Consider the following 55,715-nt stretch of genomic DNA (forward strand, 5'->3'; position numbering starts at 1 on the left):
CGTCGCCGGTAACGCCCATCTACCCTGGCGGCCACCCAAACCTCGCACCTACCCGCTAGCTGTAAAAGCCCTCGTCGACGGCTGTTTTTTTTACTGCGCCGACGCGCCGAGACGACCTTCGTCAACAGGTGCCAAGTTCGGCGGCTCGGCATGCTCGGCAGTTCTGGATCAAAGCCTGTGAGCGATCGCACTGGCATTTGGTGGTTGGATCTTGAGCGATCCATCCACTCTGGAATAGACGCGGGCGAAGTCCTTCGCAACCACTCAGGTCGTATTGCGATTTCGACGTACGCCCGCGCCGCCGCCTGGATGTCACGCACCGTGCCCGGCGACCGACGGCGGCCAGCCTGGTCCGAAATTCGTTTCGTGACGCGCAGTGAGTTCTGCGCAACACATAAACTGTGCCTATGCCACTGCCCCCGCGTGTCAGTGATCTGACCAGCTTCGATCTGCTGTTGAGCGTGGCCGAGCTGGGCAGTATCGGGCGCGCGGCAGCGGCGCACCGGATGTCGCAGCCCGCGGCGAGCGCGCGGTTGCGGCACCTGGAGCACGAACTCGGCGTTCACCTGCTGAAGCGGGAGGCACGTGGTGCGCGGCTGACGACCGCGGGTGAGCTGGTGGCGGGTTGGGTTCAGCCGGTGCTGGACCGGGCCGCCGATCTCGAAGCCGGGATAGCGGCTTTGCGGGTGGACCGGCACACGCATCTGCGCATCGCGGCCAGTCTCACCGTCGCCGAATACCTGTTGCCCCGCTGGCTGATCGCGCTAAGGGCGGCCGACCCCGACACGGTGACCGCGCTCAGTTGCGGGAACTCCACCGAGGTCGCCGCGCAGGTGCTCGCCGGGGAAGCCGAGATAGGGTTCATCGAAGGGCCCCAGGTGCCCGCGGGCGTGCAGTCCCGTGAAGTCTCGCGCGACGAGCTGGTGGTGGTGGCCGCGCCATCCCACGAGTGGGCAAGGCGGCGCCGTGTGCGTCCCACGGAGCTGGCCACAACGCCGCTGGTCAGTCGGGAACCGGGCTCCGGCACGCGGCAGGCATGGGAACAGGCGGTGCGCGAACAACTCGACACCGACCTGGCCGCTCCGGTCCTCGAGGTGTCGTCGACCACGGCGATCAAGGCGGCCGCGATGGGCGGAATCGGGCCCGCGGTGCTCAGCGTGCGCGCGGTCGCGGCGGAGCTGGCCGCGGGAACGCTGGTGCGACTGGCGGTGCCCGGCCTCGATCTCACCCGGCGACTCCGCGCGATCTGGCCAGCCGGGCACGATGTGCGAGGCCCGGCGCGTGACTTGCTGGCCATCGCACTGCGGAACCCTGGCTGACGGCCGCCGCCCGGGTGCCGGAGCCACCCGCGACGCGGGCGGTGACCGCGCGCCAAAGCAGGTCCGAGTCATAAGCCCAAGTTCTGCATCCATCGGGGATCGGCGTCTACTGGATATGTGTGGCCACGCGCAGAGTGGCCTCATGACAGGATCGATGAGCGCGCCGACCACGACAGCACCTACTTTCGAGACAGACCGCAAGGTCGTCAAACCCACCCCCGCCGAGCTCATGGAGGACACCGGTACGGGCCTGGACTACGGGACCCGACCGGACCGCATGCCCGGCCATCTCACCCCGAACGATCGGTTCTTCATCCGCAGCCACGCGCCCACTCCGCGCTTGGACGCGGCGACGTGGACGCTCCACGTCGAGGGCAACGGGGTACGCGAACCGATTGCCTACACCTACGACGATCTGTGGAGCCGATTCCCGCTGGCTTCCGTGGTGCGCACGATCGAGTGCGCGGGCAACCGCCGTGTGCTGTTCGGGGAGGAAATCGGGCGGCGGTTCACCGGCACCCAATGGGGGCGCGGTGCGATCAGCACCGCCGAATGGACCGGGGTCCGGCTACGCGACCTACTCGAACCCGCCGGAATCACACCCGGCGCACGCGAGGTCATGCCGGAAGGGCTCGATGAGATCCGGGCCCGCCGGCCGATGCCGCTGGCGAAGGCGTGGGCCGACGACACCGTGGTCGCGCTGGCCATGAACGGGGAGGTGCTCCCTGCCGATCACGGATTCCCGGCCCGCCTCGTGGTGTCCGGGTGGCTGGGTGCGGCCAGCATCAAGTGGCTGGGCCGGATCGAAGTCTCGGAAGACGCCCTGTACGTGCCCTGGAACACCGAGGACTACGTGCTGATCGGCCCGGACTTCCCCGCGGACGAGCCCGCACTGGGCCCGGCGATTAATGCGCTCACCGTGACGAGCCTGGTGGAGCTGCCCTGGCCGGCGCGGCTACGGCCGGAACCGCAGACGGTCCGCGGACGAGCGTTCGCGGGAGAGAACCGGGTCGCGAGGGTCGAGTACCGAATCGACGACGGTCGCTGGCAAGACGCACTGATCACTTCACCAGCGACGCCGGGCGTGTGGGTGCGCTGGCAGTTCTGCTGGAATCCGGAGCCCGGCGAACACACCCTCCGGGTGCGCGCCACCGATGACCAGGGCAACACGCAGCCGGAGTCCAGTTCGTGGAACGAACTGGGCTATCTCCACCATTCGGTGTTGACGCACCCGGTGCGTGTCGAACAAGCGGCGCCTCGTGGGGGCCGGGAAGGCAACGCCTGCGGTCGAATCCGGCGCGGTCGCGGCATGTGAGCTCGTACACCCGCCGGCCGGTAACGAGCAGGAGCCGGACTACCGGTTCACGCCGACCAACGAGCGGACCTGCCTCCCGTGAATCCGCATCGGCGGGCCGCCTTTCGCATGATGCAACCGGCCCACCGGTCAGGTCTCGTGCCGAACGATGAGGGGGCTTCGGGTCGGTCAGGAACGCGGGTGGCAACCCTTGCCCAGGCACCGCTACCGGTTTTTCCCTTCTACCGCGCCGCAACCGCCAGGCCCAGTTCGTGGGCGATGCGCGTGCCGAGGTCGGGGTCGACCTTGCTCCAGTAATCCTTGACCGCGCGCTCCTGGATGGAGCGCTCCACCCCCTGGCTCAGGTGCCAGACGATGTTGCCGACCAGGTGGTCCCGATCGGTTGGCGACATCACCTCGCGGTAGAGAGCGCCGGGCTGGATGAAGTCGTCATCGTCCCGGTGCGCCACGTAGGCCGTGCGCATGATCTCGGAGGCTTCGACGAACCAGCTCGGATCACTGTAGCGGTGCGGGTCGGCGTGCGGACCGCCGTAGCTGTTCGGTGCGTATACCGGTTGGTTCCTGTTGTGCCGGTAGCACATCGGGGCGTCCTTGTTGTAGCTGTGCACCTCGTTGATCGGCCGGTTGACCGGCAGCTGGGCGTAGTTCGGGCCGGTGCGATAGCGGCTCGAGTCGCCGTAGGCGAACATCCTTCCCAGCACCATCCGGTCCGGACTGGGCCCGATACCCGGGACCATGTTCGACACCTCGAACCCTGCCTGCACGACCTGGGCGAAGAAGTTCTCCGGGTTGCGGTCGAGCACCATGCGGCCGATGGGGATCGTCGGGTAATCCGCGTGCGGCCAGACTTTGGTGATGTCGAACGGGTTGAAGCGGTAGTCCGCCGCGTCTTGGTACGGCATGATCTGCATCTCAAGACGCCATGACGGGTAGTCCGCGCGGGCGATCGCGTCCCACAGGTCACGCCGGTGGCAGTCGAGGTCCTCGGCGCGCATGGCCCGGGCCTCGTCGTCGGTCATGTTCTCGACGCCCTGCTCTGTCTTGAAGTGGTACTTGACCCAGAACTTCTCGCCCCCGGCGTTCTCCCACAGGTACGTGCTGCTGCTGAAACCGTGCATGTGCCGCCAGGTGCGCGGCACGCCCCGGTCGCTCATCAGGATCGCCACCTGGTGGGCTGACTCGGGCGAAAGCGTCCAGAAGTCCCACTGCATGTTGTTGCTGCGCAGACCGGTATCGGGCATGCGCTCCTGCGAGTGAATGAAGTCGGGGAACTTCATGGGGTCGCGCACGAAAAAGACCGGCGTGTTGTTACCGACGAGGTCGTAGTTGCCCTCCTCGGTGTAGAACTTGAGAGCGAAGCCGCGCACGTCACGGTCCGAGTCCGGATAGCCCTCCTCACCGGCCACCGACGAGAAGCGCACGAACATCGGCGTGCGCTTGCCCACCTGGTTGAGGAAGGCGGCCTTGGTCCACTGGGTAACGTCGTCGGTCACCTCGAAGTACCCGAAGGCGCCACCGCCCTTGACGTGGTACACGCGATCCGGGACGCGCTCGCGGACGAAGTGGGCCAGCTTCTCGTTCAGGTAAGCATCCTGCAGCAGCACAGGACCTTCCGGACCGGCCGTGAGTGCATGCTCATCACTGCTTGTGGGAATTCCGGCGTCCGTGGTCGTGTTTGGTCGTTGGTCATTCATTAACCAGCACCCCCGATTCCGCTTCCAAGGACAAGAGACGGTGCCCCAGCGGCTACCCACGTGTGACCCGCATCAACCAGGACGTTCCGCGCCGCGTCCCTGCCCCGGCAACTCCGTGGGAATTGAGGATCTATACCTGGCGCCAGGACGGTTTCGTCGGGTCGACCAGCTGCATGTCAACGGGTCCGATACCGAAGATGGCGATGACGGCAGGGTCGAGGTGGCCCGCCGGGACACCGTCGTAATGGGGAGTACGGGCGACACGCCTGACGTATCCGCCGGGGCCGACGGGAGTCGAGTCGCTTGGCGCGAAATCGTTACCGCTGTTCACCCACCACGTTCCGAACACCACGACGGACAGGCGATCGGTTGCGTAGGTGTGGGGTGCGCTGAACCAACCTGGGTTCCACCTCATCATCACCAGATACGGTCCGGGCTTGTCGAGATCGCCGTACAGCATGGCAATCTCACCACTGCTGGGAGGCAGGTTCCCCCACGCCTGAAACATCATCCTGTCGTAGGGCAACGCGAAGGTCTCGTTCGGATCGGGACCACGGCGGGGGAAGGTCAGGTCGCTGACAGCGGAGAGATCGGCACGTTCGCCGCAACTTGCGATGGCCGCCATCAGAGGTGCCAGCAGCACGGATCGCCGACCCCAATCGACATGTTCCATGAGAACTCCTCCCAGAGTCCTTACCCGATGGCAGACGGGCTGGGAAAACAGGACTGAGACGACGTTCGTAGCCGATTGCCCCTCCACTCGCAAAGCGAGGACGCGCATGTTCTCATTGCCGGTGCGCGCCGCTGGGCGGTGTCGACGGCGCGCATGGCGTGCTCGTGCACATTCAGTCCAAAAAGGACTAGCGATGCTCAAGGCCTGTCGCGGGGTGGATCGCCGTTCAGGGGTGCCATCTCGGCGACATTGGCGACCAGGCGACCGGATCGGGTCGGTGGTCAGGAGCGGGTGCCGGTTCCCGACAGGCGCGGCAGATCGGATGTCTCGATGATCTCCGCCTTGGTGCGGCAGGACTTTGGTCACCAGCACGCGGTGCACCTCGGGGTGGGTAAGAGCCTGCCTTTGAAGCGCCTGTGGCGCCTTCCCGTTCAGGTGTGAGTTCGCAATTTCTCGCGAAATTGCTAACCCTCTGCGAGCTGGCACATTCGTGGTGTTGGGGGTCGGGGGGCCAAGGGCCGTTTGAGGTTCCGCTACCCGTGGCGGTGTCGGTTGTGGGAGGGGGCTAAGCGGTTGGCGCCGCTTCAAAGACAAGATCAAAGACGGGCGCTAAGAGCGGCCGAAACACCGTGCCTGCGCTCACATCCAGGACCCACCAACATCAATCTGTGCGCCCTCTTTCGCTGCGAATGAGTACTTCGTGCTGAGATAGACGATTAGTCAACTATTGAAACACGGACGAGATATTACGAAACACGTTGGAAACATCTCATACATAGCGTCCCGCTCTGGCTCGCTCGGCCCGACGGGAGTTTGACGGTTGTCGATGGCAAAAGGCGCCGGTGATGCCGTGCCAGTGACCCCTCTCCTGCGATGGGTTCGTCACATGGGTGAGCAGTCAAACGCAAGGCGTGATCGGCACTGGATGCCGCCGCGACGCTGAATCCACCAGACAGAGAGCTTCATGGATCTCCACAAAACCGCACTCGTCCTTATCGACATGCAGAAGGAGAGCAAGTACGGCATCGAGAACGTGGACCGGGCGGTCGCCTCCACGGTCGCGCTCATCGACACGTGCCGGCAGCTCGGCATCCCGATCGTCTACACCCGGCACGTGAGCCGGGTGGACGCGATCGGACTGCCCAACAACGAGGTGCTGGACGATGATGGCAAACCCGTCTACTACCGGTCGGACTCCGACGCGGCGGACGTGATCGACGAACTGGCTCCCCGCGCCGAGGACATCGTCGTCGACAAGCACCGGTGGAGCGGATTTCACGAAACGCCGCTGGATCTGCTGCTGCGAGACCTCGGGGTGAAACACCTGGTCATTGGCGGTTTCGTCACCGATGGCTGCCTGATGACCACGGTATTCGACGCCTACGCGCGTGACTACCAGGTCAACCTCGTCAAGGACATCTGCGCGGCGACCAACAGCGGCTCACACCAGGCCGCGATTCTGATGATGGCCAACTGGGTCTACGACATCGAGATCCTGGACGCAGCACAGGCGATCAGGAAACTTCGCGGGCAACCGCACCGCGGGTGGCGATCGAGCGCTCCTGACCAGCTCCAGTTCACCGCGAACACCCTCGACGAGGTCTTCGCCAAGCTCGATTCGAGCGGAGGGATCTCCGCATGACCACACCTGCCGATTCCGAGTTCAGCGAGCAGCCGGTAGTGGCCGAGGACTCACCCAGTGTCACCGCGAAGGACCAGCTCTGGCTGCTGTTCATCGCGATCGTGCCCTTGGTGCTCGCCACCATCTGGTACGTAGAGCGATAGGAGTTCAGGCGGCGATACGCATGGCAAAAGAGACCATCCTCCCGCTCGCTCGCCGAGACAGGCACGCGGGCTTCCTGTCCATCTTCTGGCTCTGGGCCGGCGGCAACGTGCTGCTGACCAACTTCATCTCCGGCAGCTCGTACGCGCTCGGGCTCGGGTTCTGGCCCATGCTGATGATCAGCGTCACCGGCTACCTGCTCGCGCTCGCGTTCTGTGCATGGGATTCCCAGCGGAGCGCACGGTACGGCATCGACGAGATGGTGTCCCTCCGTCCCACCTTCGGCTACCGCGGCTCGATCTACGGTGTCATCGTCCTCGTCGGCGTTAACTTCGGCTGGGTGGGAATCCTCGCCTCAATGGCCGGATCGGCGATGAAGCTCGTCGTCGAAAACGTCGGAGGCGGGCTGACCTTCGCTGGCGACTACACCCTCTACTCCGTGGGCATCGGTATCGTGCTGCCGCTGATCATCGTCATGTTCAGCCAGAAGGCGGCGTTTCAGCTGTCGAAGATCACGGTGCCGATCCTGCTGGCGTTCATCGTCTACATCCTCGTCCGCCTGTTCACCGGCGGGTACTTGCACGGGATGGCGACGAAGCCTGGTGACGGTTCCGAGTCCTGGATGGGTGCCTTCGAGATCATCTTCGCCTTCTCCATCTCCTGGTTCCCCTACCTCGGCTCCTGGAACCGGTTCGCCAGAAGTGAACGAATCGGCTTGTGGGGCACGTATCTCGGGCTTGGGGTCACTGGAATCCTGTTCGCCGTGATCGGCGGGATGGCCACGCTGGCCACCGGGGAGGTCGACCCGGCGCAGTGGTCGAACAAACTTGATCTCGGTCTGGTCGCGCTGGGGATCATCGTGCTGGGAACGGTCACTTCGGTCACCCACCTGCTCGGCTCGGGTTCGATGGGAATTCTCAGCATCGGTCCGAAGTGGAACTATCGCTGGGTATGCGTGATCGTGACCGTACCGTCGATCCTTTTCGTCTACGCGACCTCGCTGCAGGCGATGTTCAACCTGTTGCTCGTCTTCGTCGGGCTACTTGCCGGTCCTTACTGGGCGATCGCCCTCGCGGACTACTTCTTCCTGCGCAAGCAGAACATCGACGCCGCCGCCTGCTACGACCCGAGGGGCAAATACCGGTTTGTGGGGGGCGTCAACCTCCTTGCTGTGGGCTGCATGGTCGTGGGCATGGTGGTCTGGATTTTCCTCGGTGGATGGCTCAGCGGGATCCCCGCGCTGACCTTCCCCGCCGGTATGGCGCTGTTCGAATACATCTCCGCCACACTGCCCTGCATGATCGTCTCGGGTGCGCTCTACTACGTGGCTGCGAAGATCTTCTTCGCCCGCCGCACCGCAGGCGGCTACCAGCCAGCACCCGCGAAAGCCCAGGGGGAGCCAGCCGAATCGGCTCCCACGAGCTCAGGGTCACGGCTGCCGTCCGCCGGTGAGGTGAGCTGAGCAAGGGTTGGCCGCGCTTTCGCACGTGATCCGCACGGCGGGCTTCCCCCACGGAAGCTCGTTCAGCCGAGGGTCAACAAGAGCAGGCTGGTCAGACCGGCGAGGCCGCAGTAGACGGCGAACGGGGTCAGCGTGCGGGTGTGGAAGTACCGGGTCAGGAAGCGTACGGCCAGGTAGGCGCTGGCGAATGAGGCGACGCTGCCGGCCAGCACCGGTCCGTGGATACCGGCACCCAGCGGGCCGAGCAGGTCGGGGATCTTGAGCACACCCGCGGCGAGGATCACCGGGGTGGCCAGCAGGAAGGAGAACCGCGCGGCTTCCTCATGGGACAGTCCGGCCAGCAGGCCGGCGACCATGGTGGCACCGGAGCGGCTGATGCCCGGCAACAGCGCGAGGATTTGTGCCGCACCGATGAGGGTGCCTCGCGCGAAGGATAGGCGGGTCAGGCGGTCATCCGGCGACACCGCGACCACCGGCAGGACTTCGGTGGCCGCGTCTACGGCGGGCAACACGTCGGTCTGCTGGTCCATGACCGACCGACTGGCACGACTGGTCGTGGTGGCGGGTTCCCGGACGGCGCGCCTTCGGAGTCGCTCGCCGAGGTAGAGCACGAACCCGTTGGCGATCAGGAAGCTCGCCGCCGGGATCGGATTGCCGAGCGTGGTGCGGAAGAGGTGCTCCAGCAGGAGTCCTGACAGGCCCACGGGGATGCTCGCCAGGATGATCAACCAGGACAGGCGCTCGGCCTGCGTCCGCACCCGTCGGTACCGGATCGAGGTCCAGAGCCCGCCGATGATCCGCATCCAGTCGCGCCAGAAGAACAGCAGCAGGGCCGCGGCGGTGGCGACGTGCAGACCGACGATGAACGCGAGGTAGGGCGAATCGAGGGCGGATACGTCGAGGTCGCGGGCCCACTGGCCGCCTACGAGCGCGGGGATGAGCACGCTGTGCCCGAGGCTGGAGACCGGAAACAGTTCAGTGACGCCCTGGAAGGCGCCCACGACGATGGCTTCGAGGTAGGTCAGGCTCACGGAACGGGATCCTTGGAGTCTCGGCGCGCGCGGAGCAGTTCACGGGCCACGGGGATGAGGGAGAGCACGACGATGATTGCGATGATCGGCAGCAGGTAGGTGTCGATGTTCGGGATCTGACTGCCCAGCAGATACCCGGCGATCGGCACCCCGAGCGCCCACAGCAAGCCGCCGCCGACCTGCCAGACGGCGAAGGTGCGAGCCGGTACCCCGACCGCACCGGCCAGCGGATTGAGCACGGTCCGCACCAGCGGGATGAACCGGGCCAGCAGGACCGCTTTACCAACGCCGTAGCGTTCTAGTGCCTCCCGGGCTCGGGCGGTCGCCGCGTGCAGGCGCGGGCGGTCCGGTCGATCCAGCAGTGTCGGGCCCACGCGGCGGCCGATCAGATAACCGGTCTGCGCGCCGAGTACTGCACCCGCGGCCGCCGCTAGCAGGACCCACGGCAGCGACAGGTGCAGCGCGGCACCGGACGTTGTCGCGCACAGCAGGCCCGCGGTGAACAGCAGGGAGTCACCGGGCAGGAAGAAGCCGATCAGGAGCCCCGTTTCGGCGAACAGAACGACAGCGACGCCCAGCGGGCCGAAGGCCGCTAGGAGGCTGTGCGGGTCGAGTGGATTCACGCATCGCAGTCTCGGGGTCGACGGGTTAACGGATTGCTAATCGATCGGCAGCAGCAGGGTGAAGGTGGGCGGTGCGGGTTTGCTCAACCACAGCCGCCCGCCTTCGGCTTCGGCCAGGCTGCGGGCCAGCGCCAGCCCAATGCCGTGTCCGGAGTCGGTGTCGTGCCGTCGGGCGAACAGGTCACGCTCCGCTCCGATGCCAGGGCCCTCGTCGGAAACGTCCACAGCCAGTGCGTCGCCCGCGTCACGTGCCGTGACGGTAACGGTTCCGCGGCCGTGGACGACCGCGTTGTCCGCCAGCACGGTGAGGATCTGGCGGATCGCGGCCGCGGCCGCGCGGGGTGCCGGGGCGTCTTCGACTGCGACGCGCAATTCCCGTCCGTGCGCAGCGAGCAGGCCGCGCCAGCTCTCTTCGATCTCCGTGAACAGCTCGTCCAGATCGGCCGTTTCGGGGCCGGAACCGGTGTCGCGGGCCAGGACCAGCAGATCGTTGATGGTGCGTTCCAGCCGATCAGCCGTGGCGATCCCGTCGCGGATCGCCACGCGGGCCTCGATGTCCGGGGAGTCCAGGGCCGCCTCCAGCTGGAGCCGCAGTCCGGTCAGCGGCGTGCGCAGCTGGTGGGAAGCGTTGGCGGAGAAGGCGCGTTCCCGGTCGAGCATCTCGCCGATGCGCTGCGCGGTGGTGTCCAGCGCGGCGCCGACCGAGTCGATCTCGACGATCCCGGCGTTGCGGGCCCGCACCGTGAAGTCGCCCTCTCCCAGCCGCCGCGCCGCGATCGAAAGCTCCTCAAGCGGATGGGCGAGACGGGCGGCCATCCGGCGCGCGACCAGCCAGGTCAGGGCGACGGCCGCCACGGCCAGTCCCAGCATCGCCAGCCAGGTCACGCCGGTGCGCAGGTAGAACTCGGTGAGCGGGGCCGCCGCCCGGACCACGCCGACTTGGGCGCCGTTGTCGGTGACTGAGGTGGCGAACACCACGTCCCCGTCCGAGTTTCCCCGCGTCGGGTCGCCGCGGTAGGCCTCGGTCACGATCGCGTCGGCGGTCGCCGGACCGGAACCCGCCAGCAGCGCGCCGTCCCGCGAGTACACGCCGAGCTCGGTATCCGTGTCGGTCGCGGGTAGCTGGCGCACCTGCTGGTCGTGCGCGAGCGCGTCGGCGACCAACAGGGCCGCGGAGTCGGCAGCCCGCTCCAGCTCGGCCCGCTCGTCGTCCAGGTAGTACTTGGCGACACCGACCGCGAGCGGCAGCCCGAAGAGGCTGATCGCGAGCACCGCGGCTGCGACCGTCAGCGCGACGATCCGCTTGCGCACGACCCCTCCTCCGGATGTTCCAGCCGGTAGCCGTGACCGCGCAGCGTCGAGATCCGCGGGGCCTGATCGGCAGAGTCGGCGGCCTCGGCCAACTTGCGGCGCAGCGCCGCGATATGCACGTCGAGGGTCTTCGTCGAGCCATACCAGTGCGCGTCCCACACGTCGGTCATCAGCACGTCGCGGCTGACCGCGGCCCCCGGGGTCTCGGCGAGCCGCGCGAGGAGATCGAACTCCTTGGCACGCAACGGGATCTCGTGTCCGGCGAGGCTCGCCCGTCGCGCGGCGGTGTCCACCTGCAACGCGCCGACCGCGATCTGCGGGGCCCCGGCGCTGACCGGCCCGCGACGCAGGTGCGCGCGGACGCGGGCCAACAGCTCGGCGAGCCGAACGGGTTTGGTGAGGTAGTCGTCGGCTCCGGCTTCCAGCCCGACGACCACGTCCATCTCGTCCTGGCGGGCGGTGAGGATCACCAGCACCGTCCGGGGCTGGCTGGCCCGCAGCCGACGGCAGACCTCGACCCCGTCGAGATCCGGCAGCCCGAGGTCGAGCAGCACGAGGTCGAAGTCATCGACGCCCGCGGCAGAGAGCCCGCCCGTACCGGTGGGCTCCCACCGCACGGTGAAGCCGTGCCGGCGCAGGCTCGACGCGAGAACCTGGCCGATCGTCTCGTCGTCCTCGACCACAAGTAACCGCGACATGAGCGCAGGGTAGACCGAGCGCGGATAGGAGCGTCGGTGCCGCGTTGCCCCGACGACAAGTCACCGTGGCTTGCTCGCTCATGTCGTTTTCATCACGCCGGGCTATGCGGGAGGCGGCGGTGCAACGCTGCGCTCGCTGCTTCCGCGGTGAATTTGCCACTGGCTAATCTTGCCCTTTCCCGTTGCATACCCAGGCGTTTCTACCGTCAGGGCATGAAGATGCGCGGACGGACCTTAGCCCTGGCGATGGCCGCACTGCTGATCTATCCCGGGGTGACCTACGCCCGGGCGCTGACGTATCCGGGAAATGCGTCCTTCAGCGTGCGCACGGTCGACTGGGTGCGCTCCATCGGTCTCGGCGGTGTCGTGAACTCGATCGAGAACTGGTGGTACACGCGACATCCGCCGTCGGCGGCCCCGCCGTCGGCTGGGGCCCTGCCGCAGGCGGATCCGTTGGGCCAGGGTCCGGTGTCGGGTCTGCGGCCCGCGGACCTGCCGGTGTCGGCCTCCTCGCTGCCGGGCGAGGGGAAGTGGATACCGGGTGCACGCGTGCCCAGCGGCGCGACCGCCGACTACACCACGTTCATCCGGCCTGATCCCGCGCATGCCAGTGTGGTGGCCGGGGTAGCTTGGCTGAACCAGCGTCTGGTGCGGACGAAGCTGATCACCGGGACGAAGGAACCGCGTGGGGCGGCCGGGCCGGACGGGGGAACGGTGCCGAACGCATGGCGGTCAAGCCTGCTGGCGACGTTCAACTCCGGTTTCAAGATGAAGGACTGCACCTGCGGCGTCTACGCCGACGGTGTGCAGAGCCCGCCGCTGCAAGACGGCGCCGCTTCGGTGATCGTGCACACCGACGGCACGGTGTCGGTCGCGCAGTGGGGTCGTGATGCGGTCCTGGGGCCGGATGTCCAGGCCGTGCGGCAGAACCTGGATCTGGTGGTGGACAACGGTGCACCGGTACCGGGGCTGCAGGAGAACCCGGCCGGGCATTGGGGTAGCGCGAGCAACCAGTTCCAGTTCACCTGGCGTTCCGGCATCGGGACTGATCGGTCCGGCAATTTGATCTACGTGGCGGGCGACAAGCTCACGCTCACGACACTGGCCGCCGCAATGGTACAGGCCGGGATCGTGCGCGGGATGGAGCTCGACATCCACTCGCAGATGGTCACGTTCGCCACCTATCGGCCGGACCTCCCGGGCACCGCATCGACGAAACTACTGCCCACCATGAGCGGGGCCGCCGACCGCTATCTGAAACCGGACCAACGTGACTTCTTCGCGGTCGCCCTGAAAACCGCGAATGAGACGCGCAGTACCCGTAATTCGCCCAACCGCCGGAGTTCGACCGCGTCGCGGTGGGACGCGACCGGCCGCACTGCACCGCTCGGACTCAGCCCCGCACCCGGCCATCCCCTGATGCATTGAGCGGCACGCGCGGAACTTGTGGTGCTGGCCGCGTACTGCGAGACGTGGGCGCGGTTCGTCGAGGCGACCCGGGACGTACAGGCCAACGGGCTGACGATCGTGAACCGGTCGACCCGCAAGGACGGCACCGAATCCGAGTGGACCACCACGAATCCGGCGGTCGGGATCGCGAAAGCGGCCGGGACGGAACTGCGTGGGTTTGCGGCGCACTTCGGGCTGACACCGTCGACTGAGGTCGCCCCACCCGTCGCGCGCTGGTGTGGCTGTTCCCCGACGACGTTGACACCGGCCGACCGGCGTGGTTGTCGAAGCTGCCTGGTGACAACCATCGTTTATGGCCCGCTGCAGGGTGCGGTGAACCACGGTGAGCCACACGGCGAGATGCGTATCACCGCAGCTCAGCGCGATCAGCTACGCTCCAGCACGGCTAGATCCGGAAACGTCCAAGTGTCGGTTCGAACCCGACCGGGGGCACACATCCTCGCAGGTGGGCCTTCTCGTGGTGTTCGGGGCCATGGCGTTGCACCAGGGCGAGACCGGACGATCGGATCTTCGTGCATCCGCATGAGCGGACAGCGTCGGAAGAGTGCGGAACGGGCCATTGGCCAGCTTCACTTGGATTCGATCCTGCCCATCGGGGCGGTGCTCTCCGACAAGGCCTGCTGGGCTGCCGTCCAGCTTGAATCCTCGATACCGAGTGCACGGCGGAGGTAGGCCCAGGTGACGCGCTGGATCAGGGCGACACGTTCAGGGTTTTCGTCCGTTGTTTCCTTGACCTCGTAACCGGTGATCCCGCCGAGCGAGTGTTCGGCTCCGAACAGAATGAGCAGGCTCTTGTCACCCGGGCTCAGGAAGTACGGGTCGGCGAGCCACTCCGGTCCCCTGACGGACAGCGGGGAGTCGTCCTTGTCCCCGGCGACTACTAGGGCCGGTGTGGTCATGTTCGCGAAGTTCGGGTTCATGAACGGGAAGTTCTCGACTGCGAATGGCGTCAGGTCGGCTCCGCCCTTTCCTGCCGTGGCGAGCAGCACGCCCGCTTTGATCCGCGAGTCGGACAGGTCCTCTTCCTTCTTGCTCACCGGATCGAGGACGCGCAGGCCCAGCAGATTGCCCGCTGTCTGGCCGCCGAAGGAGTGTCCGGCCGCGGCGATGCGGCTTCGGTCGAGGCGACCGCTGAGACCGGGAACGGCAGCTTCCAGCAGATCGAGCTGGTCGAGGATGCGTTTCATGTCCTCGACGCGCAACCGCCAGAGCCGTGGTGTGCGTGGATCTTCCTGGGGAAGGGCCACACCCCTGGAGTCGAGATGGGTGGGCTGAATCACCACGAAGCCGTGAGCAGCCCAGAAGTCGACCAAGGGGCCGTAGCCGTCCAGTGACGAGCCGAATCCGTGGGAGAAGAGGATGATCGGCAGTCCGCTCCCGGCCGTCGGCGCCGAGATCTTCACCCGCAAGTCCGCACCACGGCCCGGTGCTTCCAGCACTACGGGCTTCACCGAGACGATTGGAGTGGGTGCGCTGACGGCCGTCGCCGTGTCAGATTCGGTCATGGGAAGACTTCCTTCTAGCTGGTTCGCGGTTGAGGTGGCAGGAGTATCGGGGGTCGCAAGTGGTCTCGGTGCCGTTGTGGTTCTCTTCGGTAACTACGGTTGATCCTGTCCCGCCCGCGTACCAGCTACAAGAAGGAAGTTCGATGTCACCCACGCACACCGAGGTAACCGCCGCACCCGCCGACCGCGATCCCGGCGGGCACGAAGATCGCCCGGACTGCGGGATGCGCGATGTGCTGGACCGCATCGGGGACAAGTGGTCGGTACTCGTGATCGTTGAGCTCGCCGGTGGGCCGCGCCGATTCCGTGAACTGCAACGCGCGATCGACGGCATCTCCCAGCGCATGCTCACCCTCACAGTGCGCAGGCTGGAACGCGACGGACTCGTCCTCCGCACCGCGTACCCGACCGTCCCAGCTCAGGTTGACTACCGCCTGACCGAGACCGGGACCAGCCTGACCCAGCTGGTCAAAGCGCTCGCCGACTGGTCTCTCGCCCATCGCGCCGTCATTGCCGAGGCCCGGCACCAGTACGACCAGACCCACCCCGACCACGACATTCGCTAGCGCGTACCGATCACTACCGATTGTCCACCGCGGGCACTCAGGTATTGATAGTCCGCACTGTTGGTCGGCAGCTGATCGAGATGCTCCGATTTTCGTTCGAATGTAGGGTATTTGACGGTCTGTCCGGCGATTCGGCGGAGGCGAATCGATCACTTCACAGGCGTTGGGGGAAATCGTGGACGATGGTATTCGGGAACTGTTCAGAGTTCGCGACGAGGCCGTGCGCAAGCGGGATCCGGAGCAGTTTCTTTCAACTCAACTGGTTGATGTGCCGTTTGCGGCCAGTGAAAGTTATCTGTCGATCGACGATATGACGACCGAGGTGCTCCATGCGCAAGAGGAGTCGGATGGTGCCACCGCGGTCTTTGTCAGGGAGACTTACGTGAGCAGCAAGAAGGAGCAGAAGTCGCCCCGATCCGCCTTCTTGATCTACTTCCTCGTCAATACCGGTGGCAAGTGGAAGGTCTACCGGGTTCGATAACTGCTCGTCCACGCCTGGTGGGACGGGTCGTGCCTGTCGATGATCGCGCACGTCGACGGCGTGTTGTGAAGATTTCAGGGGGCGCAATGAATCTTGGCGATCGCATCGCGAAAAATGCGGATGACGTCGATCGAGAAGGTCGTGGTCTTGATTTTCTGTGGGTGGAGCTCACCAACCGGTGCAATCTGAGATGTGTTCACTGCTACACCGAGTCCCATCCGGCCAGCGGACACCGCGACGTGCTGACCGCAGTGGATTATGAGTCCCTCATGGTGGATGCGTACCGCATCGGCTGTCGCAGGATCCAGTTCATCGGAGGAGAACCGCAGCTCAGTCGCGACTTCATGAGGCTGCTCTCGCGTGCCAACGAGATCGGATTCGAATTCATCGAGGTGTTCACGAATCTGACCAGACTGACCGAGGACGTGCTCCGCTTCGCGGAGCTCAACGGGATATGCTTCGCGACTTCGGTCTACTCGTACGATCCGGCTGCGCATGATGCGATCACCACGGTGAGAACCAGTCATGCGCGTACCATCGCGAATCTCAAACGGTTGATCAACAGTGGTGTGACCACCCGAGCTGCGATGATCAATATTCGACAGGACGAGTCGGAGATCGGGCGAACCAGGCAGTTCCTGGAAGATCTTGGCGTCGGGAGCGTGCGCGGGTCCCATGTTCGGGAGTTCGGACGCGGCGAAGCGGTCACAGGCGGACGAGCTCGCATGTCCGCGCTCTGCGGTCATTGTTGGGATGGCAAGCTCTGCGTGGCACCCGACGGAGTTGTCTACCCGTGCGTCATGGCTCGGCAATGGCCGGTTGGCAACATTCTCGACGAGTCGCTCGCCGAAATTGTCGATGGAATGCGTCTCAAGGATACGCGCAAAGATATCTTCGAAACCGCCTGGCTTCCGAAGATCGATGATTGCGCCCCTTGCGAGCAGAGCTGCGATCCGGATTCCTCGTCTTGCTCCCCGCATTACTGCAACCCGACGCAATGCCCGCAGTCCTGCACTCCGCAGTGGGACTGCATGCCGGATGTGCCGCGGTGACGCCGGGTTGCGCGAAGGACATCCGACATCCGCGGCAGTCGTCGAGTCGCGCGTCATGGAGCGTGCGCACGACCGCGAAAGTGCCGATGCGGCATATTCCAATTCGTCCCGCAAGGACCAAAGTCTCTATTATGAATGGTCTGGCTCTGCCAGCCTTGGGGCGCTTGCTTCTGAAGACCTGGGGATATGGCTTCGGCACGGGGGAGTTCGCGATGAACGAGTCACCAGCCACCAAAACTTCAACAATGGCGCCGGAACCGCTTGCTCGACTGGAAAAGGAAATTTCCGAACACGTCGAGGCGATCCATGCGGCCAGCCTCGCCTACCTGGAACGCCTGGCTGAATACGGGGAGAACAAGCCACAAGGTGTGGAGATTACGATCGGCGCCGGGCCTGAGGGCGTGAGTCATGATCATCACACGCGGATGTACTGCTGGGATGCCAGATATATCTGCGGCCACGGCTCCAACGGCTACATCTATTGCACTCGCCGGGTGTGCCAACTGGAGGAATGAGCCAGGCCGACCAGTGGTAGGGAAATGCGCTGGGTTCACGTTCGGCCGTAGAGGGGTTCTCGTTTCGCCGGTGCAGCTTGGGTTGTGGGTTGGGGGCTTGGTACTGCTTCCATGACTTCTCGGCCTCGGGCGTCTACTACCTTTGTGAACAGGTGTTGTGCTGCTCCGAAGATGACCGCCCAGCCGATGATCTGGGCCGACGAATCGAGGGACGTCAAGCCGGGTACGAACTCTCCGCGCATTAGCAGGAGACCGAGGATCGCCGTCAGCGCTCCGGCGGGCAGCTTGAGGGAGGCGAGCGCGAGCGGCACGTTGGATGCCGTTGGGCTGCCCCTCAGCTGGTGCAGTGCAGCCGCCGCGGTCACCGCCGCCGCGAGGAATCCGATTGCTTCGACGACCACGTAGTCACCCCTCGACGCGGCGAGCTCGAAGCTTTCGTCCAAGTTCCCTTCGAACCGGTGCTGGCCGAGGGGACACACGACTATCAGTTCTCGGGGTGGTTCGACCGGCAGTTGGGTTGCTGGCACGTTGAGGGTGGGACCGAAGCAGATCGGCAGCAGTTTCTGATTGATGGCAGCGACGATCGCGATCGTGATCGCCAGGCATAGCAGCCCGAAGGTCCACCACCACACGAGTTGCGCGAAGCTGCGCTCCCGGACGACCTCGCGCTGCTGAACCCGGTACGCCTCGCGCACCGCATCGATCACGGTCTGTCGCTGCGAGTGGGTGAGCCTTCCGCCCTCCGAACTCTTGAAGATCCTCTCGACGGACAACCGGCGCCGGTCCCCGCTCGGCAGGTTCTCCTCGATCAGCATGAGGAGGTCGGGCAGCATGCCGTGGAGGTCTTCGAGCGAGACCATCCGCAGTACGAGGAGGTGGGCATCGTGGATGTGGGCGAGCCCGCTGTCCACCCCGTGCGCCCGCCGCGGCCACCGCGTGCGCCCGACGTCGTTCTGCGCGCACTTGAGGTGATTCCGGGCGCTTGCCGCCAACTTCTCGGTGCACAGCTCGCTCGGCGCGGAGCAGTTCTCCGCCCAGTCCACGAACGCCCGCAGCTCGTCGATGCGGGCGAACGCTCTGAACCCCCAAGGCCATCGCCAACCGGGGCGTCGTGAAACGGCGTCCTGGCTGGTGCTTCGCGCGGTGTTCACGGCTCGCCCGTCGAACGAGCGGCCGAGACCGCGGCCCACGCCACCTCCGGGTGTCGGATGTCGCTGTGGGCCTGGGCGAACCAGGACAGGTTCCGCTTGATGACGTCGTTGGCGTCAAGGCGGTAGAACGCACCCGGCTGGAACCCGTAGTCCGTGCCCTGCCCGGCCATCGTGACGGTCTTGGCGTCGCGCTGCTGGTAGCCGTCGTGGCCCATCGCTCCCCAGCGGTAGTTGATCCGGTCCATCAGCTCGGCGTCCTGCCAGGCCAGCCTGCTGGCGTTGGGATACCACCAGCCGACCGCCCGGTCGGCCTCGCTGAACGTGCACAGGAGCGGACCGTCGACCCGGTCGGCGCAATCGGCCAGCACACCGGCGCCGTCCCGCACTGGTGCTCGCGATGCGAACGCGAAGTGGCTGAACGCGCCCTGGATCAGGTACAGGGATTTCACCGGGCGCCGCTCAGCTGGGAGGCCCTGGAGGGCGAACGAGACGAGCCGGGCGCCGAAGCTGTGGCCGAGGAGATGCACGCGCGCACCGGGGATGGCGTGCGCCACCTGTCCGAGCAGGGGGCCGAGGCCGTCGCGGCCGACCACCCCGGCGCGTTCCTTCATCTCGTAATAGCTGAGGACCCGCAACGCCTCTCGCGCTCCCTGCCACATCCGGCCGAACGGATTCGGCTGCTGCGCAATACCACCGTCGACGGGTGCGAGTGCGGCCATCGCGTCGAACACCCGGCCCGGTGGCGCGTTCAGCACAGCTGCTTCCCCGTCGTCTTCCGGGGCGTTGTCGGAGGTGGTCACGAGTCCTCTCGCCAGGCGCAGGAACTCCAACAGCCGGTCCCGGTCCTGCGGCTGCTGGTCGAGCAGTTGGCCGATCTGCTCCACCCGCTCCTCCTGGTTCGGAAAGGCGGGGGCGAGCGCTTTCGCGAGGTCGGCACCCGAGGACATCTTTTCGGCGGGGTGTGGGGAAGCCAGCGCGCCCAGGACCTGGGGCGCCGATGACCGCGGGACCGGAGGACCGGTCTCGGCGGGGGCGTCTTCCGGGAACAGCAACGCTGGCCACAGCACGCCGACGAACCCCGTATTCGCCCGTTGCGCCGTCGAGAGCATCCCTGCGATGAGCCCGAACATCGCCGAGTACAGCTCACGTGCTCCGTCGAAGGAGCTGTTCCAGCCGTGGCTGAAGACGAAAAGCTCGCGCAGCCCCGTCGTCGCGATGGTCTCGGGCAGATTTCCGCCTTGGCGGAGCGCGCCCTTCGCGTCGAACTCGACCTCCCAGTACGGCACACCGCCGATCTGTGACTCCATCTCTCCTCCCCCGAATCGCAGGGGTGTCGCACCGGCAGCGCTCCCCGAGGTCGACCAGAAATCGCGGATGAGCAACCGTGCGCAGCAAGCTCGCGCCGGACGCTAGCGGTCCGTTGGTACGGCGATTTCGCCGTCCTCGCGCATCAATCGGTCCAGGACCTCGTCCGGCAGCCACACCCGGTGCGGGTAGCCGGTGCCCCACGAGTTCAGGATCGGTACGGCCCCGAGTTCGTCCGCGCGGGTGTTGCCGAGCACGGCATGCACGTCATCAACCGACTGCGCCCAGCGGAACACCTTGATGCCGTCGTCCGCGTCGGCGACGTAGTCGGATCGCTCGATGTGGTCGTCGTCGGCGTTGGAGTCCGCCCAGTCGACGTGCCCTGCCGAGGCCAGCACCTCGGCCGCCGCGCGGCAGGACGTTCCGTTGGAATCCCCCGGTTCGGTCTCCGGCCACTGATCGTGCTGCTTGGCCCGATCCCACAACCACCGGGCCGAGTACAACTCCTCGTTGAGGATCGTCATGCACCGGGACCAGGCGAAGCCGACGCAGGCCCCCTCGCTGCCCTGGTCGTAGAACTTCCACCACTGCTCGCGGTCCGGTTCTCCGCCAGGTTCCAGGCACACGGCATGCCCGCCGCGAACCCTGGTGAGCGATTTCGCCCCCGCGCGGGCCACGAACTGAACACCGTCCCGGTCAGCTCGGGGACGGTCGAATTCGGCGTACCAGTTGACGCCGATCACCACCGGTACGCGCGCGGGTCGACTCGTAGCGGTCAACGGGTACTTCTCGACGTGGCGCCAGTCGTCGGGGAGAAAACGCCCCAGGCGCTCGTCATCTGGATCTCGATCGATCGGACGGTACCGCATGGTTTCCTCCACTCGCGCTGCTTGGCACCGGCGCCTTCGCCGAGGTGCGGGCCGCTACGACCAGTAAGCCAATGCCGCGCATGCACGAGCAATGAGCACATCGATCCAAACAGGATCCAAGCGTGTTCACGCCCGCCGGTCGCGAGCAGGACTCACTGCGCCACGAGTGGCTGCGGCTCTGAACCTTCTTTGGTACCGCCGGGATCATTCTGCTGTCCGGGCCGCGAGGTGATGATGTGCGGGAGGCGAGGAGTTCTCATCATGAACACCAGGATCTTCCTCATCGACATGCCGCGCATGATGCGTGAGATCATTCGAGCCGCGCTGACGCAGCGGCCTGGCGGCGACATCGTTGGCACCGCCCAGAACTCGGACCGCGCTCGGCAGGTCGCGCTGGCGATCAACAGCACAGGAGCGGAAGTGGTGGTGCTGACCACTGGTTACCACGAGCTCGCTGACCTGCTCCTGCGGCTGCTCGTACCGGGATCGCCAGTCCACCTCCTGATCATGACAGCCGACGGCCGCGAGGCGTTCCACTGCCAGCCCCTCGGGGAGACATCTCCGGAAGCACTGCGCAACATCATGGACCGGATCGAGCGGTGAACCGTTCGAATCCAAGCTAGAGCACCAGGTTTGAGTAGTCGTCGTGCAAGCGCACCCGGTCCGCTCGTGCTTCGAGCCCGTCCGACGTCAAGGGGGTTTCGTGCGGTTCGAGGTACTGGAAGTCAAGACCGGTGCGTTCTCGCAGTTGCGCCAGCGAGATGCGGTACGTTCCGGCGTCGAAGACCGCTTCGAAGGTGAGCATGTCTTCGATCAATTGCGTCTGCTCAAGCATGTAACCCGAAATGGCAAGCGCACCACCGGGTTTGCAGTAGGCGATGACCTTCCAGAACGCCAGTGGAAGCCGGGCGCCCTTGTACAGCGGGTCATCGTCGGACATGACCGGGCCGGTGAACACGGTTATCTTCTTGTCCGTGAGGTCCGCGTTCTCCAGGACGAAGTTCTCCAGGCCCTGCCAGAGTTCTTTCCCCTGGTTGAACTTCTCGTGCTGCGGCGCGCAGTTCGTGAAGTGGAACGTGTCGTCGTTCGCCCGTGCCAGGTCATCGCCCCAGACCGGATCGAGCCGCCGAACCAGATGTCCCCGGTCCAGCGCGTTGCGCCGGTAGAGCGACTCGCCGATCTGCTCCGATTCCGCGATGCGGGGGTCGAAGTACCACTTGTCGGCCCGCCGCTCGAAATCGGCGCTCTTGTTGCCGTCGATGTTCACGACCGTGTAGTAGGCGAGTTGGCGGCGTCGATTGACGACGATGCTGAAGTGCGTGTAGGGGAGGACGGCGGGATCTTCGCCGGGCGGCGCGTCATCGATCTTCGCCGCGTTGCGGCGTTGTTCGTTGGAGAGTTCCGGTAGCGGCAGCTCGGGTCCGAGGAATCCTGGGTCGTAGCCGGTGTAGCCCTCGTAATAGGAGTGCGGGCGAGCGATTTCCAGCGCCGAACCTTCGAGGACCTCGACCTGAGCGGCTTCGGCGGTGGCCGATTCTCCGATTTCTATCGTGATGTTGAGCGGAACCGACAACTTGGGTCGCGTGAGTTGCATGATCGGGCCTTTCGTGGCGTAGCCGATGCTTCGGACGCTGCTTCAGGAAAATTCCACCCCGGCCCGCTGGAGGAGCGGGTCGTCCGCGAGTCGCCACAGCGGCACAGCCTGGTTGCCCTGGAGGTAGCGACCTCCGAAGTGCAGGCCGATGACCATCGACGTCTCCAGGTCGAGCAGGCACGATCCCGAGTTGCCGCCGAGCGTCGAGCAGTCGTGGACGACGGTCTCCGAAGCGGACTGAACCGCGCCTGGCTGCAGGCGCTTGACGTTGTAGATACCCGCGAAGATCCGCTGCATCTCCTCCGGATCGTTGCGCCTGGAATCAGCCGCCGGGTAACCGACGACGTACACCTTGGTCCCGCCGCGAACAGCGGGATCGCGGGCGATGCGCAGGGGATCCAGCTGCGGCACTCCTGCCGAGCCGTCCGACGCGCACCGCAGCAAGGCCAAGTCAACCGTGTCGTGCACGCCGATGACCTCGGTCAACCGCAGCTCTCGGGGCTGCGAGGCGGACAGCTCCTCGTTGTAATCCACCCGTCCCGTCACGCCAGGTGCGAAGGCCCACGCACGTCCATCGTTGCGGGCGAACTCGGCTGCGACGTGCCGGTTCGTCATCACGACGTCCGCGGCCGCCAGCCAACCCGTGCCCACCCAATCGATCGCCGGATGCCCCTCGACTTCGATCCGCCCGACGCGGGGCAGGACGTCCTCGATGGCGGACCGGTGTTGTTCGAGTTCTTCGGTCCAGGGCTGTGGCGCCGGGAAGAACCGACCGTCCTGCACCAGGATCGCGGGCCTGGCCATGAGCAGCACGATCGCTTCGAGAGCCGCGCGCTCGTCCGCGTCGACGTCGGCGTCGGCACCATCGCGCCGCAGCTTCTGCACGGCGGCGCGTCCGGCCGGGACCAACCCCTCCAGATGACTGCGCGATTCCTCCTCAAGCGGTGGCAGCTCGCCCGGCTCGGCGCCGACGACTGGCTTGGTCATGTACCGCGATCGTCCGGGCGCGACCTTGCGGACGACAACCGCGTCGTCGTCGTTCAGCTCTTCCTCGATTCGCGACAGATCGCGTTCGTGGCGCAGTGCTTCGGCGATGACATCGTGACCGGACATCGTTCCCCCTGGTACCAGCCACCATTCGTGGCCCTGGGCATGGCACGGCTCCATCGTCCGGCTGCTGCGATGACGTCGGAATGGATCCGACGGTTCAAAGGAGGACCAACCTGCGCACGCCCTGGATTCACGTGCCGCTCGGCGGCGGTCAGTGGCGTGATGCGTTGTTCGGCGGCAGCGTGGCGCGAACAAGGACGGAGTGGTCGAGGCGTTGCTGTCGGGCCCATGCGGCGGCTGCGGCCCGGCCCTGCAAACCCAGTTTGTCCAAGATGTTGTGCACGTGGTTCTTCACCGTCGCCAAGGCGATGCACAACTGCCGGGAGATCTCCTGGTTGGACAAGCCCTGTTCCAGCAGCACTGCGACCTCCGCCTCCCGACGGCTCAGGACCCCGGCGTTCGGACCGGGCTGCAACTCCGCCGACAACTCGGCCACCCTGCGGCACAGGGCAGCGGCCACGCGCGGCGAGCACCGCAACTCGCCGTTGGCGACGCTCTCGATCGTCCGAACCAGTTCGGAGATCGAATGATCCCGTGTCAGGTACCCGGCCGCGCCCAGCTCGGCATACGCGATGATGTCGCATTCCTCCCCGGACACGCCCAACGCGATGATCCGGAGTCCGGGATTCCTCGCCCGCAAGGCGATCACGACACTGGGACCGTCCGGCAGGTCGGCGACATCGAGTAGTACCACCGCGTGCTGCCGCGCGGTCAGGTCCGGTTCTAGTTCCTCCGGCCGCGCGAGGGTCGAGACAACCACGAAGTCGTCGACGTCCTGCAGGACAAGGGTCAACCCTTCCCGGTAGAACCTCGTCGCGGCAACGATGATGAGTTCGATCATTGGGAACCACCTGGCGCCGCGTCACACGACCAGTTCGATCTCACGGTAACAGACCGCGTCCGGTCGCAGGTATGGCAATAGGTCCTCGTTCGTCTTCGCCGGAGGGCAACGCGACCGCTCGATCCGGGTTCTCCTTGCCATCCAAAAGGATCCCGCGCGGATCCGCGCGGTTCAACTCAGGTTCAGAGCTCTTCCCAGCCGGATGCACAGCGTGTGCCCACCGAAATCGATCCGCCGTGCGCAATGGAAGACGAAAACGCTTGTGCGGTCAGTTGGATCCTCAATGGATCCCGCTGCTCATTGCCCCAGAACGCGCGCCGCGCCTTCGATGGAGTGCGTCAGGAGTACGGCCAACAGGAGGAAGAGCAATGACGAACTGCAACACTTACACGGTGCAAGAGGGCGACACGCTCTCCGAGATCGGCGAATGGTTCCACGTTCCGTGGAAAGAACTCCAGCGCATCAACAACATCGACGACCCGAACCTCATCTTCCCCGGCCAAGTACTGCGCCTGTCGAAGAACAAGAACGTGTGCCGGACCTACACCGTGCAGGACGGGGACACGCTTTCCGAGATCGGTGAGCGGCACAACGTGAGGTGGCAGGGTCTGTCGCACTACAACCACATCGCCAATCCGAACGTCATCCACATCGGGCAAACGATCTGCATTCCGCTTCCGCGAGGCGCATCGGCGGCCGAGGCGGGGTGAACCACCACAAGTCCGGCTCAATGCGTCGGATGCCGGTGGAGGGAACAGACCCGCCGGGCGCGGGCAGGCGTTGTGCCGTCGGATGCCTCGGCGGTAACGCCAACCCGGTTTTCGGCCGGTGCTGTGGCAGGGGTCATGGATTGATCGGCGCTGGGGGGTTTCGTCGGGGCCTGATCACCCGCGACAATGCGCGGCCATGGCCTACGAGCGCGCAGATCCCCCATCAGGTCAGCCGGGTCGGCCCGAGCGACCGGGGCCGCCGCCGGGACCCCCGCAGGGCGGGCCACCGCCGGGACGGCCACCGCAGCCGCCACCTGGCCAGTTTCCGCCAGGACCACCGCGGCCGATGCCGCCAGGCGCCCGACCCGGACCGCCGCCGGGACAGTCGGGACCGCCGCCGGGACAGCCAGGGCCGCCGCCGGGACAGCCCGGTCAGCAGGGACCCCCTCCGGGGCAGCCGGGACCGCCGCGACCCGCGCCGCCACCGGTGGGGCAGCCGGGAGCCGGTCCGGCTGGGCCGAATCCGCCGCAGCAACCGCCCGCCAACCAGTACCCGGCGACGCGCGTGCAGCCGCGCCCGGACGCCTACCCCGAGCCGCCGGACCGCTACCGGGAGTCGGGCACCGTCCGCGACCCGGATCCCTACCCGGACCGCTACCACGACGACCCGTACCCGGACCGCTATCGGGACCCGGATCCCTACGACGACCGGTACGACGACCGGTATCGGGAGCCGGAGCGGGACCGCCACCGCGACCGGGACCCGTACCCGCAGCGGCACCGGGAGCGCGACCCCTACGAGGAACGCCGGTCCGCCGATCGCGGAGATCGGTTCCACGGCCCCAGCGCCGACGCGATCGGCCGCACCATCCAGGTGCTGAGCGCGCTGATCTCGCTGGTCTTCGTGCTGCACATCGTCTTCGTGGTCACCGGCGCCAACCAGAGCAACGATTTCGTCTCGTTCACCTACTCGACGGCGAAGTTCTTCGTGCTCGGCCTGGGCGACGTGTTCACCCCGGAGGACGCGACGATCGGTGTGGTGCTCAACTACGGCCTGGCTGCGGTGATCTACCTGGTGGCGGGCCGGATCATCGCGCGGGCCCTGAAGCGCTGACGCCGTGACCGAGGTGGTCGCCACGTGTTGATGGCCCGCGGCGGCTCGCCGGAGCACCTGCCGTCACCGGGGGTGAACCGAGTGCGGAATGTCGCCCTTTTGGGGGGTGACGGCACCGCTGCGGCTGGGCATGGCACCCTTGGGAGGGCCGACCCTGCATTACCCAGCGGGTACGGCTGCGCACGTACGCCCCGGTAGCGCCGGATAGCCGGGCGATGACCAGGAGTGGCTGAGTGGAAGACTTCTTCTCTTTCATCCTCTACCCGGTGTCGGCGATCTTGTGGTTCTGGCACAAGGTCTTCGGCTTCGTGCTCGGGCCGGACAACGGTTTCGCCTGGGCGCTGTCGGTGTTCTTCCTGGTGTTCTCACTGCGCGTGGTGCTGCTGAAACCCGCGATGAGCCAGCTGCGCGCCGGGCGCAAGATGGCGAAGTTCGCCCCGCAGATCCAGAAGCTGCGGGAGAAGTACAAGGGCGATCGCCAGCGCATGGCGCAGGAGATGCAGAAGCTGCAGTCCGAGCACGGGGTGAACCCGCTCGGCGGCTGCCTGCCCGCCTTGCTGCAGATCCCGGTGTTCCTGAGCCTGTTCCACGTGCTGCGCAACTTCACCCCCGGTGCGCAGAGCAACTTCATCTTCGACCGGGCAGGCGTCGAGTCGTTCATCAACGCCGACATCTTCGGCGCCAAGCTGTCGAACTGGATCACCCAGCCCGACGCCGAGCTCGCGCTGTTCGGCACCGACCGGACGTCCATGATGATCGTCGGCATCCCGCTGATGCTCGTCGCCTCGGTGGCCACCTTCTTCACCATGCGGATCTCGGTGCGCAAGCAGACCGACGCCGCGATGGCCAACCCGCAGTCGGCGATGATGGCCAAGTTCATGATGTACATCGCGCCGGTCGGCGCGATCGTCTCCGGCTGGTTCCTGCCGATCGCGGTGCTGCTGTACTGGCTGGCCAACAACGTCTGGACGCTCGGCCAGCAGCACTTCCTGACCAAGAAGATCGACCGCGAGCAGGAGCGGGAGAAGGAGAAGGAGATCGCGGCCAAGAAGGCCGCGCCGCGGCCGAAGCCGGGGCAGAAGCCGGTGCGGCCCGAGGACAAGGCCGAAGAGGTCGAGGAACCGGCCACCGCGACGGCCGCGGAGTCCGGCAAGCAGGTGAGCAAGAGCAGCAACGGCCAGCGGCCCGGCGGTCGGCCGGGCACCAAGAAGAACCGGCCGGGCAGGCAGGCCGCAGCGACGAAGAAGGGCCGAAAACGTCGCTGACCTCGATAGCGAAAGGGCCGGTGGTCGGGTGACCACCGGCCCTGCCACGTGCGGGGTCAGTTCGGGGTGGCGATGACGATGCGGTTCTCGTCGTAGCCGAGGTCTCCACCGACGTAGCGACCACCGCAGGTCACCAGCACCAGGCGGTGCGCGCCGCCCTGGCCGAACAGCTCACGCGCGCGGTCCGGCAGCTCGTCCTTGTGCACGGTGATGACCTCGGACACCTGGTACCGCCATTCCCGCCCGGCATCGTCGACGACGGTCACGAGCTGGCCGGGCCGGGATTCCCACAGCTCGGCGAACGGCCCGACGGAGCCCTTCCAATTGACGTGGCCCGCGAGCACCGTCGCGCCCTTGGGCGCATCCAGTCCGGCGCCCCACCAGGTGGCTTCCCCGATACCGTTCGGGACCGGCAGCGTCCCGGACCGGTCGAGCTCCTTTCGCACGAGTTCCGCTGTGCCGCCCTGCGGCAGCCGGATCGTGCCGGGCGGCTGCCCGGCAGGCACGTGCACCGGCTGCACGGGCAGTGCCTGCGGGGCGACGGCCGCTGCGGGGGCCGTTTGCTGGTCAGTGCTGGTGAACAGGACTCCGGTGACTACGACCGCAACCGCGACCAGCCCGATCGCCCCCGCCGCGACCAGCGTGAACAGCCAGCGGCGAGGCGCGCTCACCGCTTCCGCCCGCTGTCAGCGATCCGCCGTCGCAGCGCGAGCCCACCGGCCACCGCGACCACGGCCAGGCCGCCCAGCCCGAGCAGCCCGGCGGGCACGCCGCTGTCCGGCGCGGTCGGGTCACCGGCCGGGATGCGGATCGGCACGGTCGGCGTGTTCGGCTTGTTGACCAGGGTCAACTCCAGGGTCTCGCCCGACTTGAGGGTGCCGGTCACCGAGGGCGGGTTCGCCGGATCGAAGGCTTCCTCGTAGCCGCGTGCGGGCGCGACCTCGGTGAGCTTGACGTCCTGCGGAGTCCGCAGGTCGGGCACCGTCGCGGTGCCGTCCGCACCGGTGACCACCACGGCGGGTTGCCCGTCAGCACCCAGCAGCGGCGTGCCGTCCTGGCGCAGCGCGGGCGAGCCGTCGGTCGCGGTCACCCGCAGCGCGACTCCGGCGATGCCTGCCTGGCTCTCCGCGTCGACCTTGCCGACGTGCACGGCGCCGGGCGCGGTCACCGCTGTCGTGGCGGCCTCGACCGACAATTCCTGCTCACCGCCGGTGGAAACGACACGCTGCGTCGTGTCGGGCTGGTTCACGGCCTCCCGCACGTAAGGCCGTTCGGCGGGTGCGGACAGCGTGCCGGTGATCTTCGGGTTCGGCCCGGTCGGCGTGACCTTGAGCACCAGCGGGCTGCCGTCCTCCGGCGTGGTGACCACGCCATCGGAGGCCAAGCCCTCGATCTTCGCATCGGTGAGCGAGAGCTCGACCGGGACACCGCCAACGCCCTCGTCGTCGGCCCGCTGCACCGTCAGGGTCCAGTCGGCGGTCTGGCCGATGGTCTGCTGGCCTTCAGGGGCGGCCAGCTCGGCCTCCCACGGCCCCCGGTTCGCCTCGGCCTCCGCCTCGAGGGCGTCGACGGCGTCCTTCGCGGCCTGCGGCAGCTTGGCGTAGTGGCTGTCGGCGTCATACGCGATCCGGGTGAAGTCGTTGTCCGGGTCCAGGTCCGCTTGGCTGCGCGGCGCGGCGGTCCAGGAGTGCAGCAGGTGCGCGAGCGCGGCGGCCTCGTCGGGGGACTGGGTGTTGCCGTAGCGCAGCAGCAGGTAGGAGATGTTCGCGGCCACGTCAGCCGGAATCGATGTGCCCCATTTGGTCTTGAGCTCGTCGCCGGGCCGGTACTCCTCGCCGCTGTCCGGTGCGGTCAGGGCGAACTGCACGCACCAGACCTGCTGACCGTTGACCAGGTAGGAGCCCAGCCAGTCGCGGGCACGCTCCCGACCGCCGTAGGGCTGGCCGGGTCGGGTCTCGTGTCCGATGGCCTCCTGCGGGTCGGCGCTCGCGGCGCCGGGTGTGGCCAGCAGGGTGCCCCCGGCGAGCACGGCGGTGCCCAGCACCGCCATGAGCCATTTCCTGAACATGCGCATGCAAGCTCCAGTTCCGGTGGTGGAGGTGGCGGCGTCGCGTGCTCGTTCCGCGAACCCCGACCAGGAGCGACCGACGCCGGAGGCGATACTTCCGATCACGGAGTGTGGCGACAAGAGGCCATCTGGCGGACCTTTTCGGTTACTCTGCGGTGACTCCGCGCCGAAGATCGCGCACTGGTCGTTGGTGTTGATCACCCGTTGGGCGGTAGCCGACGGAATCCGGGGTGTATTGCGTTCACCGGGCGCAGCGCCGCGCGATGGTTGCCAACGCGATGTGATCGTTACCGTTCGCGAAACCGATACCGAGTAGTTTTGCACCGCGGTGGGGCTGGGTGAGATCGGCGGGTAAAGTCAGCTTTACCGAAGCGGGAACCGATCAACGCCCCCGATCGTTGTTCCGAATGACGGCGCAAGGCACGCCCAGGAGGATGAGTTGCGCACAACGAGCAACCCCGCGTTCCGCAACCTGCCGACGTCCGGCGGTTACGCGAACTTCAACTACGGCCAGGGGCAGACCGCGCCCTACGGCCAGGCGCCGTCTGCACCGCCGCAGACCGCGCGTCCGATGACCATCGACGACGTGGTCACCAAGACCGCGATCACCCTCGGCTTGGCGGTGATCACCGGAACGCTGACCTACCTGGTCGGTCCACCGGCCGTCGGGCTGGCGCTGCCAGCGGCGCTGATCGGTCTGGTGATCTCGCTGGTCATCGTCTTCAAGAAGAAGGTGAGCCCGGCGCTGGTCATCGCCTACTCGGCGGTTGAGGGCGTGTTCCTCGGCGGGATCAGCTACCTGTTCGGCTCGCTGTTCGACCCGGGGATCATCATCCAGGCCATCGCGGGCACCGTGGGTGTCTTCGCGGCCATGCTGGTGGTTTACAAGACCGGCGCGATCCGGGTGACTCCGAAGCTGACCAAGTGGATCATCGGCGCGGTCGCGGGTGTCGCGGTGCTGATGCTGGTGAACCTGATCGCCAGCTTCTTCACCCCCGGTGGTCTGGGGCTGCGCGACGGTGGCGGGCTGGCGATCGCGTTCAGCCTGCTGTGCATCGGGATCGCGGCGTTCAGCTTCCTGCTCGACTTCGACGCGGCGGACAAGGCGATCAAGGGTGGGGTGGACGCCAAGTTCGCGTGGTACATCGCCTTCGGCTTGATGACCACCCTGGTCTGGCTGTACCTGGAGATCCTCCGCCTCCTGTCGTACTTCCAAAGCAGCGACTAACGAACCCGAACGGGAAACGGGGCGCCACCGTCCAATGCGGACGGAGGCGCCCCGTTTTCGCACACCCGATCGAACGATCTTTTCGAGGTGAAGGGCACCTGTGACCAAGTAAGCCGGTCACAGGTGCCCTTCACTCACCACCCAATCGTGAAATCGGCTTGCCAGTCGCGGCGCTACGCAAACCGAGCCCAGAACTAAAAAAATCAGGAAAGCCGTTCCAGGACCATTGCCATGCCTTGGCCTCCACCTACGCACATGGTTTCCAGGCCGTAGCGCTTGTCGTGCCACTGCAGCGAGTTGATCAGCGTTGTGGTGATCCGCGCGCCGGTCATGCCGAACGGGTGCCCCACCGCGATGGCACCTCCGTTGACGTTCAACTTCTCCAGTGGGATGCCCAGATCCCGGTAGGACGGGATCACCTGGGCCGCGAACGCCTCGTTGATCTCCACCAGGTCGATGTCGTCGATGCTCAGGCCAGCCCGCTTCAGGGCCTGCTTGGACGCCTCCACCGGGCCGAGGCCCATGATCTCCGGCGACAGCCCGGTCACCCCGGTCGACACGATCCGCGCCAGCGGCGTGAGGCCGAGCTGTTCGGCCTTGGTGTCGCTCATGATCACCACAGCGGCGGCGCCGTCGTTGAGCGGGCAGCAGTTGCCCGCGGTGATCCGTCCGTCCGGGCGGAACACCGGCTTCAGCGCGGCAACGCCTTCCTTCGTCACGCCCGGCCGGGGCCCGTCGTCGGCGTCCACGACGTTGCCGTCCGGCGTGGTGATCGGCGTGATCTCGCGGCTCCAGAAGCCGTTGGCGATCGCCTTTTCGGCCAGGTTCTGGGACCGGACGCCGAAGTCGTCCATCTCGTCCCGGCTGATGCCCTTGAGCCGGGCGAGGTTCTCGGCGGTCTGCCCCATCGGGATGTAGACGTCCGGGATCTTCTCCAGCGTGCGCGGGTCCGTCCAGGAGTCCGCGCCCTGCTCGGCGACCTGCTGCGTGCGTGCCTGTGCCTCGGCGAACAGCGGGTTCTTGGTGTCGTCCAGCGAGTCGGAGCTGCCCTTGACGAACCGGGACACCATCTCGACCCCGGCGCTGATGAACACGTCGCCCTCGCCCGCCTTGATCGCGTGCAGGGCCATCCGGGTGGTCTGCAGGCTCGACGAGCAGTACCGGGTGACGGTGGTGCCGGGCAGGTGGTCGTAGCCGAGCAGCACGGCGACCACGCGCGCCATGTTGTAACCCTGCTCGCCACCGGGCAGGCCGCAGCCCAGCACTAGGTCGTCGATCTCGGCCGGGTCCAGTTCGGGCACCTTGTCCAGCGCGGCGCGGATGATCTGCGCGGTGATGTCGTCCGGCCGGATGTCCTTCAGCGAACCCTTGCCTGCTCGGCCGATGGGGGATCGCGCGGTGGCGACGATGACTGCTTCGGGCATGGGAACTCCTTCGTTCGCGGTCGTGCGCGGCAAGACCAGCTCGGCCATTCACGACCGCCTCGGGCGACATGGCCTACCGATCGGTCACGTTAAGGCCGCGACCCCATCTTGGCGGTGATCGCAGCCCTCCGACAAGGGGCAAACCGACCGGTCAGTACGTGGACTCCCAGGGGCGTTTCGCCGTCGAGCGGATGGTCACGCGCTGGCGCGGCGGTGCAGGCGGCGGTTGAGGCGGGCCACGATGCGGCTGGTCGGGCGGCGTGCTTCGGCCGCCTCGGACCGGGTCGGGGCCAGCGGCAGCGGGCCGCCCTCCCACTCGCCGATCGCCGCGCACATCGCTGGCAGCAGAATCCTGGTCGCGGCTTCGTAGCCCGCCGCCGACGGGTGGAACCGGTCCGGGCTGAAGAATTCACCCGGCCGGGCCAGGAACTCCGGCGACAGCAGATCGGCCAACGGCACCGCGTGCCCACCGGCGGCCTCCACCACGCGCCGCTGGGCGCGGCCGAGCGTGAGGCTCCAGTGCCGCGCGATGGAACGCAGCGGCTGCGGGATCGGCCGGATGGCCCCCAGGTCGGGGCACGTGCCGACGACCACCGCCACCCCCTCGGCGACCAGCCGACGCACCGCGTCGCCGAGCAGGTCGGCGCATGCCGACACCGGCAGTTTGGAGGTGACATCGTTGGCGCCGACGATGATCAGCACCAGCTTCGGCGGGCGGACCAGCGCGGCGTCCACCTGCGCGGCCAGCTCCTGCGTGGTGGTGCCGACGATCGCGTGCGTGGTCAGCGCAACCGGCCGCTCCAGTTCCTCGGCGAGACCGCGGGCCAGCCGCACACCGGGCAGCTCAGCCGGGAAGTTGACGCCGAGCCCGGCTGCGGAAGAGTCGCCGAGCACCACGAGTTCCAGCGGCTCCACGCCCTCGGGCAGCTCTCTGCGCGGCACCGGGCCGATGCCCTTGGGCAGGTGGATGCCATCGGCGCGCAGCGGCTCGTTGGATGGTGGACCGATCACTCGGCGGGCGTACCGGGATTGCCCGTTGAGCAGCCCGTACGCCGCCCCCGAAAGTCCCCCAGCGGTACCCGCTGCCAGCAACGCGAGTCGGAGAGCCTTCGCCGCGATCATTCGGCCTCCCTCACCAGTCCCGCAGCCGGATTCCGGCCGCACCAACGGGGATGGAAATGGTCACCCATGCCGCCCCGAGCCCGCGCGGCGAACTGCCCCGTCATAGGCAAGACGCGGCGCGGGCCGAATTCGTTCCCTGGCTGTGTGTCGTACTCATGGTCCCCTGGGTTAGCCGGTGACCAGGCGATTAGGCTCGACGTCACACCCCGCTGAACAGCAGTTGCGAAGGATTGAGGACGGACGTGCACTACGTCGAACACGTCACCGAACTGGTGGGCAACACCCCGCTGGTGCGGCTGAACGCGGTGGCCACCGGGCAAACCCCGGTGCTGGCCAAGGTCGAGTACCTGAACCCGGGCGGCAGCGTCAAGGACCGCATCGCGCTGCGCATGATCGAGGCGGCCGAGGAGTCCGGTGAGCTGCGCCCCGGCGGCACCATCGTGGAGCCCACCTCCGGCAACACCGGAGTCGGACTGGCGATGGTCGCCCAGCGCAAGGGTTACCACTGCGTGTTCGTCTGCCCGGACAAGGTCAGCGAGGACAAGCGCAACGTCCTCAAGGCGTACGGCGCGGAGGTGGTGGTGTGCCCGACGGCGGTGGCGCCGGAACACCCGGACTCCTACTACAGCGTCTCCGACCGCCTGGTCAAGGAGATCGAGGGTGCCTGGAAGCCGGACCAGTACTCCAACCCGGCCAACCCCGAATCGCACGTGCACTCCACCGGCCCGGAGATCTGGGAGCAGACCGGGGGCAAGGTGACGCACTTCGTGGCCGGTATCGGCACCGGCGGCACCATCTCCGGCACCGGCGCGTACCTCAAGAAGGTTTCCGGCGGGCGGGTGCAGATCATCGGCGCGGACCCGGAGGGCTCGGTGTACTCCGGTGGCGGCGGGCGACCCTACCTGGTGGAAGGTGTCGGCGAGGACTTCTGGCCGACCACCTACGACCGGGAGATCTGCGACGAGATCGTGGCGGTGTCCGACGCCAACTCGTTCGAGATGACCCGGCGGCTCGCCCGTGAGGAGGCGTTGCTGGTCGGCGGTTCCTGCGGGATGGCGGTCGCGGCGGCGCTGGAGATCGCCAAGCGGACCGGCCCGGACGACGTGATCGTGGTGCTGCTGCCGGACGGCGGCCGCGGCTACCTGGGCAAGGTCTTCAACGACTCCTGGATGGCCTCCTACGGCTTCCTCTCGCCGGACCACGGTGGCGGGTCGGTCGGCGATGTGCTGCGCCGCAAGGACGGCACCATCCCGGACCTGGTGCACGTTCACCCGAACGAAACTGTCGCCGAAGCGGTGGCGATCCTGCGGGAGTTCGGTGTGTCGCAGATGCCGGTGGTGAGCGCGGAGCCGCCGATCATGGCCGCCGAGGTGGTCGGCGCGGTCAACGAGCGCGACCTGCTGGAAGGGCTGTTCGCTGGCCAGACGAACCTCGCGGACCGCGTTGAATCGCACATGTCGCCGCCGCTGCCGACCATCGGCGCGGGCGAGGGCATCAGCGCCGCGTTGGCCGCACTGGCCGGTGCCGACGGGGCCATGGTGTTGATCGGCGGAAAGCCCGCCGGTGTGGTGACCCGGCAGGATGTTCTCGGATTTATCGCTGGTCGATGACGAGTTGTTACGGAACGGCACTACGCTGCTGGCGCATCAGATAGCGTGTGCTGACGTATGCCCAGGACTTTGCTTCACGCCCCGAGGGAGTAGGACACCCGATGAGCTCTCCGCAGCCGCCGGACGGCGGTCAGCAGGGTTCGGACCAGATCTCGAACCGGATGGACCCGCAGGACCCCAACCAGGCTGGCAGCGACGCGACTCAGGTCGTGCGACCAGTGCAGTCGCCGGGCGCGCAGCCGCCGTCTGACTCGACGCAGGTCGTGCCGCCGTCGATGCAGCCGCCGCAACCGATGTACCAGCAGCCCGGTCTGGCCGGACAGGGCGGCGCCGAGGCGACCGCGATGGTGCCGCCGTCGATGCAGCCGCCCCAGCCGATGTACCAGCAGCCGGGCACCCAGAGCCAGCCGGGCGGTTTCCCGGCCCAGCCGCAGCAGCCGGGCACGCCGGGTGGCGGCTTCCCAGCCCCGCAGGCGCAAGGTCCCTACGGCGCCCCACCCCCGCAGGCCCCTTACGGCCAACCTGCTCCGCAGGGCCAGGGCAACGCTGGGTTGGCGAAGACGGCCGCGATCCTGGGCATCGTGTTCGGTGCGCTGGGCCTGATCTTCGGCCTCATCAGCATCGTCGGTCTGGTCGCGTTGTCCGGCCTCGCTTCGCAGGCCGAGGAGTACGGCGTCGACATCCCGCCGATGGGTCTGATGTACGCGCTGGTGGCGATCAGCTTCCTGGTGGCCATCGCCTACCTCGTCGGCGGCATCCTGCTGCTGAAGCGCAAGCCGATCGGCCCGCTGCTGGTCGGCGGTGCCGCGGCTGTCGGCGTGCTGGTCAACCTGATCAGCACGATCATGTACCCGGGCTTCACCGGTGTGGTCGGCATCCTGTTCGGCATCGCGCTGGCAGTGCTGGCCTTCCTGCCGGGCACTCGGCAGTGGGTGGCCGCCGGTCCCGGCGCGCCAGCTCCGGCCGCGGCCGGAGGCTACGGTCCGCCGCCGGGTGGCTTCGGCCAGCCCGGTCAGCAGCCGCCGCAGCAGTTCGGTCAGCCGGGTCCGCCGCCGCAGCAGTTCGGCCAGCCTGGCCAGCAGCCGGGTGGCTTCCCGCCGCCGCCCGGCGGCCAGCCGCCGCAGCCCCCGCAGTGGTGACGAACTGATCTCCCGAAGCGGCCCCGTGACCTGCCCGGTCCGGGGCCGCTTCGCTGTCCTCGGGCGCAGGCATCCCGTTCCCGGCTTATCGGGGTCCAAATTTCCCTGAAATTGGGAAGGCGGCGTCTCGTGCGCATCCCCTGGATGCGGTTGGCCGCGCGGGTCGTACGCTGCTCCACATGAGTGACGGCTTTGCCACCCGCGCTATTCATGCGGGCCAGGAGGCTGACCCGACCACTGGTTCGGTCATCGTGCCGATCCACGCCACGTCGACCTATGCCCAGGACGGGGTGGGCGGTCTGCGCGCGGGTTACGAGTACTCCCGCACCGGAAACCCGACCCGCACCGCGCTGGAGGAATGTCTGGCCGAGCTGGAAGGCGGCCGACACGCCCGTGCGTTCGCCTCGGGCATGGCGGCCACCGATGCGGTGCTGCGGGCGACGCTGCGTCCAGGCGACCACCTGGTCATCCCCGACGACGCCTACGGCGGGACGTTCCGGCTGGTGGACAAGGTGCTGTCCGGTTGGGGCATCGAGTACACCCCGGCCCAAGTGTCCAATGTGGATTCAGTGCGGGCGGCGATCCGGCCCAACACCAAGGTGATCTGGGTCGAGACGCCCACCAACCCGCTGCTCAACGTCGGTGACATCGCCGCACTCGCGCAGGTTTCCCGCGATGCGGGCACGAAGCTGGTCGTGGACAACACCTTCGCCTCGCCGTACCTGCAGCAGCCGCTGGAGCTCGGCGCGAACGTGGTGGTGCATTCGACCACCAAGTACCTCGGCGGGCACTCCGACGTGGTAGGCGGCGTGGTGATCACCTCGGACGACGAGCTGGCCGAGCAGGTGGCGTTCCTGCAGAACGGCGCGGGCGCGGTGCCCAGTCCGTTCGATGCCTGGCTGACGTTGCGCGGGATCAAAACCCTCGCGGTGCGGATGGAGCGGCACAGCGCCAATGCCGAGCGGATCGCCGCCGCGCTGGTCGGGCACCCGAAGGTCGCGAAGGTGTACTACCCGGGTCTGCCGCAGCACCCCGGCCACGAGGTGGCGGCGAAGCAGATGCGCCACTTCGGCGGGATGATCTCGTTCGCGCACGCCGACGGCGAGGAGGCGGCGATCGCGGTCTGCGCGCGCACCCGGCTGTTCACCTTGGCGGAGTCGCTAGGCGGGGTCGAGTCGTTGATCGAGCACCCCGGCCGGATGACGCACGCGAGCACGGCGGGCTCGATGCTGCAGGTCCCGGCGAACCTGGTCCGCCTCTCGGTGGGCATCGAAGACGCGGACGACCTGGTCGAAGACATCCGCACGGCCCTCGGCTGACCCCCGGACCGCCCGCCGACTCGGCGGGCGGTCCCAGGCCCAACTACCGCAAGCAACGACGCTGCGGGGCTCGTCGGTCCCGGAAGCAGGACCGGTGGTCTGGTTTGCGCCGATTGGGAAGGTTGCTCCTGGGTAAAAACGTTCTGCCGTGGGCTGTGCGGGTGGCGGTTGTCGTCCGTTGAGCGGACTCCGGGTCAGCGTTCGAGGGCTGGGTCAGTGCTGCCGAGCGGGCGGACTTCGGTTGGGTGGCGCGGGCTGACCGGGAGGTCGTCGGACTTCAGGCAGCCGCCGATCAGTTCCACCACGCCGTCCTCCGCGCGGTACACACCCGGCTCGTCGCAGCCCGAGTTCAGAACCGCCAACACCGCCGCTCCGGACAGTGCTGCGGCGGTGACAATACCGGTGACCAGCGGGAACGCGCGGTTCGTTGGGGTCAGCCGCGTCATGCTACCTCCCGTGTGTGGCCCCGACGCCGACATCGCGCGGCGGCTCCCGCACCCGAGCTGGTGTTCGCGAGTGATCGCATAGCCCCCTCCGCGACAGCCTCCCCCGACAGCCCTTTCGCGACGGCCCTCCTCCGATGATGCCGTCAAACCGCGGGCATCCGACCGCTTCTTCGAGGGTACCGAACGTCCAGCCCGAGTAACCCGCGATTCGCGGTGGCACGATTGGCGCATGCGGCTGGTCGATTTGGACCAAATCCGGGCCGCGAGCGAGGAGCTCGCCGGGGTAGCGCGGCGAACCCCCATCGAGCATTGCCGGGTGCTCGGCGCGCATTGCGGCGGCGAAGTCTTCCTCAAGTGCGAAAACCTCCAGCGCACCGGCTCGTTCAAACTCCGCGGCGCCTATGTCCGACTGCACGCGCTGGACGAGGTGCGGCGCGCTGCCGGGGTGGTCGCGGCAAGCGCGGGGAACCACGCGCAGGGCGTCGCGCTCGCTGCATCGTTGCTCGGCATTCCGGCCACGGTGTTCATGCCCGAACGCGTTCCGCTGCCCAAGCTCGCGGCCACCAAGGCGTACGGCGCGAACGTCCGGCTGCACAGCGGGACGTTGGCGGAGACGATGGCCGCCGCCGAGCAGTACGCGCGGCGGACTGGCGCGGAATTCATCCACCCCTACGACCACCCGGACATCGTCGCGGGTCAGGGCACTGTTGGACTGGAGATCCTGGAGCAGTTGCCCGCAGTGCGCACCATCGTGGTGCCCACCGGCGGCGGTGGCTTGGTCGCCGGGATCGCCGCCGCGGTCAAGGCCGAGCATCCGCACGTCAAGGTGGTCGCGGTGCAGGCCGAGCAGGCGGCGGCGTGGCCCGTTTCGCTCGCGGCGGGCAAACCGGTGCGGCTGGCCGAAACCCCGACGATGGCCGACGGCATCGCCGTCGCCGAGCCCGGTCCGGTGCCGTTCGCGCATGTGGCCGAACTGGTCGATGGCGTGCTCACGGTCAGCGAGGAGGCCCTGTCGCGGGCCCTGCTGCTGTGCCTGGAACGGACGAAGCTGGTGGTCGAGCCAGCCGGGGTCGCTTCGGTCGCGGCGTTGCTGGAGCATCCCGAGCAGGTCACTTCGCCGACCGTGGCGGTGCTTTCCGGCGGCAACATCGATCCCTTGCTGCTGCTCCAGCTGATCCAGCACGGCATGACCTCGGCGGGCCGCTACCTGTCCTTGCGCGTGCGGCTGCCGGATCAGCCCGGTTCGCTGGCGGGCTTGCTGGCGAAACTGGGCGAGCTGACCGCGAACGTGCTCGACATCGAGCACTCCCGCATCTCCGGGGCCTTGGCGCTGGGCGAGGTCGACGTCGAGATCTCCCTGGAAACCCGTGGCCCCGAGCACCGCGAACACGTCGTCGCCGAACTCGAATCCGCGGGTTTCACCGTCGTCGCCAAGCGCTGACCGCCGGATCAGAGATTGCCGCGGCGCTCCTGTTCGCGCTCGATCGCCTCGAAGAGGGCCTTGAAGTTGCCCTTGCCGAAGCCCAGCGAGCCGTGCCGCTCGATCAACTCGTAGAACACCGTGGGACGATCGCCGATCGGTTTGGTGAAGATCTGCAGCAGGTACCCGTCTTCGTCGCGATCGACCAGGATGCCGTGCTCCTTGAGCGTCTCGATCGGTACCCGCACTTCGCCGATCCGGGCCCGCAGCTCGGGGTCGTCGTAGTAGGCGTCCGGCGTGTTCAGGAACTCCACGCCAGCGGCGCGCATCGCGGTGACGGTCTTGATGATGTCGCCGGTGGCCAGCGCGATGTGCTGGCAGCCCGCGCCCCGGTAGAACTCCAGGTACTCGTCGATCTGCGACTTCCGCTTGCCGACCGCCGGTTCGTTGAGCGGGAACTTGACCCGGTGGTTGCCGTTGGCCACCACCTTGCTCATCAGCGCCGAGTAGTCGGTGGCGATGTCGTCGCCGACGAACTCGGCCATGTTCACGAAGCCCATGACCCGGTTGTAGAACTCGACCCAGCGGTCCATCTGGCCGAGTTCGACGTTGCCCACGCAGTGGTCCACGGCCTGGAACAGCCGCTTGGGGGCGTCGGCCGGTTTGACGTACCCGCCGCGCCGCGCGACGTATCCGGGCAGGTACGGGCCGGTGTAGTGGCTGCGGTCGAGCAGGGTGTGCCGGGTCTCGCCGTAGGTGGCGATCGCCGCCTGCCGGATCGTGCCGTGCTCGTCGGAGACGTCGTGCGGCTCTTCGAGCACGGTGGCGCCCTGGGCGCGGGCGTGCTCGACGCACTTGTCCACGTCGAGCACTTCCAGCGCCAGGTCGACCACCCCGTCACCGTGGTGGCGGTGGTGGTCGGCGAGCGGGCTGTCCGGATCGACCGCGCCCTTGAGCACGAACCGGGCCGAACCGGACTTGAGCACGAACGCCTTGTGGTCCCGGTTGCCGTGCTCGGGACCGGAGTAGGCGATCAGCTCCATGCCGAGCGCGACCTGGTAGAACAGCGCGCTCTGGGTGGCGTTGCCGACGACGAACACCACCGCGTCGAGCGCCTTGACCGGGAACGGGTCCTTCGAGTCGTCGTGCTCGACGAGGCCGACGAGGCGGCGCATCTGGTCGAAGGTCACGTCGTCGAGCTGCCCGGTCCGGCCGTGGTTGACGGTGCCGGTCACGATGTCCTCCCGCGTGGTTCGCCGAAGTGCTGCTGGAAATCAGCGTGCGCTCGACCGGTCATCCTGAGCAACAGTCGTTGATTTCGTTGTACAAACTGATCAGTATTTGATCCGAACAGCTGGATCGATTGGTCAACCTGAGTAGGAGATGTGACGTGGCTCCCAATGCCGAGGGCGTGGACGCGCTCGACGCGCGACTGCTGCTGTTGCTCTCCGACGAGCCCCGGCTCGGGGTGCTGGAGTGCTCGCGGCGGCTCGGCGTCGCACGCGGCACCGTGCAGGCCCGGATGGATCGGTTGGTGCAGCGCGGCATCCTGCTGGGGTTCCCACCGGAGCTGGACCTGGCGGCGCTGGGCTACGGCCTGACGGCCTTCGCGGTGCTGGAGATCGCCCAGGGGCAACGCGGCCCGGTGGCCGAGCGGCTCGCGGCCATCGACGAGGTGTGCGAGGTGCACGCGACGACCGGCCAGGGCGACCTGTTCGTCCGGATGGTCGCCCGTTCCAACGCTGACCTGCAGCGCGTCATCGACGAGGTCGTCGGGGTGCCCGGAGTGCGGCGCACATCGACCTCGATCGCCCTGTCCACCCCGGTGGCGCCACGTGTCCGGCCCCTGCTCGAACGCCTGGCCGCGGAGTCATGACCGCTTGCCTTTGCACCCTTCGGCGCGGCATGCGACTGGCAGTACTGCCGATTTCGCGCGAAATCGGCACGCAAGACACCACCCCGCAAAGCACTGCGGGCGCCCCAGTCGGGACGCCCGCAGCGTGAGTGTCTGTCTTTGTTCTTGTTTTTGAAGCGGCGAAGCAGCTCAGCCCACCTACGGCGCTTGCAGCGCCGATCCGATGTGGGCTCAGCCGCCGAACGGTTCGGCTTTGACCAGGGTCACCGTCATGGTGCCGCCGTTGGGCAGCTCGTATTCCCGGGTCTCGCCTTCCTTCGCATCCAGCAGCGCCCGGCCCAGCGGGGAGTTGGGGGAGTAGACCTCCAGTTCGCCGTGCGCGCCCTCTTCGCGGGTCGCCAGCAGGAACTTCTCGGTCTCGTCCTCGCCGTCGTAGCGGACGGTCAACACCGAGCCGGGCTTGGCGATGCCCGATTCGGTGGGCACGTCGCCGACCTTGGCGGTGCGAAGCAATTCCTGCAGCTGGCGAATCCGGGATTCGATCTGGCCCTGCTCCTCGCGGGCGGCGTGATAACCGCCGTTCTCCCGGAGGTCGCCTTCCTCGCGGGCCTCGTTGATCTTCGCGGCGATCGCCGGGCGGTTGGCCACGAGCTCGTCCAGCTCAGCCTTGAGCCGGTCGTAAGCATCCTGGGTCAGCCAGGTCACCTGGGTCTCGCTCACGGTCACCACTCCTCGTCGACTGCGGCCCGCACTTTCCGCGGGCCAATTGCATTTCCGCGCTTTTATTTCCCGGCTATAGCCAAGGAACGGAAAAACACGGCCCGCGCGGGGCCGTGCTGAGGACGACGATAGCACGGAGTAGCACGTCCAGGGACTGGATTTTCCCAGCGCCCGACGTGGTACGCCGCTGTTCACCCAGTTGGCCGTGTGTGGGTGGACAAATATTCAGGAACGTTGTAAGTGCAGCCGTACACCTCCCCGATAGTCGCTCGGGCGGAGGTCCGCAACACAGTGTCCTGTCTCGCGGTGCCACTCGCAGGTTGGATCAGCACTTCTTTGCGACCGACTTCCTCACCGGATTCGGCGCGGGCGCGCACCACGCAGTCGGCGGGCCGCTGCGGTTCGTCGCGCTGGACTTCGAGCACGATGCGCACCGACTGGTCGTCGAGCACGTCGAAGGCGACCTGCTTGCCCTGGATGGGCGCGCTGCCGAGGTTCTGGTAACCCACGTACGCCACACCGACCATCACGATCAGCACGAGCCCGGTCAGCAGCCAGCGAAGGCCGGGGCGTGGGCGCGTGCGACCACGCGATCCGTACCGGTCCTGCGGGATCTGCTGGTTCGTCACCGGCCTGGGCAGCCTTTCGACTTCGGTCCTCGCCGCCGCCTGCACCCGGTGAAGCGGGGGCTGGCGCCGGGAATGTCGGGCCGACCGGGAACAATGGGGGCCGACATCCTCGTTGATTATCCCTGGGGTGTTCCGCGGCCTGTCATGCGGGGCCGTGTCCACGAGAGTTGCTGCAAGCGGGAGGACTACCGGGCGATGGCGGACAAGCTGCGGCTGATGACGGTGCACGCGCACCCGGACGACGAGTCCAGCAAGGGAGCCGCGACTACCGCGCGTTACGTGGCCGACGGGCACGAGGTGCTGGTGGTCACCTGTACTGGGGGCGAAGCGGGCAGCATCCTCAACCCGGCGATGGACCGACCGGAGGTGGCCGCGAACCTGCCGGAGATCCGCCGCGCGGAGATGGCAGAGGCGGCCAAGATCCTCGGCGTGCAGCACCACTGGCTGGGCTTCGTCGACTCCGGGCTGCCGGAGGGCGACCCGCCACCGCCGCTGCCGGAGGGCGTGTTCGCCACGGTGCCGGTCGAGGTCAGCACCGGCGAGCTGGTCAAGGTGATGCGCGAGTTCCGGCCGCACGTGGTGATCACCTACGACGAGAACGGCGGCTACCCGCACCCGGACCACATCCGGTGCCACGAGATCTCGGTGGCGGCCTTCGACGCCTCCGGTGACCCCGACCTGTTCCCGGACGCGGGCGAGCCGTGGCAGCCGCTGAAGCTGTACTACTCGCACGGCTTCTCCCGCAAGCGCATGGAGCTGTTCCACGAGGCGCTGCTGGCACGTGGCATGGAGTCGCCGTACGGCGAGTGGCTGGCCAAGTGGGATTCGACCCGTCCGGATCCGGACGGGCGGGTTACCACGCGGGTCGAGTGCGGGGAATACTTCGAGAGGCGCGACGACGCGTTGCGCGCCCACGCTACCCAGATCGACCCGACGAGCCGCTGGTTCGCGGTCCCGCTCGACGTCCAGCGCGAGCAGTGGCCGACCGAGGACTACGAGCTGGTGCGCTCCCTGGTCGACACCACGTTGCCGGAGGACGACCTGTTCTCCGGCGTGCAGGAGAAGGTGTGCGCATGAGTGCACGGGAAACGGTCGCCTACGTGCTGGCGCAGGCACCGGCTCCGCCGAACGACCCAGGTGGCCAGGGCGAGGACTTCGGCAAGTCCTCCCCGGTCGGCTTGGTGCTGCTGATCTTGTTCGGCATCGCGGTGGTGTTCCTGATCCGTTCGATGACCAAGCACCTGAAGAAGGTCCCGGTGGTCTTCGACGAGCAGAAGGCAGCCGCAGCGGCCCCGGCGCGGGTGAAGCGGGCGGAGGCGACCCGAGAAGCCGAAACCGAGCAGAGCGAGGCGAAGCCCGACAAGGGCGAAGGCTCGTAGCGGCGTTCCGCCGGGGACCCGCTCCGCAGCTCGGGATCACCACATCAAGTGATAGGTGAGGGGCACCCGTGCCCCAGTTACTTGGTCACGGGTGCCCCTCACCTCGAAAAGATCACCTCTTGGGTCAGGATTCCAGGGGGTGCGGGAGCCAGGCGATGCGGAGATCGGCGCGGCCGCCCCGATTGCGCCACAGATGTGCTTCACCCGCGTCGCGGGGCCGTTCGCCGCGGACGCCGACGCCGTTTTCGAAGCCCGGCGCATCCTTCAGGATCAGCTGGTAGGCGCTGGACTTGAACGTCGGGACGATGTTGTTCCTGTTCCGTTCGAGGTCGGCGTTGTAGGCGAGGACCAGGTGCAGGTCGATCTTGTCGTCATGCGGTAGGAGCTCGTCGAGGCCGCTCAACATCTTCAGGTCGGTGGAGAGCAGCAGGTCGAAGTCGTCCACCACCAGGAACACCTTCGGTCCTGTCCAGGACGTGGGTTTGCCGTCCGCGCCGGGCAGCCGTTTGCGCAAGGCCGCGACGAAGTCCTTGAGGTCGCGCCTCGTATCCTCTGGCGACCGGACGTAGGACAGGGTGTGGCTGTCCGGCAGCAGTGCGTGGTGGTGCTCGCGCCGGTAGTCGACCACCATCGCCATGGCTTCCTTCGCCGGATACGCGGCTGAGATCCCGCGCAGCGCGTTGCGGATCACCGTGCTCTTGCCGGATTCCCGGCCACCGACGATCAGCAGGTGGCGGTGGTGGTCGCTGTTCAAGTCGAGTACGACGGGTTCGCCGTGGCTGTCGATGCCGATGGGAATGGCGTTCGGCTCCGCCTCGGGGAGTTCGTCGTAGCTGACGAACTCCGGTGGGCGGCGGAGTTCGGGGAGTCGGTCGCCGGTCCAGGATTCGCTGATGCGCGCGACGAGTTCGCGGGTCCCGTCCGCGAGGTCATCGGGCAGCCCGCTTTCCAGGAAATCGAGGTAGTCGGGCAGCTTCTCGCCGAGCACCGGCAGGTTGATCGCGCAGTGTCGACCCGCGTGGACCCCGCGACCAGGCTTGTCGTCCGCTACGGCCTCGGCGCGTTCGGTGGAGATCAACGAGTCGCGCGGGTCCGCTAGGCGGAGTTCGATGCGTCCACCGATGAGTTCGCGCAGCTCGCGGGGGAGGTCGTCCCAGCGGTTGGCGGTGACGACCAAGTGGATGCCGTAAGCCAAGCCGCGGCGGGCGAGCCGCAGGACCCGGTCGGCGATTCCGGGGTGCTGGTGCACCTCCGGCCAACCGTCGATGACCAGGAAGTGGTCGGTGGCGACCTCGTCGAGATCTTCCCCTGCGCGGCGTTGGCGGAATTCGGCGATGGAGTCGATGCCGTGCTGGCCGAAGGATTTCTCCCGACGCAGCAGCAGTTCTTCCAGTTCCCGGATGGCCAGTGCCACGTAGTCGGGGTCGGGACTGCCGGTCACGATCCTGGTGTGCGGCAGGTCGCGCAGCGGAGCCAGCCCACCGCCGCCGAAGTCCAGGCAGTAGAAGCGAACTTCCGCAGGTGTGTGGGTCAACGCCAGGGCCAGCAGAGTTGTCTGCACCGCGGTGGTCTTCCCGCTGCGGGGTCGGCCCACGATCGTCATATTGCCGTCCGGCCCCGCGAAGTCCACCTGGAGCGGGTCGTGCCGGTGCTGGAAAGGGTTGTCGAGCATGCCGATGGGCACCTTCAGGGGCTCGCCCTCGGCGTTGAAACCCCGCTGCCCGGTCACTTCCGGCGCTGACAGCGACACGTCGATTCCGGCGGGTGGTTCTCCCGGCAGCGGCAGGACGAGCTGGCGAGCCGGGGGTGCCTGACCCCGAATCCGGTCGGCGAACACCTGGGGGATCGTCGGGTGGTTTTCCCGCTGCGGCGTCCCTTGCGGCAGGTCGGTGCGGGCCGCGCGGAAGCGGATCGGGGAGTCCTGGAGCAGTTGGGCCAGGTACCCGTGGCCCGGCGAGTCCGGCAGGTCGCGGGCCCAGGGCTGACCGATCAGCTTGACCGACTCCGATTCCGTGGTCCGCAGCGCGATGCGTGTCGCGATTCCGCCCGCCAGTTCCGAGATCTGTGCCGCGGTGTTGGCGGTGTACACGACCTTGATCCCCGAGTTGCGGGCGCGGGTCAGCTGGTCGATGGTCGTGGCGAATTCGGGCCGGTCGTGCAGCACGCCGGGCAGGTCGTCGATGGCGACCAGCAACATCGGCATCGGCTCGAAGTCGGATTCCGGTTGGATGCGCTGGTAGTCGGCGAAATTCGTGACCTCCGCGCGGTTGAACTGCTCGGCTTGCCAGGAGAGCGCGCCGATCAGTGCGTCGTCGAGCCGACTGCCGGTGAGATCGTTCGACAGCACGGGTTCGGCGAGCGCCGTGTGCGGGATCTGGTGGAGCGAGCGCCAAACCTGGTCGTGGTGCGCGCGGCTTAGGCAGATGAAGTTGACCGCGGTCGACGAGTGGGTTGCGGCGAGCCCGAACAGAATCGTGCGCAACAGCTCCGACTTCCCGGAACCGGCGGAGCCGAAGATGCCGACACCGTGGCCGGATTTCTTGAGGTCCAGGTGCACGGGGTTGCCGTGGTCGTCGACGCCGATCGCGATCCGGTAGCGGTTGTCGATGCTGCGCTGCTGCCAGGCTTGATCGAGGTCGCAGTGCGCCGGGTCGCCGAAGCCGACCAGGTTGAACAGGTTGATCGGCTCGTCGGGACTCGGCGTGGGACGGACGATCTGCGTCGTGTCAGCACTCGGTGATACCGGCGCGGGCGGTCGCGGAGCGACCGGGGGAGGGGGCACCGGCGGCCTGCCCTGGGCTGGGCCGGGCGGCCGCACCGGGTACGGCGGTGCCATCGGACGGTTGGGTGGCTGGAACGGCGGCCCAGGTTGCAACGGAAACTCCCCCTGTCGATCAGCTGCGGTTGGCACCGTAGCTGATCGGGGTGGCGGAGCCGCTGCGCTGTTCGCGGATTCCTTGTCAGTACCCGTGATTACGCTGGCCGCTGGGTCGGAACTGGGGGTGCGGCCGGTCGGCGCGTGGGGAGGGGAGACGCACCGACCGGCCGCGCGGCTCGATGCCACAGGTCGGGGGCACCGGCACCGAGCCAGGATTCGGATGGCTAGCGCCGAGGGGTGTCCGATGTGGAGTGTTCGGCGGGTTCGCGGCGGCGGTGGCGGCCGACGCGTTCTCGTCGTTGTCGTTCGGCTTCCACGTGGGCGATGAGTTGCCAGACCGTGAGGGCTCCTTCGCCTGCTCCGGCGTGTTGGGGGCGATGCGGTTTCCACGTGACGATCAGGTAGAGGGCGAGGATCGCCGAGATGGTGCCGATTTCCGGGAGCATGTTCAGCATTTCGGGGTCCCTTCAGGCGCTGAGGCGCGCATCGTCGGTCGCGGTTTCGCGCAGCAGTTGAGCCATCTCGTCGAGGGCGAGAGCGGCGGTGCTGAGGTCGTCGGTGTCGAGGTGACCTGCGCCGACCTGGAAAGCCAGGTCGTCCAACATCCATTGGGTGCGCCGGAGCAGGACGGCGAGTCCTTTGGTGTGCTGAGTCATCGCGGCACCGCATCGGCCAGCCGCCGAGCCTCGTCGTTGCAGTCCGGGCAGGTGCTCCAAAGCCACGCCAACACGGAGTTGTCGGCGGTGACCTGCTGCCCGCACAAGGTCCGAACCCCGATCCCGCTCGGATAGCAGAAAGCCGAGTCCGGATGTGGATCAAGACTCGCATGCCGAGCCCCACCAGCCGGAACCCAATGAAACGGATACACGCCACCACCCCAGATCCTTGGTCGCTGACTCAGTGATCGATCTTCTTTGAAAGATATAGGGTGTAATTACTCCCAACCATCCCTTGATCGGGTGTAAGTGCTCCTTGATCGCACAGCGCTAGGCTCCTGACATGCCGACGACCCCAACACGGCGCAAGAGACGGCTTGGCCAACTACTGGCCCGCCTTCGGAGCGAAGCCGACAAGACTCTCGGCGACGCCAGCAAGCTCTTGCGCGTCAGCGAGCCGACCGTGAGCCGATACGAAACCGGCTACGTTCGCCCTGGTTGGGCAGCAATGCAGGCATTGCTCGCGCTCTACAACGCAACCGACGAGGAGCGTTCCGAAGCGGCACTGCTTTGGGAAGACGCAGGTGAGCGAGCCACTCGGATCGTCACACCAACAGGTTCGCCCAAGGCGTTCCGAGCTTTCCTGCGCGCAGAAGCGGAAGCCGACACCGCCCGTGTCCTCGGTCCACTCGTCATCCCTGGGCTTTTGCAGACACATGCGTATGCAAGGGCGATCAATGCAGGTGGTCACCAGTTCCATTCAGCCAGCCCTGAGAGGTACGTGAACGCTCGCCTCAGTCGACAGGCGAGACTGAGCGGACCGGCCCCACTTCGTCTGCACGCGTTGATCGACGAGTCAGTGATCCACCGCGTGGTCGGTGGACCCGACGTAATGATCGAGCAGTTGCAGCACTTGATCACCAGCGCTGCGCGCGAGAACGTGACAGTTCAGATCATGCCCTTCGGCCTTGGCGCTTACGGCACCATGTCTGGCGGTTTCACGATCATCGGTTACGCCGATCCGGACGATTTGCCAGCCGTCTACCTGGAGTACGCCGCTGGTGGTGCCTGGGTAGAGAATGTGAATGATGTGCAGCATTTCTCCGGCATGTTCGACGAAATCGCCGCGTCAGCGTTGACACTCGGCGAATCGACGGACTTGATCCGTTCTCAAGCGAAGGCGTTGGAATGAGCAACCTGAACTGGCGAAAGAGCAGCCACAGCGGAAGTGGCGCGAACGAGTGCGTCGAGTTGGCTGTTGGCCTGACCACGACGTACATCCGTGACACCAAGGACCGCGACGGCGGCACGTTATGCGTGAGCCGATCGTCTTGGACCAGCTTCCTCACCAGCGTCAAGGCTGGGCAGCTGGGTCGCTGATGGGTCGTGAGTGATTATGGTCGCTATAGCGGCCATATCCACTCACGACCGCACCGGGACGACTCGGACTTCGGTGCCGAGGTCGCGGATCGCGGCTAGTTCGTGCTCCGGGGTGGCTTCGTCGGTGATGACCAGGTCGTACGCTCGGACATCGCCGTAGGAGAACGTCGCCGTTTTGCCGAACTTCGAGTGGTCGACCAGCAGCACGTTGCGCTCCGTGGACTCCAGGATTCCTTCCTTGACGTCCGCGTAGTCCTGGATCGGGTGGAACAGCCGACCGTTTGCGATCGCCGTCGCGGACGTGAACGAGATGTCCACTCGCAGTCGGGACAGCGCGCGCAGCACGTCCGGGCCGGTGCACGAGTCGAACTCACTGCGGTAGCGGCCACCGAGCAGCACCACCTCGCGCCCCGCCCCGGAGAGGATCTGCGCGACGCTGACCGAATTTGTGACCAGCGTCAGCTCCTCGATCTCGGAAACCTCCCTGGCCAGCGGGAAAATCGTGCTGGAGTCGTCGAGGAGCACCGTCGTGCCGGGGCGGACCGCCCGTGCTGCGGCACTGGCCAGCGCCGCCTTCTCAGCGACATGCAGCCCGATGCGGAAGCGGGTCGCGGTCTCCACCGTCAGCGACGGGTACGACTCGACCCGGCCGCGCAGCTTGCGCAGCAGCCGACGCTCCGCGAGTTCGTCGAGATCGCGGTGCATGGTCATCAGGCTGACCTCGAACCGCTCCGCGAGTTCGTCGATGCGGGCCCCGCCATGCTCGATGACGTGCCGCAACACCTCGCGCCTGCGCTGCTCGACCACCGCATCCGACGGCCGCACGCTGCCCATCGCTACTCCTGCGGGCGGACGACGGCTTTCACCGTCGTTTCATCGCGTTTGGCGGCGGTGAGCGCCTGCTCGACCTCGGCGAGCCCGAAGCGGTGCGTGACCAGCCGGTCCAGGTCGACCGACCCAGCCGCGGCGAGCGCGATGGCCGTCGGCCACGTGTTGGCGTACCGGAAAGTTCCCGTCACCTCGATCTCGAAGTTCTGCACGTGGGACAGCGGCAGCGCTAGTTCGTCGCCGCCCATGCCGATCAGCACCACCCGTCCAGCGCGGGTCACCGTGCGGATCGCTTCGACCGCGGCGGTCGGCACGCCCGAACACTCCAGCAGCACGTCGGGTTCATACCCGGACTCGGCCAGCGAGGTGTTCCGCACGTCGATGGTCCCGGTGGCGGCCAGGTCAGCGGCCAGCGACAGGCGCCTCGCGTTGACGTCGGTGACCACGACCTCGGTCGCACCGAAGGCCCGCGCGGTCTGCGCGGCGACCAGGCCGATCGGACCAGCTCCGGTGATGAGCACTCGGGACCCCGGACCGACCCGGCCCTTGCGGCAGGCCCACACCCCGACCGAGAGCGGTTCGAGCAGTCCCGCCGCGTCTTCGGAGATGGTGTCGGGCACCGGGTAAGCGAATTCTTCGTGCACCGCCACGTATTCGCAGAACGCGCCGTCGATCGGCGGGGTCGCGAAGAACCGCATGTCCGGGCACAGGTTGTACCGGCCGCTGCGGCATTGCGGGCAAACGAAGCACGGCACGCCCGGCTCGATGGCGACCCGCTGGCCGGGGGTGTGCCGGGAGGCCTCCGCGCCACAGGCCACCACGACCCCACCGGCTTCGTGCCCGAGGATCAGCGGCTGCTCCACCACGAACGAACCGATGCGGCCCTCCTCGTAGTAGTGCGCGTCCGAGCCGCAGGTGCCGACCGAGGTGACCTGGACCAGCACCTCGCGCCGTCCCGGCTCGGGCACCGGACGTTCCGCCAGCACGATGTCGTGGATGCCGCGCAGCACCGATGCGCGCATGGTCGTTGGGGTCATTCGCCAGTCACCGCTCCCAAGGTCAAGCCGGTGACCAGCCACCGGCGGACGGCCAGGCCCGCGAGGATCATCGGGACCACTACGAAGGTGCCGATCGCGGTCAGCTGGCCCCAGTCGATACCGGCCTGGGTGACCAGCTGGTTCGCCGCGATCGGCAAGGTCTGCGAGTTCGGGCCGCTGAACACCAGCGCGAAGGCGTAGTCGTTCCAGGCGAACACCAGGCACAGCACGAAAGTGGTGACCAGGCCCGACTTGGTCAGCGGCAGCACGACGTGCCAGAACGCCTGCCACCGGGTGCAGCCCTCGACCTGCGCCGATTCCTCCAGCGACGGCGGGAGTTCGGCGAAGAACGCGCTCATCAGCCAGATCGCGAACGGCAGGTCGAAGGTCAGATACGCCAGCACCAGACCTGGGATCGAGTCGATCAGGCCCAGTTCGCGGAACATCAGGAACAGCGGCAGCACGACCGCGGCGATCGGCGCCATCCGGGTCGAGATGATCCAGAACGACAGGTGCTTCTTGCCGCGCATCCGGGTGCGGGCCAGGCCGTAACCGGCGGGTGCGCCCAGCGCGACCGCCAGCACGGCGGAGATACCGGCCGCCAGGACGCTGTGCACGATGTAGGGCGTCAGGTTGTTCGCGCCGGTGAACAGGTTCCGGTAGTTGTCCAGCGTCGGGTTGAACAACACCTGCGGCGTTGCCGCCGTGACGTCGGCAGTGGATTTGAACGAGGACAGCACCATCCACGCCAGCGGCACGAGTGTCCACAGCAGACCGACGCCGAGCACCAACCACACGCTCAGCCGCAACCGCCGACTGCCGCGCTCCAGCGGGCTGACCGGCCACGCGCTCATCTGGTCAATCCCTTCTTGTCCAGCATCCGCACGAAAGCGCGGGCGATGACGATGGAGGCGGCGAGCATCACCAGGCCGATGGCGGCCGCGTAACCGAGGTCGAAGAACCGGAACGCGGTCTCGTACAGCCGGACCGGCACGATCTTCGTAGCATCCGCCGGACCGCCGTTGGTGGTGACCCAGATGATGTCGAAGTAGCGAATCGCGTCCATCGACCGGATCAGCAGCGCCACCAGCAGCACGTTCGAGATCGACGGCAACACGATGTGCCGCAAGCTCTGCCAGCCGCTGGCACCGTCCAGCGCCGCTGCCTCGCGCAGGCTCAGCGGCACCGAGGACAGTCCGGCGAGCGCGATCAGTGCGATGAGCGGCGTCCACTCCCACACGTCCATCAGCACCACCGCGGCGAACGCGGAGCTCTTGTCGCCGAGGATGTCACCGTGGTAGCCGAGCTGGCCCAATACCCAGGCGTACAGGCCGAATGTCGAGTCGGTGAGGAACCGGCCCAGCAGCCCGACGATCGCCGGAGCCACGAACATCGGCAGCAGGAACAGGCTCAGCACCGCGTTGCGACCCCGCAGCAGCCGCCACATGCACAGCGCGAACACCAGGCCCAGCAGCATTTCCAGGCCGAGCGTCAGGGCGAAGAAAAGCCCGGTGCGCAACCAGTTCCAGCCCAGGTCGGGGTCGGTGAACAGGCGCGCCCAGTTCTCCAGCCCGGCCCACTCCATCCGGACGCCGCCCAGCAGTCGGACGTGCGTGAAGCTCATCGCCACCATGGTCAGGAACGGCACGATGCTCAACGCCGCGAGCAGCGCGACACCGGGCGTGAGCAGCCGTCCTTCGAAACTGAGCCAGCGAGGTTTCGGCCGGGTCCGCGCCGTCTCCGCTGCGGGTTTCTCGATCGTCAGGCTCATCCGGCCGCCACCCACCCTCGGGCCGTGATGCGGTTGATGCGATCGGTGGTCTCCCGCATCGCCTCCGCGGGCGAGGCGTCGCCGACCAGCATCCGCGACAGCTGCGTGTAGATCGCGGTGTCGCACTCGTTCCACATCGGGATCTTCGGGCGCAGCCCGGCGTTCTCGGGCAGCCAAGCCTGCCGGACCGCGTCCGCGGTCAGCATGTTCGGCATTGCCGACGGGCGGTGCTCGGCGGCGCGCACCTCGGGCAGCTCGTAGACCGAGGTGCGGGTGGGCGTGCCGCCGCCAGCTTCGCTGCGCAGGTTGCGCAGCTGGGTGTCCCGCGAGGTCGCCCAGTTCAGGAACAGCCACGCCGCGCCGCGTTCGTTGGGCAGCGTGTTCGCGCTGATCCCGATACCGCAGCCGCCGTACTGGTTCGCCGAGCGCTGCGGTCCCCTGGGCATCCGTGCATAGCCGACCTTGCCGGGCAGCACCGACTCGTTGTCCGCGGCGTACTCGTGCCAGTTCGGGCACATCGCGATGCGGCCCGCGCGGAACGCCGCCCCCAAGCCGTCCCAGTCCCAGGTGCGCGACGCGGGGTCGGCCACCGACAGCAGGCGCTGGTAGAAGCCAGCAGCCTCGATCGCGTTGTCCTCGGTCAGCAAGCACGGACCGGGCTCGACCACGCCGAGGCGGCCGACCTCGAAGCCGTTCGCGAAGAAGTCGCCGCCGTAGGACCACAGCACGTTGGAGAAGTCGCACATCAGCGAGTCGTGCTGCTTCGCCTGGTGACCGGCGCCGTAGCGGACCTCGTCGGTGTTGTCGTTGAACCACTGCGCGATGGCGAGGTACTGCTCCCAGGTGGTGTGCTCGCCAGGCGTGGGATCGAAGCCCAGGTCGTCGGCCATCCGCTGGTGGTGCTTGTCGAACAGGTCCTTGCGGTACTGCCAGATCATCGTGGGGCAGTCGTAGGGCAGCGCGAAGACCTTGCCGTCGGTGCCGAACCGGCCCGCGGCGTCCAGCTGCACGGGCACGAAGTCGGCGAAGTCGGACACCTCGCCGGGCAGCGTCGGGTCGTCGGCGAGTTCGCGCAGGTCGACCAGGCCCTTGGAGTACGGCGCGAGCACCTGGTACGGGTCGGCGTAGATCAGCTGGTACTGCGCCTGGCCGGAGGCCAGATCCAGCGCGACCTTCTGCACCAGGGCGGACAGCTCCAGCGTGACGATGTTGATCCGGATGCCGGTCAGCTCGGTGAACGGGGCGAGGTCGGCGGCGATGGCGGCCGTCGGCGCGGTGTTCTCGGAGATGAAGTTGAGCGTGGTGCCAGCGAACTGCCGCCAGCGGTCGTCGGTGGCCAGCCGCCGCGCGTCCGCGCGCGACGTGCAACCGCCGAGCAGCCCACCGGCTGCGAGCGCCACGCCACCGGCGAACGCACCGCCCAACAGCCGTCGGCGGCTGAGCCTCGGCTCGATCATGTGTGCTCCTCGCAGGTCCCAAGCAGCAGCGTTGCGCCATTATTACCAGAGATAGAACACGTTGTTAACACATTTTATGAGAAAAAATCTCGCCATGCCGACCGGGTGAGCCCCACGCGATCAACCCGGAAGCGCCCAAGGCGGGTAAATTTTTCGAGGTGAAGGGCACCTTATTACCGGCTTACTTGGTAAAAGGTGCCCTTCACTCATCACCCGGTCAGGTGCTGTGGTGGGGCGGTGCGGCGAAGTGGGAGGCTGGGCACATGGCGAACCGGCTTGCGGATGCGACCAGTCCCTACCTGCTCCAGCACGCGGACAACCCGGTCGACTGGTGGCCCTGGACGTCCGAGGCGTTCGCGGCAGCCCGGCAGCGGAACGTGCCGGTGCTGCTGTCGATCGGATACGCGGCCTGCCACTGGTGCCACGTCATGGCGCACGAGTCGTTCGAGGACCCCGAAATCGCGCGGGTGATGAACGAGAACTTCGTGAACATCAAGGTGGACCGCGAGGAGCGGCCGGACATCGACGCGGTCTACATGGAGGCCACCCAGGCCATGACCGGTCAGGGCGGCTGGCCGATGACCTGCTTCCTCACCCCGGACGGCGAACCGTTCCACTGCGGGACCTACTACCCGACCGCGCCGATGTCCGGCATGCCGTCGTTCCGGCAACTGCTGGATGCGGTGGCGCAGGCGTGGACCGGACGCGGCGAAGAGGTCCGCAAGGCGGCCGCGCGCGTCGTGGAACAGCTCAGCGCGCAGCGGGCGCCGCTGCCGGAGTCCATTTTGGATGATGAAGTGCTGGCCAACGCGGTCGCCCGGCTGCAGGTCGAATTCGACCCGGCCAACGGAGGATTCGGTGGTGCGCCGAAGTTCCCGCCGTCGATGGTGCTGGAGTTCCTGCTGCGCCACCACGAACGGGTCGGCCCGGCGGACAGCGGCGAAACCGCGTTGCAACTCGCCGAAGCCACCTGCTCGGCGATGGCTCGTGGCGGCATCTACGACCAGCTCGCGGGCGGCTTCGCGCGCTACAGCGTCGACCCGTCGTGGGTCGTGCCGCACTTCGAGAAGATGTTGTACGACAACGCTTTGCTGCTCCGCGTGTACGCGCACCTGGCCCGGCTCGGCAGTCCGCTCGGCGAGCGGGTGGCGCGCGAGACGGCCGAATTCCTGCTGCGCGAGATGCGGACCCCGGAAGGTGGCTTCGCGGCATCGCTGGACGCCGACACCGAAGGCGTCGAGGGCCTGACCTACGTGTGGACGCCGGACCAGCTGCGCGAAGTCCTCGGAGCGGACGACGGGGCTTGGGCTGCGGAGCTGTTCGAGGTGACCGAAGCTGGCACCTTCGAGCACGGCACCTCGACGCTGCAGCTCAAACGAGACCCGGACGACCCGGCCCGCTGGCGGCGGGTGCGCGACAGCCTCCGCGAAGCCCGCGACCGCCGCCCGCAACCCGGCAAGGACGACAAGGTCGTCACCGCTTGGAACGGCATGACGATCACCGCGCTGGCCGAAGCCGCCGCGGTGCTCGACGAACCGCGCTTGATCGACGCGGCGGCCCGAGCGGCGGATCTGTTGCTGGAGCGGCACTTGATCAACGGCAGGTTGCGCCGAACATCCCGCAAAGGCGTGGTCGGAACCGCTGAGGGAGTGCTCGAAGACTACGGCTGCTTCGCCGACGGCCTCCTCGCACTGCACCAGGCGACCGGCGAAGCACGTTGGTTGGAAGCGGCTTGCGCGCTGCTCGACACAGCCCTGCCGCAGTTCGCGGATGCCGACCACCCAGGCATGTTCCACGACACCGCCGCCGACGCCGAAGCACTCGTCCGGCGCCCCTCCGACCCGACCGACAACGCCAGCCCCGCTGGCGCCTCGGCGTTCGCCTCGGCCCTG

55 protein-coding genes and 2 pseudogenes (1 of these 57 running past the window's edge) are annotated in these 55,715 nt (G+C 67.3%); 26 read left to right on the top strand and 31 right to left on the bottom strand.

The features are described 5' to 3' along the window. Window positions 1-407 precede the first annotated feature (407 nt). The gene (locus MOQ72_RS29415; RefSeq protein WP_242188989.1) at window positions 408-1,319 is read left to right on the top strand and encodes a LysR family transcriptional regulator; all 912 of its coding nucleotides are present in this window, start codon (window positions 408-410) and stop codon (window positions 1,317-1,319) included. A gap of 142 nt (window positions 1,320-1,461) precedes the next feature. Beyond that, complete coding sequence (locus MOQ72_RS29420; protein ID WP_242188990.1) at window positions 1,462-2,634, top strand: sulfite oxidase; 1,173 nt, start codon at window positions 1,462-1,464, stop codon at window positions 2,632-2,634. 221 nt (window positions 2,635-2,855) lie between these two features. Here the strand turns inward: MOQ72_RS29420 and MOQ72_RS29425 are convergent, their stop codons facing one another. Further along, window positions 2,856-4,328, bottom strand: a complete 1,473-nt coding sequence (locus MOQ72_RS29425) for a catalase (protein WP_242188991.1) — start codon at window positions 4,326-4,328, stop codon at window positions 2,856-2,858. 130 nt (window positions 4,329-4,458) lie between these two features. Beyond that, window positions 4,459-5,001: a cupin domain-containing protein gene (locus MOQ72_RS29430; protein ID WP_242188992.1), complete on the bottom strand. Its 543-nt coding sequence runs from the start codon at window positions 4,999-5,001 to the stop codon at window positions 4,459-4,461. 964 nt (window positions 5,002-5,965) lie between these two features. On the opposite strand from MOQ72_RS29430, the gene MOQ72_RS29435 reads away from it, so the two are divergent. The 3 genes from MOQ72_RS29435 to MOQ72_RS29445 are packed head-to-tail and all read left to right on the top strand — an operon-like array spanning window position 5,966 to window position 8,246. Beyond that, complete coding sequence (locus MOQ72_RS29435; RefSeq protein ID WP_242188993.1) at window positions 5,966-6,643, top strand: cysteine hydrolase family protein; 678 nt, start codon at window positions 5,966-5,968, stop codon at window positions 6,641-6,643. Next, a complete protein-coding gene (locus MOQ72_RS29440) occupies window positions 6,640-6,786 on the top strand; it encodes a hypothetical protein (RefSeq protein WP_242188994.1) in 147 nt (48 codons plus the stop codon). The genes MOQ72_RS29435 and MOQ72_RS29440 overlap by 4 nt, the downstream gene beginning before the upstream one ends. Window positions 6,787-6,806: 20 nt before the next feature. Beyond that, entirely contained in the window at window positions 6,807-8,246 is a 1,440-nt protein-coding gene (locus tag MOQ72_RS29445) for a purine-cytosine permease family protein (RefSeq protein ID WP_242188995.1), read from the top strand. A 62-nt stretch (window positions 8,247-8,308) separates the two neighbouring features. Here the strand turns inward: MOQ72_RS29445 and MOQ72_RS29450 are convergent, their stop codons facing one another. The 4 genes from MOQ72_RS29450 to MOQ72_RS29465 are packed head-to-tail and all read right to left on the bottom strand — an operon-like array spanning window position 8,309 to window position 11,909. After that, window positions 8,309-9,271: an undecaprenyl-diphosphate phosphatase gene (locus MOQ72_RS29450; RefSeq protein ID WP_242189057.1), complete on the bottom strand. Its 963-nt coding sequence runs from the start codon at window positions 9,269-9,271 to the stop codon at window positions 8,309-8,311. A 2-nt stretch (window positions 9,272-9,273) separates the two neighbouring features. Further along, the gene (locus tag MOQ72_RS29455) at window positions 9,274-9,900 is read right to left on the bottom strand and encodes a DedA family protein (RefSeq protein WP_242188996.1); all 627 of its coding nucleotides are present in this window, start codon (window positions 9,898-9,900) and stop codon (window positions 9,274-9,276) included. Between the two features lie 36 nt (window positions 9,901-9,936). Next, window positions 9,937-11,211 carry a sensor histidine kinase gene (locus MOQ72_RS29460; protein ID WP_242188997.1) on the bottom strand — a complete coding sequence of 425 codons (1,275 nt, stop codon included), beginning with the start codon at window positions 11,209-11,211 and terminating at the stop codon, window positions 9,937-9,939. Continuing rightward, complete coding sequence (locus tag MOQ72_RS29465) at window positions 11,187-11,909, bottom strand: response regulator transcription factor (RefSeq protein WP_242188998.1); 723 nt, start codon at window positions 11,907-11,909, stop codon at window positions 11,187-11,189. Before MOQ72_RS29465 ends, MOQ72_RS29460 begins: the two co-directional genes overlap by 25 nt. A gap of 768 nt (window positions 11,910-12,677) precedes the next feature. Between MOQ72_RS29465 and MOQ72_RS29470 the strand changes: the two are divergent. Beyond that, window positions 12,678-13,049 (top strand): annotated as a pseudogene (locus MOQ72_RS29470) (hypothetical protein); the annotation flags it as partial. 154 nt (window positions 13,050-13,203) lie between these two features. Here the strand turns inward: MOQ72_RS29470 and MOQ72_RS29475 are convergent. Further along, window positions 13,204-13,293: pseudogene (locus MOQ72_RS29475) on the bottom strand (IS982 family transposase); the annotation flags it as partial. Window positions 13,294-13,358: 65 nt separating this feature from the next. Between MOQ72_RS29475 and MOQ72_RS45765 the strand changes: the two are divergent. Next, the gene (locus MOQ72_RS45765) at window positions 13,359-14,051 is read left to right on the top strand and encodes a P27 family phage terminase small subunit (protein ID WP_372495577.1); all 693 of its coding nucleotides are present in this window, start codon (window positions 13,359-13,361) and stop codon (window positions 14,049-14,051) included. Here the strand turns inward: MOQ72_RS45765 and MOQ72_RS29480 are convergent. Beyond that, window positions 13,949-14,884: an alpha/beta hydrolase family protein gene (locus tag MOQ72_RS29480; RefSeq protein WP_242188999.1), complete on the bottom strand. Its 936-nt coding sequence runs from the start codon at window positions 14,882-14,884 to the stop codon at window positions 13,949-13,951. The genes MOQ72_RS45765 and MOQ72_RS29480 overlap by 103 nt on opposite strands. Before the next feature lie 143 nt (window positions 14,885-15,027). Here MOQ72_RS29480 and MOQ72_RS29485 point away from each other — a divergent pair, with 143 nt between their 5' ends. From MOQ72_RS29485 to MOQ72_RS29500, 4 genes are all read left to right on the top strand, one after another. Further along, on the top strand, window positions 15,028-15,450 hold the full coding sequence (locus tag MOQ72_RS29485) for a winged helix-turn-helix transcriptional regulator (protein ID WP_242189000.1): 423 nt from the start codon (window positions 15,028-15,030) through the stop codon (window positions 15,448-15,450). A gap of 175 nt (window positions 15,451-15,625) precedes the next feature. Further along, complete coding sequence (locus tag MOQ72_RS29490; RefSeq protein WP_242189001.1) at window positions 15,626-15,931, top strand: hypothetical protein; 306 nt, start codon at window positions 15,626-15,628, stop codon at window positions 15,929-15,931. Window positions 15,932-15,960: 29 nt separating this feature from the next. Continuing rightward, window positions 15,961-16,983 carry a radical SAM/SPASM domain-containing protein gene (locus MOQ72_RS29495; RefSeq protein WP_242189002.1) on the top strand — a complete coding sequence of 341 codons (1,023 nt, stop codon included), beginning with the start codon at window positions 15,961-15,963 and terminating at the stop codon, window positions 16,981-16,983. Window positions 16,984-17,114: 131 nt separating this feature from the next. Further along, entirely contained in the window at window positions 17,115-17,498 is a 384-nt protein-coding gene (locus tag MOQ72_RS29500) for a hypothetical protein (RefSeq protein ID WP_242189003.1), read from the top strand. Window positions 17,499-17,533: 35 nt separating this feature from the next. Here the strand turns inward: MOQ72_RS29500 and MOQ72_RS29505 are convergent, their stop codons facing one another. From MOQ72_RS29505 to MOQ72_RS29515, 3 genes are all read right to left on the bottom strand, one after another. Beyond that, window positions 17,534-18,688 carry a hypothetical protein gene (locus tag MOQ72_RS29505; protein WP_242189004.1) on the bottom strand — a complete coding sequence of 385 codons (1,155 nt, stop codon included), beginning with the start codon at window positions 18,686-18,688 and terminating at the stop codon, window positions 17,534-17,536. Beyond that, the gene (locus MOQ72_RS29510; protein WP_242189005.1) at window positions 18,646-19,956 is read right to left on the bottom strand and encodes an alpha/beta fold hydrolase; all 1,311 of its coding nucleotides are present in this window, start codon (window positions 19,954-19,956) and stop codon (window positions 18,646-18,648) included. The genes MOQ72_RS29505 and MOQ72_RS29510 overlap by 43 nt, the downstream gene beginning before the upstream one ends. A gap of 102 nt (window positions 19,957-20,058) precedes the next feature. After that, window positions 20,059-20,823: a hypothetical protein gene (locus tag MOQ72_RS29515; protein WP_242189006.1), complete on the bottom strand. Its 765-nt coding sequence runs from the start codon at window positions 20,821-20,823 to the stop codon at window positions 20,059-20,061. 261 nt (window positions 20,824-21,084) lie between these two features. On the opposite strand from MOQ72_RS29515, the gene MOQ72_RS29520 reads away from it, so the two are divergent. Continuing rightward, a complete protein-coding gene (locus MOQ72_RS29520; RefSeq protein WP_242189007.1) occupies window positions 21,085-21,426 on the top strand; it encodes a hypothetical protein in 342 nt (113 codons plus the stop codon). Window positions 21,427-21,442: 16 nt separating this feature from the next. Here MOQ72_RS29520 and MOQ72_RS29525 read toward each other — a convergent pair whose 3' ends face one another. The 3 genes from MOQ72_RS29525 to MOQ72_RS29535 all read right to left on the bottom strand — a co-directional run bounded on the left by MOQ72_RS29525 (window position 21,443) and on the right by MOQ72_RS29535 (window position 24,368). Further along, entirely contained in the window at window positions 21,443-22,417 is a 975-nt protein-coding gene (locus tag MOQ72_RS29525; protein ID WP_242189008.1) for a DNA/RNA non-specific endonuclease, read from the bottom strand. A gap of 42 nt (window positions 22,418-22,459) precedes the next feature. Then, entirely contained in the window at window positions 22,460-23,530 is a 1,071-nt protein-coding gene (locus MOQ72_RS29530) for a trypsin-like serine peptidase (protein ID WP_242189009.1), read from the bottom strand. Window positions 23,531-23,678: 148 nt separating this feature from the next. Next, window positions 23,679-24,368, bottom strand: coding sequence for a LuxR C-terminal-related transcriptional regulator (locus tag MOQ72_RS29535; RefSeq protein WP_242189010.1), 690 nt, complete (start codon window positions 24,366-24,368; stop codon window positions 23,679-23,681). A 368-nt stretch (window positions 24,369-24,736) separates the two neighbouring features. Between MOQ72_RS29535 and MOQ72_RS29540 the strand changes: the two genes are divergently transcribed. From MOQ72_RS29540 to yidC, 3 genes are all read left to right on the top strand, one after another. After that, entirely contained in the window at window positions 24,737-25,078 is a 342-nt protein-coding gene (locus MOQ72_RS29540) for a LysM peptidoglycan-binding domain-containing protein (RefSeq protein WP_242189011.1), read from the top strand. 487 nt (window positions 25,079-25,565) lie between these two features. After that, window positions 25,566-26,192, top strand: coding sequence for a hypothetical protein (locus tag MOQ72_RS29545; protein WP_242189012.1), 627 nt, complete (start codon window positions 25,566-25,568; stop codon window positions 26,190-26,192). A gap of 233 nt (window positions 26,193-26,425) precedes the next feature. Continuing rightward, a complete protein-coding gene (gene yidC, locus MOQ72_RS29550) occupies window positions 26,426-27,457 on the top strand; it encodes a membrane protein insertase YidC (protein ID WP_242189013.1) in 1,032 nt (343 codons plus the stop codon). A 56-nt stretch (window positions 27,458-27,513) separates the two neighbouring features. On the opposite strand, the gene MOQ72_RS29555 is transcribed toward yidC, so the two are convergent. Beyond that, on the bottom strand, window positions 27,514-28,128 hold the full coding sequence (locus MOQ72_RS29555; RefSeq protein ID WP_242189014.1) for a class F sortase: 615 nt from the start codon (window positions 28,126-28,128) through the stop codon (window positions 27,514-27,516). Further along, window positions 28,125-29,525 (bottom strand): MSCRAMM family protein, encoded by a 1,401-nt coding sequence (locus MOQ72_RS29560; RefSeq protein WP_242189058.1) that lies wholly within the window; start codon window positions 29,523-29,525, stop codon window positions 28,125-28,127. The genes MOQ72_RS29555 and MOQ72_RS29560 overlap by 4 nt, the downstream gene beginning before the upstream one ends. Window positions 29,526-29,964: 439 nt before the next feature. Between MOQ72_RS29560 and MOQ72_RS29565 the strand changes: the two genes are divergently transcribed. Continuing rightward, the gene (locus tag MOQ72_RS29565) at window positions 29,965-30,753 is read left to right on the top strand and encodes a Bax inhibitor-1/YccA family protein (protein WP_242189015.1); all 789 of its coding nucleotides are present in this window, start codon (window positions 29,965-29,967) and stop codon (window positions 30,751-30,753) included. 203 nt (window positions 30,754-30,956) lie between these two features. Here the strand turns inward: MOQ72_RS29565 and MOQ72_RS29570 are convergent, their stop codons facing one another. After that, the gene (locus MOQ72_RS29570; protein WP_242189016.1) at window positions 30,957-32,177 is read right to left on the bottom strand and encodes an acetyl-CoA C-acetyltransferase; all 1,221 of its coding nucleotides are present in this window, start codon (window positions 32,175-32,177) and stop codon (window positions 30,957-30,959) included. Between the two features lie 195 nt (window positions 32,178-32,372). Continuing rightward, window positions 32,373-33,299 carry an SGNH/GDSL hydrolase family protein gene (locus MOQ72_RS29575; protein WP_242189017.1) on the bottom strand — a complete coding sequence of 309 codons (927 nt, stop codon included), beginning with the start codon at window positions 33,297-33,299 and terminating at the stop codon, window positions 32,373-32,375. Window positions 33,300-33,541: 242 nt separating this feature from the next. Between MOQ72_RS29575 and MOQ72_RS29580 the strand changes: the two genes are divergently transcribed. The 3 genes from MOQ72_RS29580 to MOQ72_RS29590 all read left to right on the top strand — a co-directional run bounded on the left by MOQ72_RS29580 (window position 33,542) and on the right by MOQ72_RS29590 (window position 37,367). Beyond that, window positions 33,542-34,909 carry a cystathionine beta-synthase gene (locus tag MOQ72_RS29580; RefSeq protein WP_242189018.1) on the top strand — a complete coding sequence of 456 codons (1,368 nt, stop codon included), beginning with the start codon at window positions 33,542-33,544 and terminating at the stop codon, window positions 34,907-34,909. Between the two features lie 101 nt (window positions 34,910-35,010). Beyond that, window positions 35,011-36,048, top strand: a complete 1,038-nt coding sequence (locus MOQ72_RS29585) for a UbiA prenyltransferase family protein (protein WP_242189019.1) — start codon at window positions 35,011-35,013, stop codon at window positions 36,046-36,048. 179 nt (window positions 36,049-36,227) lie between these two features. After that, the gene (locus MOQ72_RS29590) at window positions 36,228-37,367 is read left to right on the top strand and encodes a cystathionine gamma-synthase (RefSeq protein WP_242189020.1); all 1,140 of its coding nucleotides are present in this window, start codon (window positions 36,228-36,230) and stop codon (window positions 37,365-37,367) included. 194 nt (window positions 37,368-37,561) lie between these two features. Here the strand turns inward: MOQ72_RS29590 and MOQ72_RS29595 are convergent, their stop codons facing one another. Then, window positions 37,562-37,813: a hypothetical protein gene (locus MOQ72_RS29595; RefSeq protein WP_242189021.1), complete on the bottom strand. Its 252-nt coding sequence runs from the start codon at window positions 37,811-37,813 to the stop codon at window positions 37,562-37,564. Between the two features lie 229 nt (window positions 37,814-38,042). On the opposite strand from MOQ72_RS29595, the gene ilvA reads away from it, so the two are divergent. Further along, window positions 38,043-39,254, top strand: coding sequence for a threonine ammonia-lyase (ilvA, locus tag MOQ72_RS29600; protein ID WP_242189022.1), 1,212 nt, complete (start codon window positions 38,043-38,045; stop codon window positions 39,252-39,254). A gap of 8 nt (window positions 39,255-39,262) precedes the next feature. Here ilvA and hppD read toward each other — a convergent pair whose 3' ends face one another. Continuing rightward, on the bottom strand, window positions 39,263-40,408 hold the full coding sequence (gene hppD / locus MOQ72_RS29605) for a 4-hydroxyphenylpyruvate dioxygenase (RefSeq protein ID WP_242189059.1): 1,146 nt from the start codon (window positions 40,406-40,408) through the stop codon (window positions 39,263-39,265). A gap of 215 nt (window positions 40,409-40,623) precedes the next feature. On the opposite strand from hppD, the gene MOQ72_RS29610 reads away from it, so the two are divergent. Beyond that, window positions 40,624-41,109 carry an Lrp/AsnC family transcriptional regulator gene (locus MOQ72_RS29610; RefSeq protein WP_242189023.1) on the top strand — a complete coding sequence of 162 codons (486 nt, stop codon included), beginning with the start codon at window positions 40,624-40,626 and terminating at the stop codon, window positions 41,107-41,109. Window positions 41,110-41,319: 210 nt separating this feature from the next. On the opposite strand, the gene greA is transcribed toward MOQ72_RS29610, so the two are convergent. Beyond that, window positions 41,320-41,808, bottom strand: a complete 489-nt coding sequence (greA, locus tag MOQ72_RS29615; RefSeq protein WP_242189024.1) for a transcription elongation factor GreA — start codon at window positions 41,806-41,808, stop codon at window positions 41,320-41,322. 191 nt (window positions 41,809-41,999) lie between these two features. Then, window positions 42,000-42,437 (bottom strand): DUF4307 domain-containing protein, encoded by a 438-nt coding sequence (locus tag MOQ72_RS29620; RefSeq protein WP_242189025.1) that lies wholly within the window; start codon window positions 42,435-42,437, stop codon window positions 42,000-42,002. A gap of 195 nt (window positions 42,438-42,632) precedes the next feature. Here MOQ72_RS29620 and mca point away from each other — a divergent pair, with 195 nt between their 5' ends. Further along, entirely contained in the window at window positions 42,633-43,514 is an 882-nt protein-coding gene (gene mca / locus MOQ72_RS29625; RefSeq protein WP_242189026.1) for a mycothiol conjugate amidase Mca, read from the top strand. Then, the gene (locus MOQ72_RS29630; protein ID WP_242189027.1) at window positions 43,511-43,816 is read left to right on the top strand and encodes a hypothetical protein; all 306 of its coding nucleotides are present in this window, start codon (window positions 43,511-43,513) and stop codon (window positions 43,814-43,816) included. The genes mca and MOQ72_RS29630 overlap by 4 nt, the downstream gene beginning before the upstream one ends. Window positions 43,817-43,940: 124 nt before the next feature. Here MOQ72_RS29630 and eccCb read toward each other — a convergent pair whose 3' ends face one another. The 4 genes from eccCb to MOQ72_RS29650 all read right to left on the bottom strand — a co-directional run bounded on the left by eccCb (window position 43,941) and on the right by MOQ72_RS29650 (window position 47,562). Next, window positions 43,941-46,652 carry a type VII secretion protein EccCb gene (eccCb, locus tag MOQ72_RS29635; protein WP_242189028.1) on the bottom strand — a complete coding sequence of 904 codons (2,712 nt, stop codon included), beginning with the start codon at window positions 46,650-46,652 and terminating at the stop codon, window positions 43,941-43,943. A 266-nt stretch (window positions 46,653-46,918) separates the two neighbouring features. Further along, window positions 46,919-47,149: a hypothetical protein gene (locus MOQ72_RS29640; RefSeq protein ID WP_242189029.1), complete on the bottom strand. Its 231-nt coding sequence runs from the start codon at window positions 47,147-47,149 to the stop codon at window positions 46,919-46,921. A 12-nt stretch (window positions 47,150-47,161) separates the two neighbouring features. After that, complete coding sequence (locus tag MOQ72_RS29645; protein WP_242189065.1) at window positions 47,162-47,416, bottom strand: hypothetical protein; 255 nt, start codon at window positions 47,414-47,416, stop codon at window positions 47,162-47,164. Further along, window positions 47,347-47,562: an HC3 family zinc finger protein gene (locus tag MOQ72_RS29650; protein WP_242189030.1), complete on the bottom strand. Its 216-nt coding sequence runs from the start codon at window positions 47,560-47,562 to the stop codon at window positions 47,347-47,349. Before MOQ72_RS29650 ends, MOQ72_RS29645 begins: the two co-directional genes overlap by 70 nt. Before the next feature lie 131 nt (window positions 47,563-47,693). Here MOQ72_RS29650 and MOQ72_RS29655 point away from each other — a divergent pair, with 131 nt between their 5' ends. Both MOQ72_RS29655 and MOQ72_RS29660 read left to right on the top strand, forming a co-directional pair. Continuing rightward, window positions 47,694-48,542 carry a helix-turn-helix domain-containing protein gene (locus MOQ72_RS29655; RefSeq protein ID WP_242189031.1) on the top strand — a complete coding sequence of 283 codons (849 nt, stop codon included), beginning with the start codon at window positions 47,694-47,696 and terminating at the stop codon, window positions 48,540-48,542. Beyond that, window positions 48,539-48,730 (top strand): DUF397 domain-containing protein, encoded by a 192-nt coding sequence (locus tag MOQ72_RS29660; RefSeq protein WP_242189032.1) that lies wholly within the window; start codon window positions 48,539-48,541, stop codon window positions 48,728-48,730. The genes MOQ72_RS29655 and MOQ72_RS29660 overlap by 4 nt, the downstream gene beginning before the upstream one ends. A 42-nt stretch (window positions 48,731-48,772) precedes the next feature. Here the strand turns inward: MOQ72_RS29660 and MOQ72_RS29665 are convergent, their stop codons facing one another. Genes MOQ72_RS29665 through MOQ72_RS29685 form a run of 5 tightly spaced genes read right to left on the bottom strand, consistent with a single transcriptional unit; the run spans window position 48,773 to window position 53,823 of the window. Beyond that, window positions 48,773-49,564, bottom strand: a complete 792-nt coding sequence (locus tag MOQ72_RS29665; RefSeq protein WP_242189033.1) for a DeoR/GlpR family DNA-binding transcription regulator — start codon at window positions 49,562-49,564, stop codon at window positions 48,773-48,775. Between the two features lie 2 nt (window positions 49,565-49,566). After that, on the bottom strand, window positions 49,567-50,595 hold the full coding sequence (locus tag MOQ72_RS29670; protein WP_242189034.1) for an NAD(P)-dependent alcohol dehydrogenase: 1,029 nt from the start codon (window positions 50,593-50,595) through the stop codon (window positions 49,567-49,569). After that, on the bottom strand, window positions 50,592-51,449 hold the full coding sequence (locus MOQ72_RS29675) for a carbohydrate ABC transporter permease (RefSeq protein WP_242189035.1): 858 nt from the start codon (window positions 51,447-51,449) through the stop codon (window positions 50,592-50,594). Before MOQ72_RS29675 ends, MOQ72_RS29670 begins: the two co-directional genes overlap by 4 nt. Further along, window positions 51,446-52,366, bottom strand: a complete 921-nt coding sequence (locus tag MOQ72_RS29680; RefSeq protein ID WP_242189036.1) for a carbohydrate ABC transporter permease — start codon at window positions 52,364-52,366, stop codon at window positions 51,446-51,448. The genes MOQ72_RS29675 and MOQ72_RS29680 overlap by 4 nt, the downstream gene beginning before the upstream one ends. Continuing rightward, entirely contained in the window at window positions 52,363-53,823 is a 1,461-nt protein-coding gene (locus tag MOQ72_RS29685; RefSeq protein ID WP_242189037.1) for an extracellular solute-binding protein, read from the bottom strand. Before MOQ72_RS29685 ends, MOQ72_RS29680 begins: the two co-directional genes overlap by 4 nt. Window positions 53,824-54,086: 263 nt before the next feature. On the opposite strand from MOQ72_RS29685, the gene MOQ72_RS29690 reads away from it, so the two are divergent. After that, on the top strand, window positions 54,087-55,715 hold the 5' portion of the coding sequence (locus tag MOQ72_RS29690) for a thioredoxin domain-containing protein (RefSeq protein WP_242189038.1). The gene runs 411 nt beyond the window's last position; only the first 1,629 of its 2,040 coding nucleotides appear in the window; its start codon is at window positions 54,087-54,089; the stop codon falls past the right edge of the window.

The organism is Saccharopolyspora soli, from assembly GCF_022678645.1.
GTDB classification, from domain to species: Bacteria; Actinomycetota; Actinomycetes; order Mycobacteriales; family Pseudonocardiaceae; genus Saccharopolyspora; species Saccharopolyspora soli.

Coding starts and splice junctions, on each gene's coding strand:
- MOQ72_RS29415 (WP_242188989.1), top strand. CDS start 408: ATGCCACTGCCCCCGCGTGTCAGTGATCTGACCAGCTTCGATCTGCTG.
- MOQ72_RS29420 (WP_242188990.1), top strand. CDS start 1,462: ATGACAGGATCGATGAGCGCGCCGACCACGACAGCACCTACTTTCGAG.
- MOQ72_RS29425 (WP_242188991.1), bottom strand. CDS start 4,328: ATGAATGACCAACGACCAAACACGACCACGGACGCCGGAATTCCCACA.
- MOQ72_RS29430 (WP_242188992.1), bottom strand. CDS start 5,001: ATGGAACATGTCGATTGGGGTCGGCGATCCGTGCTGCTGGCACCTCTG.
- MOQ72_RS29435 (WP_242188993.1), top strand. CDS start 5,966: ATGGATCTCCACAAAACCGCACTCGTCCTTATCGACATGCAGAAGGAG.
- MOQ72_RS29440 (WP_242188994.1), top strand. CDS start 6,640: ATGACCACACCTGCCGATTCCGAGTTCAGCGAGCAGCCGGTAGTGGCC.
- MOQ72_RS29445 (WP_242188995.1), top strand. CDS start 6,807: ATGGCAAAAGAGACCATCCTCCCGCTCGCTCGCCGAGACAGGCACGCG.
- MOQ72_RS29465 (WP_242188998.1), bottom strand. CDS start 11,909: ATGTCGCGGTTACTTGTGGTCGAGGACGACGAGACGATCGGCCAGGTT.
- MOQ72_RS29480 (WP_242188999.1), bottom strand. CDS start 14,884: ATGACCGAATCTGACACGGCGACGGCCGTCAGCGCACCCACTCCAATC.
- MOQ72_RS29485 (WP_242189000.1), top strand. CDS start 15,028: ATGTCACCCACGCACACCGAGGTAACCGCCGCACCCGCCGACCGCGAT.
- MOQ72_RS29500 (WP_242189003.1), top strand. CDS start 17,115: ATGAATGGTCTGGCTCTGCCAGCCTTGGGGCGCTTGCTTCTGAAGACC.
- MOQ72_RS29510 (WP_242189005.1), bottom strand. CDS start 19,956: ATGGAGTCACAGATCGGCGGTGTGCCGTACTGGGAGGTCGAGTTCGAC.
- MOQ72_RS29515 (WP_242189006.1), bottom strand. CDS start 20,823: ATGCGGTACCGTCCGATCGATCGAGATCCAGATGACGAGCGCCTGGGG.
- MOQ72_RS29520 (WP_242189007.1), top strand. CDS start 21,085: ATGAACACCAGGATCTTCCTCATCGACATGCCGCGCATGATGCGTGAG.
- MOQ72_RS29525 (WP_242189008.1), bottom strand. CDS start 22,417: ATGCAACTCACGCGACCCAAGTTGTCGGTTCCGCTCAACATCACGATA.
- MOQ72_RS29530 (WP_242189009.1), bottom strand. CDS start 23,530: ATGTCCGGTCACGATGTCATCGCCGAAGCACTGCGCCACGAACGCGAT.
- MOQ72_RS29535 (WP_242189010.1), bottom strand. CDS start 24,368: ATGATCGAACTCATCATCGTTGCCGCGACGAGGTTCTACCGGGAAGGG.
- MOQ72_RS29540 (WP_242189011.1), top strand. CDS start 24,737: ATGACGAACTGCAACACTTACACGGTGCAAGAGGGCGACACGCTCTCC.
- MOQ72_RS29560 (WP_242189058.1), bottom strand. CDS start 29,525: ATGTTCAGGAAATGGCTCATGGCGGTGCTGGGCACCGCCGTGCTCGCC.
- MOQ72_RS29570 (WP_242189016.1), bottom strand. CDS start 32,177: ATGCCCGAAGCAGTCATCGTCGCCACCGCGCGATCCCCCATCGGCCGA.
- MOQ72_RS29575 (WP_242189017.1), bottom strand. CDS start 33,299: ATGATCGCGGCGAAGGCTCTCCGACTCGCGTTGCTGGCAGCGGGTACC.
- MOQ72_RS29585 (WP_242189019.1), top strand. CDS start 35,011: ATGAGCTCTCCGCAGCCGCCGGACGGCGGTCAGCAGGGTTCGGACCAG.
- MOQ72_RS29590 (WP_242189020.1), top strand. CDS start 36,228: ATGAGTGACGGCTTTGCCACCCGCGCTATTCATGCGGGCCAGGAGGCT.
- MOQ72_RS29595 (WP_242189021.1), bottom strand. CDS start 37,813: ATGACGCGGCTGACCCCAACGAACCGCGCGTTCCCGCTGGTCACCGGT.
- ilvA (WP_242189022.1), top strand. CDS start 38,043: ATGCGGCTGGTCGATTTGGACCAAATCCGGGCCGCGAGCGAGGAGCTC.
- hppD (WP_242189059.1), bottom strand. CDS start 40,408: ATGCGCCGCCTCGTCGGCCTCGTCGAGCACGACGACTCGAAGGACCCG.
- mca (WP_242189026.1), top strand. CDS start 42,633: ATGGCGGACAAGCTGCGGCTGATGACGGTGCACGCGCACCCGGACGAC.
- MOQ72_RS29630 (WP_242189027.1), top strand. CDS start 43,511: ATGAGTGCACGGGAAACGGTCGCCTACGTGCTGGCGCAGGCACCGGCT.
- eccCb (WP_242189028.1), bottom strand. CDS start 46,652: ATGGCACCGCCGTACCCGGTGCGGCCGCCCGGCCCAGCCCAGGGCAGG.
- MOQ72_RS29640 (WP_242189029.1), bottom strand. CDS start 47,149: ATGCTGAACATGCTCCCGGAAATCGGCACCATCTCGGCGATCCTCGCC.
- MOQ72_RS29655 (WP_242189031.1), top strand. CDS start 47,694: ATGCCGACGACCCCAACACGGCGCAAGAGACGGCTTGGCCAACTACTG.
- MOQ72_RS29660 (WP_242189032.1), top strand. CDS start 48,539: ATGAGCAACCTGAACTGGCGAAAGAGCAGCCACAGCGGAAGTGGCGCG.
- MOQ72_RS29665 (WP_242189033.1), bottom strand. CDS start 49,564: ATGGGCAGCGTGCGGCCGTCGGATGCGGTGGTCGAGCAGCGCAGGCGC.
- MOQ72_RS29670 (WP_242189034.1), bottom strand. CDS start 50,595: ATGACCCCAACGACCATGCGCGCATCGGTGCTGCGCGGCATCCACGAC.
- MOQ72_RS29675 (WP_242189035.1), bottom strand. CDS start 51,449: ATGAGCGCGTGGCCGGTCAGCCCGCTGGAGCGCGGCAGTCGGCGGTTG.
- MOQ72_RS29680 (WP_242189036.1), bottom strand. CDS start 52,366: ATGAGCCTGACGATCGAGAAACCCGCAGCGGAGACGGCGCGGACCCGG.
- MOQ72_RS29685 (WP_242189037.1), bottom strand. CDS start 53,823: ATGATCGAGCCGAGGCTCAGCCGCCGACGGCTGTTGGGCGGTGCGTTC.